A 57,671-nucleotide genomic window follows, 5' to 3' on the forward strand; every position below is an offset into this window, starting at 1 on the left:
GAGGCAGCGCTCGCGCGGTACGAGGCGGACCACGGGGCCTGAGCCCCCTCCTCCACACCAGGGGCCCGCCGTCCCCTCCTCCACAAGCAGTCGTCCCGGACGGCTCCCCCGGGCCCCCGACGTCGGCCCCTCCCCCTACCGTGACCCGCATGCACCACCCACCCACGGCCTACGCAGTCCCGTTCACCGTCGACCGCTCCGGAGCACCACGTCGCTACGACCTGGTGAACACCGGCCCCGAGCCCCTGCACGCGATCTCCTTGACGCACCTCGGCAGCGGCTACTGCCCGCCGCTCGCGGTGAACCGTCTCGACCCGGGGCGGTCCCTGTCGATCGCGGTGTTCGGCGCCGATCCCGAGCAGACCGGCATCGTGGTCGTCCGGTGGCGGCGCCCGGACCGGTCGGAGTACCTGTGGCGCATGTCCCTGGTCGGCGACCGCCTCGTGGGGCTCGCCTCGTGACGTCGCTCGCCGGGTCAGGCCTCGCCGCGCTCCACGGCGACCTCGTGCCAGCGCATCACGAGTCGGTCCACGGCGGCGTGCAGCCGACTCGTCGCGACACCCGGCGTGGTGTCACCGAAGTACCGCTCGACCCAGTGCCGGAGCTTCGCGAGCTGCTCGGCGTCGTTCGCAGCGGCGTCCACCCGCGCGACGATGTCCGCGGCGTCCTCGGCGAGCAGCCAGTCCGCGTCGCCGAGGTACCCGCGCTCGTCCACGTCCGCGTCGGGCGCTGCCGGACGCGCCACGATCAGGGGCTTGCCGACGGCCAGCCGGTCGTAGATCATCGCGCTGATGTCGGTGACCGCGACGTCGGCGTCCGCGAGCTGCCACCCGAGCTGCGGCCCGTCGTCGTACACGTGGTGGGCCGACGGGTCGGCGGCGTTCGCGGCGGCGATGGCGGCGACGATGCGCTCGTGCGCCGACCGGTAGTCCTGGTCGAGCACGCCGCTCCGGGGGTGCGGGCGGTACACCAACCGGTGCCGACCCGTCGCGAGCAGGTGCTCGGCGAGGACGACCCCGTGCGACGCGATCGACCCGTACGCGGCGGCGGCGCGGTCACCCTCCCACGTCGGTGCGTAGAGCACCACGGTGCGGTCGTCCTGCGGGTACGGCACCGCACCGGCGAAGTGGTCGGCCTGCGGACGGCCGATGGCGATCGTGCGGCCGTCGACGTCGTAGTCCCAGAGCGCTGCACGCAGGCGGTCCCGTGCCGCGTCACCCGCGATGAGGGCGTAGTCGTACGCCTTGAACTGGTTGGTCGTCATGTACATCTTGTCGCTCTCGCCGTGGTTGACGAAGACGTGCCACATGCGCCCGTACCGCATCATCTGGAAGTTGCGGGCGTTCTGGTTGACGTACAGGACGATCTTCGGTGCCTGCTCCTCGACGAAGCGCTCGAGGTCGACGACCTGACGGGCGTACACCGCGGGGACGGGCGACTCGTCGAGCAGCGTCGTCATCGTGCCGGGGCTGCGCGAGACGATGGCGACCGGGTGCTCGCGGGCGAGTTCCGCCAGGGGCGCGTACCACTGGCGGATCTGGTACATGTTCACCGGGCCGTCGGCGAAGTAGACCGCGAGCTCGACCGACCGGGGCGGCAGCTGCGGAGCACCGGGCAGGCGACGGTCGAGCTCCCGTCGGTTCTGCCGCGAACGCAGGAGGCGGCGGGCGAGACGGATGGCGGTCCGGACGTCCTTGGTGATCGGCATGGTGGTCCTCAGGCTACGGGCGGTTGCTGTGCGGGCTCCTCGGTGGCACGGTCGGCGGCGGGGACGACCTCGACCGCTGCGACACCAAGCGCTGCGACACCGACGGGGCTGCGGAGCCCCGTGTCGAACGTCGCGGCGGGATCAGACGACGGGTGGGCGACCGGCGAGCGTCATCCGGGCGATCGTCAGCCACCCCATGGGCCGGGTCGGACCGCAGTCCGCCGTCCAGCCCTCGCCGACGCCGGCGAACCAGGTCCGCAGACGCACCGGATGCCGCCACCAGCGGGCGACCTGGATCGCGGCCCACGATCCGACGTAGAGCGGTCGCAGTGGTGCCGGCAGGTTGCGCCGCGCCAGGAACACACGGTTGCGCGCGTTCAGGCGGATGTACTCGGCATGCCGGGCGGGATCGATCGCCGGGTGGTGCGCGACCAGGTCGCCGGCGTACCACGCACGTCGACCGGCGTCCCACACGCGCCACGCGAGCTCGATGCCCTCGTGCGCGTAGAAGTACGGCGCTCCCCAGCCGCCGACGGCACGGTAGACGTCCATCGGCAGGAGCACGGCGCCCTCCCACACCGAGAACACCGGCGACGAGTCCGTCGCGTCGCCCTTGCGGATCCGCGGTACCCAACGGCGGGGGTTCGCAGAGCCGCTCGGGTCGACGACCCGCGGCTGCACGAGGCCGAGCGACGGGTCGCCGTCGAGGAGCGCCACGGCGTCACGCAGGAAGGTCGGCGACGGGATCGACGCGTCGTCGTCGAGGAAGAACACGTGGTCGCCGTCGACGACCTCGGCCCCGGCGTTCCGTCCGGCGGGGATCCCGACGTTCTCCGGCAGGGCGAGTGCACGGACGCCCTCCGGCAGCCCGGTCGGTGCCCAGCCGTTGCCGACGCACACCACGTCGAGCTCGACGTCCTGCTGCGCGAGCACGCTGTCCAGGCCGCGGCGGAGGTCGTCCGGCCGGGTGCCCTGGGACAGGCTCACCACGGCGATGCGCGGTCGCACCCGGCGCGGCGAAGCGTTCCGTCGAGCGGTGCCCGGGGTCACGGCCGAGTGCTGGCCCTGCGGCACGTCGGAGGCCGGTCCGGTCATGCGCGCACCCGCTTCGACGACATGATGGCGACGAAGTGACCGGCCGTGGCCAGGACCGCGAGCGGCAGCAGCACCCCGACCAGGATCCGGTCCGCCAGCGGGTCACCGATCACGAGCCCGAGCAGGGCGAGGACGAACGCCAGGATCGTGAGCTCGACCGAGTGGTACAGGCGGTGGAAGGGCAGGAAGCGCGCGGCACGGCGGAGGGTCGCCAGGCGTCGACCGGAGGGCGCGGTGCCCGCGTCGCGACGGTCGACGAGCTTCTCGAGGCCCGCGTTCGCCCGGGCGACGTGGACCATGTCGTTGAGCGCCTTGTTGAGCACGATCACGAGGCCGAGCGCACAGCCGATCGTCGTCCACATCCAGTCCCCACCGTGGATCGGCCAGGTCGCCGCACGGACCCCGAGCGCGATCGGGATGAGCCCCTCGGTGGTGTAGTGCCCGACCTTGTCGAGGAACACCCCGGCCGGCGACCGGGTGCCGCGCCAGCGGGCCACCTCACCGTCACAGCAGTCCACGAGCATCTGCAGTTGGCCGAGCACGAGTGCGAGCAGCGCACCCCAGATGCCGGGGATCAGCAGCGCAGCGGCGACGCTCCACCCGACCAGGATCATCAGGCCGGTCACCTGGTTCGCCGACACGCGGGTCTTCAGCAGCAGCCAGGTCAGGTACGGCGAGACGTCGCGCAGGTAGAGCGATGCGGTCCAGTGCTCGGCGTTCGCGCGCGAGCGGACCTCGTCGGGTTGGGCGACCGCGCGGAGCTCCGCGATGGAGGTCGGTCGGGTCGCGCCGCGGCCGGTGGTGTCGTCGGTCAAGGGGTCAGGTCACCGTCCCGTGTGCGTGGTCAGCTCGGAGGTCCGGGTCAGGAACCCGATGATGAAGCCGATGCCCCAGCCGACGTGGATGCACGGCAGCACCACGATCAGCCACAGCATGGTGGAGAGCCCGGAGCGCCGCGCCACGGCGACGGCACCGAGCACGACGAAGAGCAGGTAGACCGCGGGGACGACGAAGCCGAGGCAGGCCCAGGCAACCGGGGAGCCGAGTGCGGCGCCGACGATCCCGACGATGCCCGCGAAGATCCCGAGCGCCATCGCCACGACCATCGCCGGCGGGACGAAGTACCGCACGCCGTTGTTCGCGGGGAACCGGCGCGCGAGCTCACCGCGCCACAGTCCCGTCGCGACGAACTGCCGGACGAGTCGGCGCAGGCTCGGACGCGGGCGGTAGGTGACGACGAGCTCCGGGGTGAACCACACCGTGCCGCCGGTCTGGCGCAGCCGGCGGTTCAGCTCCCAGTCCTGGCCGCGCTTGATGCCCTCGTCGAAGAGCCCGACCTCGAAGAGCCGGTCGCGTCGGAACACCCCGAGGTACGCCGTCTCGGCCGGTCCGGCCTTGCCGCCGACGTGGTGCGGTGTCCCACCGAGACCGACCCGGCTGCCGTAGGCGTGCGCGACGGCACGCTCGAACGGTGTCCGTCCCTCGGCGTGCATGATCCCGCCGACGTTGTCCGCGCCGGACTCGAGCAGCACCCGCACGGCGATCCGCGTGTAGTCGGACGGCAGGACGGAGTGGGCGTCGACCCGGATCACGATCGGGTGCACCGACGCGCGGATGGCGACGTTCAGCCCGGCGGGCGTGGACCCGACGGGGTTCTCGATCGCCCGCACCCGCGGATCGGCGGCGCTCATCTCGGCGACGAGTTCGTTCGTCCCGTCGATCGACGGACCGAGCGCGAGGATGACCTCGAACGGCCCCTCGTAGTCCTGGTCGAGCAGGCTCCCGACCGCGGCACGCACCTCGGTGACCTCGTTGAGCACCGGCATCACGTACGAGACCCCCGGCAGGGGCTGTCCGTCTGTCTGCATGCGGTCCTCGGGGTCGTGGCTGGTGCGCGGAGCGCACCGCGGACCGGCACCGCCCCGGAGAGCAGCCATGAGCCTATCAAGCGGCAGGAGCGCTCACCTGCGTCACGGCCGTGCGGCCGGACGCGCCCGTCGGCGGACGAGCACCACACGACGGACGGGAGGCACGGTGCCAGCCGGCACCGCGCCTCCCGTCCGTCGTCCGTCGCGTCAGCTCTTGTACGTCCCGAGCGTGACGTCGGCCTCGCGCGTCTGACCGTCGCGGATGTAGGTGATCGTCGTCTTCGCACCACCGGCGAAGAAGCGGACCTGCGCGGTCAGGTCGGTGGCGTCCGCCACCGACGCCGAGCCGATCTTCGTCACGACGTCGCCCTTCTGCAGACCGGCGTTCGCCGCTGCCCCACCGGAGGACACCGACTTGATGAGCGCGCCCGTCTGGGTGGCGTTCGCGTCCTCGGAGGCGTCACCGACGGTGGCACCGAGCAGACCGTGCGTGGCGGAACCGTTCTCACGGATCTCGTTCGCGACGCGCTCCACCAGGTTCGACGGGATGGCGAACCCGACACCGATGCTGCCGGACTGCGAGTCCGACGACTGCGAGCTGCCGGCGCTCGCGATGGCGACGTTGATGCCGATCAGCTTGCCCTTCGAGTCGAGCAGGGCACCACCCGAGTTGCCGGGGTTGATCGACGCGTCGGTCTGGATCACGGGCAGCGAGACCGTCGTCGAGGTGGACGACCCTCCGTTGCCCGGGAACTCGAAGGGGCTGTCGCCGTTGCCGCCCTCGTTCGAGTCGCCGCCCTGGTTGGGGGCGCTCGAGGCGACCTGGATGCTGCGGTTGAGGGTCGAGACGATGCCGTCGGTGACGGTGTTCGACAGGCCGAGCGGCGCACCGATCGCGACCGCGGTGTCGCCGACGTTGAGGTCGGACGAGTCCGCGAACGAGATCGGCTTGGTGCCGGTCGCGTCGATCTTGATGACCGCGAGGTCCACCGTCGGGTCCGTGCCGACGAGCTTCGCCGGGTAGATCCTGCCGTCGGACGTCGTCACCGTGATGGTGCCGTTCGCGCTGTCACCGTCGAGGGTCACCACGTGGGTGTTCGTGACGATGTAGCCGTCCTTCGTGAAGAAGACGCCGGAACCGGTGCCGCCCGCGGAGCCGGAGGACACGTTGATCGTCACGACCGACGGCGTCGCCTGCGCGGCGACGGCGGTCACGACGGTGGCGTTGTTGTAGTCGTTGACCGTGAGGTTGCCGCCGCTCTGCGACGAGCCCGAACCGATCACGGTCGTGCCGGTCTGGGACGCTCCCGCGGCCCAGCCTGCACCACCACCGACCAGGCCGGCGAGCACCAGGCCCGCGACGATCGGCAGGACGAGCTTGTTGCGGCCGTTCCTGCCGTCGGTGCTCGTGGCGGCGCCCGCGGCGCTCCCGGTCGCTGCGCCGGCGGCGGCACCGCCGAAGTAGTGACCGTTGCGCTGGTTCGAGCCGTCGACGTCGCCGAAGGCGCTGGCGGATGAGGGCGCCTGGGCGGACCCGGGGTACGGCGCGCTCTGCGGGGCGGCGTACTGCGACGTGCCCTGTGCGTACTCGCCGTACCGGGGACGGTCGTACTGGCTCTGGCCGTACTCGCTCTGGCCCTGGCCGTACTGGCCCTGGCCGTACGGGCTCTGACTCTGGCCGTACGGGGTCTGGCTCTGGCCGTACGGGGTCTGGCTCTGGCCGTACGGGGTCTGGCTCTGGCCGTACTGGTCTTGGCCGTACTGGTGCTGGCTCTGGTCGTACTGGTGCTGGCTCTGGCCGTACTGGTGCTGGCTCTGGCCGTACTGGCTCTGGCTCTGGCCGTACTGCTGGCCCTGGCCGTACTGACCCTGACCGGAACCGCTCGCCGCCGCCTGCCCGTGGTGCGCGTTGTCGGAGCCGTAGGGGCTGGCCTGATGGTCGGACCCACTGCTGTCACCGTCGATGGTCGGGTACGGGGCGGTGTAGCGGTCCGTCGCGGTGTCGGTCCCCGTGGGGATGACGTCGGTCTCGTCGGCGTGGGCGTGGTCGATCACGTCGGTGTGGTCGTGGTCCGCTCGGCGGACGGCGGGCTGCCCGAAGACGTCCTGCGTCGACGTGCCCTCACCGGAGGTGTCGCGCGAGGCGTCCTCGGCTGCGGCCCGGTGGTCGGTGTCCTGGGGGCGGTTCTCGTCGCCCTGGCCGTGAGGCGTGGTGTCGGTCATGCTGGACGTGCTCCTTTCAAGCTCCTGCAGTCTTCCGCGTCCACCTGTGCGGTGCTCCTGGCGGGGCTGCAAGCGACCTATGGCGATCTTATGCGTGGGCTGTGGAAGTGCTCCCGGTCCCGCGACGGATCGTGACGTGTCGAGGCCAGGCCACTGCGCCGTCCTACTAGGTTGGGGTCCTCCAGGGCGTCGATCTGCGCCCGGCGCACCGGAGGGACCCACCATGCACCGCACCGGACCCTGGCTCCGCGCAGCTGAGGGGGCGATGCTGCTCGGCCCCGACGGCGTCCCCGCCCCGACGGTCTTCGCCGAGATGAGCGCACTCGCTGCGGCGACCGGAGCGATCAACCTCGGACAGGGGTTCCCCGACCAGGACGGCCCGGTCGAGGTGCTCGACGCTGCGGTCGAGGCGATCCGCCGCGGGGTGAACCAGTACCCGCCCGGCCGCGGGGCGCCCGAGCTCCGCGAGGCGATCGCGGAGCACCAGGCCCACTGGTACGGCCTGTCCGTCGAGCCGGACCGCGAGGTCCTCGTCACCGCGGGCGCGACCGAAGCCCTCGCCGCGACGCTGCTCGCGTTCGTCGAACCCGGCGACGAGGTGGTCACCTTCGAACCCTTCTACGACGCCTACGGCGCGCTGATCCGTCTCGCCGGGGGCACGCACGTGACGGTCCCCCTCACCGCTCCGGACTTCCTGCCGGACGAGGACACCCTGCGTGCCGCCTTCTCCGACCGCACGCGGATCGTGCTCGTGAACACGCCGCACAACCCCACCGGCCGGGTGCTCCCCCGCGAGGTCCTGGCGACCGTGCTCGAGCTCGCCGAGCGCCACGACGCCCTCGTCGTCACGGACGAGGTCTACGAACACCTGACCTTCAGCACTCCGCACGTCCCCGTCGCGACCCTGCCCGGCGCTGCGGACCGGACGATCACGATCTCGAGTGCTGGCAAGACCTTCAGCACCACCGGCTGGAAGGTCGGTTGGCTCACGGCTGCCCCCGCGCTCGTCGAGGCCGTGGTCTCGGTCAAGCAGTACCTGACGTTCGTGAACGGTGCCCCGTTCCAGCCCGCGGTCGCGACCGGACTCCGACTGCCCGACGAGGTCTACCACGGCATCGCCCGCGAGCTCTCCGAGAAGCACGACCTGCTCGCGGCCGGACTCCGTTCCGCTGGCTTCGACGTGATGCGTCCCGACGGGGGCTACTTCGTCCTGGCGGACACCGCACCGCTCGGGTACGACGACGCTCGCGCGTTCTGCCTCCGCCTCCCCGAGCTCGCCGGCGTGGTGGGCGTCCCGGTGTCGGCGTTCGTCCGACCCGAGCGAGCGGCGGGCTACCGGTCGCTCGTGCGCTTCGCCTTCTGCAAGCGACGTGACGTGCTCGCCGAGGCAGCCACGCGGCTCGCAGCGCTCTCCCCCGCACGCTGACGCTGACTGCCCCGGACGGACACGGGTCCGACTCCCCGGGAGCCCTTCCGAGCGCCCGTGGTGCCACGCCCCCGCGAGGCCGAGCTGCAGCTCCTGCCGTCCCCGCGAGCGGGCCTTTCCCGTGCTGATCAGACGGTCGCCCTGCCCGCTTCCGCCCGCTCGTCGCTCCCCCGAGGTCCCGCCCTCCTGTCCCGACCCCCGAGCGGGCACGACCTGCTCCCCGCGCCTCGCACGAGCACCGATTCCGCCCGCCCGACGACACCCCGCCCAGCCGGACCGACCAGCACCACCACGAACGGGCGGAATCAGCTCGAGACGCGGACGATCCACCTGCGCCTTCCGCCCGCCCGACGACACCCCGAACAGCCGGACCGACCAGCACCACCACGAACGGGCGGAACCGGCTCGAGACGGACGATCCACCTGCGCCTTCCGCCCGCTCGACGACACCCCGAACAGCCGGACCGACCAGCACCACCACGAACGGGCGGAAACGGCTCAGGACAGACGATCAGCCTGCGCCTTCCGCCCGCTCGGGACCGAGACGGGGACGGGGACGGGGACGGGACCGGGACCAGTGACGGGAACGGCGACGCGCGCGGCAACCGCAGCGCGGGCGGGAACCGCGGCGAGCGCGCGACGGTCAGCGCGGGTGGACGTCGAAGCGGCGGAGCGCGAGCGAGGGGTTGACGGCTCGCACCGCCTCGGTGGTCGCAGTGTCGATCGTCGCGACGACGGTCCCCGCACTCGCCCCGGCAGCGGCGACCGCGACGCCGGACGGGTCGATCACGACGGACCCGCCGATGCCGATCGGTCCGGTCTGCCCCACCCCGACGACCCAGACGGTGTTCTCGATCGCACGGGCGGTCAGCAGTGTGCGCCAGTGAAGTTCCTTCCCGGGACCGCGCACCCACTCCGCCGGCAGCACGACGACGTCCGCTGCGCCGATCTCCGGTGCGGCGAGTCGCCGGGTGACCTCGGGGAACCGCAGGTCGTAGCAGGTCTCGAGTCCGATGCGCAGCCCGCCGAGCTCGAAGACCGGCAGCTGGTCGGCGCCGCCGGACTCGATGCGGTCGGACTCCCTCGAGCCGAACGCGTCGTACAGGTGCACCTTCCGGTATGTCGCGGCGATCGACCCGTCGGCCAGCACCGCGACCAGGGTGTTCCGGAACCGCCCGTTCGTCTCCGCCGTCTCGGCGACCCCGACCACGAGTGCGATCGCGTGCTGCCGCGCGATGTCCCGCAGGCCGCTGACGAAGGGACCGTCGAGCGGCTCCGCTGCGGCGACGAAGCGGTCGTCGAGGTCCGCGCTGAAGTACGAGGTGTACTCGGGCGTCACAAGGAGGTCGGCACCGCGCTCGGCGGCGTCCTCGGCGGCCGCCTGCACGGTCCGGAGGTTGGCCGCGGCGTCGTCCACGGGTGCGAACTGGGCGGCGGCGACGGTGAGGGTGGCCATGCTCCGAGCGTAGCCACGCACCGACACGGCACGACCTGCTGCACAGGAACGACGAAGGCCCCGATCCGACTGGACCGGGGCCTTCGTTGTGACGCTTGGTTGCGGGGGCAGGATTTGAACCTACGACCTCTGGGTTATGAGCCCAGCGAGCTACCGAACTGCTCCACCCCGCGGCACATCCAATAGCCTACACACCCCCGTGGCGGGGCACAAATCGAGTGCCCCGCCACGGCGTGTCAGTTGCCGTTCTCGGCTTCGGTCGCGGCCTCGATGGCGTCCTGCAGGCGCTTGTCCGCCTCGGCCGCGGCGACCAGGTCGTTCTCGGCGTAGGCCTGCTGGCGGTCCTGCAGCGCCCTGCGCGCCTCGGCGAGCGCCTGCTCGAGCGCCTGGTTCCCCGACCCGCTCGACGAGCCGGCCGACCCACCGGACGCAGAGCCCGAGTCGCTCGATGAGCCCGAACCCGACGAGCCCGAGTCGGACGAGCCGGTTCCCGAGTCGGACGAGCCGGTTCCCGAGTCGGACGAGCCCGAACCGGTCGAACCCGACCCCTCCGCGGCACCCTGGTCACCGGCAGCGGCCCCGGAGTTGCCGTCGAACAGCTCGTTCAACGCCTGGTCGAGCGTGTCCTCGAACGCGATCTTGTCGCCGAACGCCACGAGCACCTTCTGCAGCAGCGGGTACGAACCACTCGAGGTCGACTGGACGTAGACGGGCTGCACGTAGAGGAACCCGCCACCGACCGGCAGCGTGAGCAGGTTGCCCTGCTTCACGGTCGAGTTGCCGCGCTTCAGGATGTTGAGCTCCTGCGACACGGTGGTGTCACCGTTGAAGAGGCTCTGCACCTGCGCCGGACCGGGGATGTTGTCGGTCTTCGGCATCGTCAGCAGCGTGAGCTTGCCGTAGTTCGCCGCCTTCTCGCCCTTGCCGGCACCGCCCGCATCGGAGTCGACCGCCAGGTAGCCCGTCAGCACGTTGCGGTTGTTCGCTCCCGCCGACTGCTGCGGGATGTACGTCGTGTACAGCGAGTACGCGGTGTCCTGCCCCGGCACCTTCATCGTCAGGTAGTACGGGTCCTGCAGGTTGCCCTGCGACGGCGTGGTCCTCGTGCCGAGCGCGTTCGTCGTCGTCTGCGACACCGTGTCGGTGTTCGCCTCGGAGTCGTTGGTGCCCGTGGTCGTCTCCTGCGGCGTGTTCCACGCGTCGTCACCCGAGTAGAACGAGTTCGCGTTGGTCACGTGGTACGTGCCGAGGATCGCACGCTGCACCTTGAACAGGTCGGTCGGGTAGCGCACGTGGTCGAGGAGCTCGGCGCTCATCTGCGACACCGGCTCGGTCGTCGACGGGAAGATCTTCTGCCACGTCTTGAGCACCGGGTCCTGGGTGTCCCACGCGTAGAGCGTCACCTTGCCCGTGTACGCGTCGACGGTCGCCTTGACCGAGTTGCGCATGTAGTTCACCTGGTCGGTGCTGAACGCCGACGAGTCCGTGCCCGCGACCGTGTCCGAGAGGCTCTGGCTCTGCGAGTACGGGTACGCGTCGCTCGTCGTGTAGCCGTCCACGATCCACTGGATGCGGTGGTCGACGATCGCCGGGTAGGCGTCACTGTCGAGCTTCAGGTACGGGGCGACCTTCTGCACGCGCTGGATCGGGTCGCGGTCGTAGAGGATCTGCGAGTCGCGGTTCACCGCGTCCGACAGGAGGATCTGCTCGGACTGGAACTTCGCGGCGTAGACGAGGCGGTTGAAGAACCCGCCGAGGCTCGGTCCGCCGTTGCCCTGGTACGTCGTCGTGGCGTTGCCGCCGTCGCTGTCGTCCGAACCGGCGGGGTAGTCGAGCTCGATGTTCTTCGAGCCCTCGGGGCCACCGACGATCGAGTAGGGCGGCGAGGTCTCGCCGAAGTAGACGCGCTCCTGGTAGTTGCCGAGCTTGCCGTTGGACGGGATGCCCGATTCGAGGAACACCGGCTTGCCGTCACTCGCCCGCTGGTTGCCGTACGCCGCCGTGACGCCGAAGCCGTGCGTGTAGACGAACGTCCGGTTGTACTGGGTGTTCGCCTGCGAGCTGAGGCCCGCGAGGTCGATGTCGCGGACCGCGATCACGGTGTCCTCGGTCTGGCCGTCGATGTCGTAGCGGTCGACGTCCAGCTGGTCCGGGAACTGGTAGTACTGCCGGTACTGCTGCAGCTGGCTGAAGGTGTCCGAGACGATCTTGGGGTCGATCAGACGGATGTTCGCCGTGGTCTGGGCGTCCTGTGCCAGGGCGCCCGAGCTCGCCTCGGTCGTCGCGTCGTAGTTCTGCTCCTCGACCCCGCTCACGCCGTACGCGTCGCGGGTGGCCTTGATGTTCCGCTCGATGTACGCGGACTCGTACGTGCGCTCGGACGGCTTCACCTGGATGCGCTGGATGATCCACGGGTAGACGCCGCCGATGACGATCGCCGCGACGAGCAGCAGCCCGGTGCCGACGATCGAGATGCGCCAGCGGCCGATGACCGCGGTGACGATGAACAGGACCGCGACGATCGCCGCGATGCCGGCCATGATCTCGCGCCCGGGGATGACGGCGTTGACGTCGGTGTACTGCGCACCCGTGATGAGCGGGTTGTCCTTCGTCAGCGCGGCGTACTGGTCGAGCCACAGGCTCACGGCCTGCAGCGCCACGTAGACGGCCGCGGTGACGGCGAGCTGGATGCGCGCGGCCTTGGAGATGCGGACCTCGCGTCCGCCGAAGCGCAGGGCCCCGTACAGGTAGGTCGCGGCGAGCGCGGCGATGCCGGCGATGAGCACGACCGCCGACGAGTACGCCACGATCGAGCGCCAGAACGGCAGCTCGAAGACGTAGAATCCGATGTCGAGACCGAACTGCGGGTCCTTCTTGCCGAACGACGTCCGGTTGAAGTACTCGAGCACCATGCTCCAACGGCCCGCGGTCGCGAGCCCGGCGAACAGGCCGAGGACGACCGGGATGCCGATCATCACCGCGCGGCGCAGCGGCTCGATGACCTGCTGGTAGCGGTCGAGCTGCGAGTTGAGCTTCGCGTAGACGGGGCGGAACCGGAAGGCGAGCGCGATGCTCACGTACACCGGCACGGCCATGCCGAGGAACCCGGCCACGAACATGAGCGTGGCCGCGATCCAGCGCGTGGTGAGGACCTGCTGGAAGCCGAGCTGCGCGAACCACGCGTAGTCGGTGTACAGGCTGGCGAAGATGAAGAAGCCGATCACCAGTGCGGCCAGCACGATGATCGTGACCACGATCGGGACCCGCGGCGAACGCCGCCCAGCAGGGCCCGAGGTGGACGAGGTTGTCGTCACTTGATGTGCTCCAGACGTGTCGGACCGGCGGGCCCGGCACGGCGGGCCGTCAGTGCACCGATCCTATTGGTCCGGACCGACAGCGAAACTGTGCGGGGACTCAGGAAGGCGGGCCGCGCCTCCCGACCGGTCAGCCTGGAGGCACGACCCGCGCCGTGCGCGCACGTCGCGACACCGGGTCGGCCGGCTCAGGAGCCGCAGCGCGCCAGTCCGGCGGTGCTCTTCCCCGACGCGATCGTCTGCAGGTCGGTGACGGCCTGGTCGAGCGTGGCGACCTTGTAGACGTCGAGCCCGTCGGGGACGTGCCCGACGACCTCGTCGCAGTTGTCGGCAGGTGCGAGGAAGACGGTCGCGCCGGCGTCCTTCGCGCCGTAGAGCTTCTGTCGGATGCCGCCGATCGGGCCGACCTCGCCGTCGGCGGTGATCGTGCCGGTCCCCGCCACGTGCTCCCCACCGTTGAGCTCGCCCGGCGTCAGCTCGTCGATGATCCCGAGCGCGAACATCATGCCGGCCGAGGGGCCGCCGACGTCCTGCAGCGCGATCTTCACGTCGAAGGGGAAGTCGTACCGCTCGGTGACGCCGACCCCGAGGAGCGGGGTGCCCTGCTCCGCGCGCGGGGTGACGTCGACCTGGCGGCTCGTGCCGTCCCGCTCGATCGTCACGGTCGCGGGCGACGAGGTGCCGTGCTTCGCGACGGCGGCGCGCAGGGTGCCGGCGTCGACGTTCGTCGTGAGCTGCTCACCGTCGAACGCCGTGATGACGTCACCCTTCCGGATGGTGCCGTCCGCTGCGGACCCGGGCTGCACGGAGCCGACCTCGAGCCGGGTCGGCAGGTCGTAGCCCTGGTGGATCAGCGCCGCGGCGACCGCCGACTGCTGCGACGACTGCATGTCCGCGGCGTCCTGCTGGTTCACCTGCTCGGTGGTGGTGCCCTCTGGGTAGATCGCACTCGCCGGGATCACCGCTTCCGAGCGCGAGAACAGCGCACGGATCACGCTCCCCCACGACGGTCGGTTCGTCGCGTCCCCCTGGATGCCGACGGTGAGCATGTCGAGGGCACCGGAGGTCGGGTACGTCTCCGCCCCGTCGATCTGGATGAGTTCGACGTCCTTCGCGTCCTTCCCCTGGCCCTGCCGCTGCGTGCCGATCGTGTTGTAGACCGGGCCCGGCACCTCGATCAGGTACGGGCTGGGCAGGAAGCTCGCCAGGAGCGCGAGCACCACGGCCCCGATGACGAACGCCCAGCCCACCGTGCGCGAACGGGAGCGGCGGCGGGGCGCGGGGGCGAAGAGGGTCACGGACGTCCTTCCACGGGGCGGTTCGCCCGCGTGTTCGCGGGCTGTTCGCCCTCGGCGCAGCGGTCCTGGTGCCCCCTCGGGAGCATCCCAGGCGCGGCCCCGTGAGCAGCGGTTAGCGTAGTCGTCATGCCTGATCAACCGCAGCCGGGGCCGGACGACGACTTCCAGGAGATGCTGCGCAAGCTGCTCTCCGGAGAGGGACAGATCGACCCGTCGCAGCTCGCGGGCGCCGCGGGGCTGCCGAACGACCCGGCGTTCGTGGCGAACCTGATGAGCCAGCTCCAGCGCGCGGCGCAGTCGGGCGGGGACGGCATCGACTTCTCGGTCGCGTCCGAGCGGGCGACCGCGATCGCCCGCGACGGCGGCCACCCGGTGGACCCCGCGACCGCCCAGGCGTCGGACCAGGCCTTCCAGGTCGCCGCGCTGTGGCTGGACGAGGCCACCAGCGTCCCCGAGCTGACGGCGACACCGAGCCTCTACACGCGCGAGCAGTGGGCGAAGGCGACGACCCCGGTGTGGGCGCAGATCGCCGAGCCGGTGGCACTGAGCATCTCGAACGCCCTGACCGAGGCGATCGAGCAGCGTGCGCCGGAGCAGCTCAAGGCGATGCTCGGCGACGTCTCGAAGGCGATGCGCGGCGTCGGCGGCGCCCTCTTCGCCATCCAGCTCGGCCAGGTGGTCGGGCAGCTGTCGAAGGAGGTCGTCTCCGGCGGTGACGTGGGCGTGCCGCTCCTCGACGAGCAGGTCGCGGCGCTGCTGCCGCAGAACGTGGCGGACTTCGCCGAGGGCCTCGACGTCCCCGAGGACGAGGTCCGCATCTACCTGGCCGTCCGCGAGCTCGCACACGCCCGGCTGTTCCGGTCGGCGCGGTGGCTGCGACTGCACATCATCTCGTCGATCACCGACTACGCGCGCGGGATCCACATCCCGTTCGACCGCGTCGAGGAGCTCGCGTCGGAGATCGATCCCACGAACCAGGAGCAGCTCCGGGACGCGCTCGCGTCCGGCGCGCTCATCCCGCCGCGCACGCCCGAGCAGGAGGCCGCGCTCGGCCGGCTCGAGACGATGCTCGCGCTCGTCGAGGGCTGGGTCGACACGGTCACCGCAGCGGCGACCGTGCGGCTGCCGAAGTCCGACGCGATCGCCGAGATGGTCCGCCGTCGCCGTGCGGCGGGTGGTCCGGCGGAGTCCGCCTTCGCGACCCTCGTCGGCCTCGAACTCCGTCCCCGCCGACTGCGCGAGGCCGCGGCGCTCTGGCAGCGGGTCACCGAGGAGCTCGGCGCCGAGGAACGCGACGCACTCTGGTCGCACTTCGACGCCGTACCGACCTCCGAGGACGTCGACGACCCGGAGGCCTTCGTGCTGCGGCTGCGCAACCCCGGTCGCTCGGCCGACGACGACGCGTTCGACAAGGCACTCGAGGACCTGCTCAACGACGCCTCCGGTGACCGTCCGCGCGAGGACGAGCACGGCGGGATCGAGGACGAGGGCGACCGCCCTGCGGACGACGGCCCTGCGGACGACGGGACGGCGGGCGGCGACTCCCCCGGTGCCGGGCCCCGCTAGTTCTCCACAGATCGCGGGGACCGGTCCCACGGGGCCGGTCACCTGCGACACGGTGGGTGCATGGGCATCCGCATCGACCCCACGCTCGAGTTCGTCTGGCGTGACCCGGGGACCGTCCAGCTCGGCGTCGACCCGCCGCGTGCGGTCGTCCCGGTGCCGACCGTGGCCGAGGAACGCTTCCTCTGCGCGCTGCGGGGGGAGACCAGCCGCGACGCCCTGACCGCCCTCGCCGCCACGACCGGGTGCCGGCCCGAGGTCGCGGCCCGCGTGCTCGGGGACGCCTCCCCCGCGGTCGTCGACGTCCTGCCCGAGCCGCTCGCCCGGGTCGAGGTGCACGGCGACGGGGCCCTCGCCGACGTGGTCGCCGACATGCTCTCGGGCGAGGGCGTCACCGTCGCCCGGACCGCCGCACCCCGCGGTGGACCGATCGTGCTGCCCGACCCGCCGCCGTCGATCGCGGTGGTCGTCGCCGACCACGTCGTCGACCCGGCGCTCCGGTCGGCGTGGGCGCGGCGAGGGGCCCCGCACCTCTCGCTCGTCGTCGGCGACGGACGGGTCCGGCTCGGGCCGGTGGTCGTCCCGGGCGACGGACCCTGCCTGCAGTGCGTCGAGTACGCCCGCGTGGACGAGGACCCGGCGTGGCCGACGCTCGCCGCGCAGGTCTGGGGCCGCCCCGCCGCGCCGCTGTCGCCGTGGCGTCTCGCCGCGATCGCGTCGGCCGCGGTGCGGGTGCTCGTGCAGCGCCTGCCCCTGCGGACGCAGCAGCCCGGGACCGATCAGGTCGTGTTCGACCGGGACGACCTCGCGGTCAGCCTGCGGCCGGTGGCACCGCACCCGAGGTGTGCGTGTCGAGCGCTGCCAGGAACCGACTCGGCGCCCGGGCACCCCCGCGCGTGGAACCCTGCCGTGACCACGTGACGGTGACCGAACGGCGCGCGCGGGTCAGTCCGACGTAGAAGAGTCGGCGTTCCTCGTCGACCTCGGCATCGGTCGTGGCGTGCGAGATGGGCAGGAGCCCCTCGGCAGCGCCGACGACGACGACGTGCGGCCACTCGAGGCCCTTCGACGAGTGCAGCGTGGCCAGGGTGACGGCGTCGAGCTCCGGCTCGTGGTGCGTCGCCGCACGGTCGACCAGGTCCTGCGTGAACTGCTGCATGGTCGTCCCGGCGGGCGACGCCTCGGCCAGGCCCATGATCGCCTGCAGCGCCTCCCACTGGTCGCGGACCGCTCCGGTGCCGTCCGGCGGCGTCGGCGTCCAGCCGCTCAGCTGGAGCACGAGCCCGACGCGACGGGTGAGTTCGTCGTCGGTCTGCCGCACGGCCTCGCCGCGCATGTGGTGCACCGCGAGCTTCACCTCGGGCCGGTCGAAGAACCGCGTGCCGCCCTGCACCCGGTACGGGATGCCGGCGCGGCCGAGCGCGGACTCCAGCGCGGCGGACTGCGCTCCGACGCGGTACAGCACCGCGCAGTCCCCGAACGCCGCTCCCGCCGCCACGAGTCCCCCGATGTGCCGGGCCACGGTCTGGGCCTCGTCGCCGTCGTGCACGCACGGCAGCACCTCGGGCTCCGGGCCTCGGTCCGAGGACTGCGCCACGAGGTCGAGCGCGCCGGGCTGCCCACGCATCAGGGTGTTCGCAGCGTGCACGACCTCGGGCGTCGACCGGTAGTTGCGCTCGAGTCGCAGCACGGAGCCGCGCGGGAACTCCGAGCCGAAGCCCAGCAGGTACCGGCTCGATGCACCCGCGAAGGAGTAGATCGTCTGGCTGGCATCGCCGACCACGCACACGTCGTCGCGGCCGCCGAGCCACGCGCGGAGCAGGTCGTGCTGCACCGGGGAGACGTCCTGGTACTCGTCCACGACGAAGAACCGGTACTGCTGTCGGACGTACGAGGCGACCCGCGGTTCGGACTCGACCATGCCGAGCGTCGCCAGCAGGACGTCCTCGAAGTCGAGCTGTCGGCGGTCGTCCTTGAGCTGCTCGTACGCCTTCATCAGGTCGACCACACGCCGGGGTGGGGTGTCGCGCGGCATCACCCGGTCGGCGGCGGCGGCCTCGTACTCGTCGTAGGTGAGCATCTGCACCTTGCGCCACTCGACTTCGGCGGCGAGGTCACGGAGCACCGGGGTGTCGACGTGGATCCCGACCGTGTCGGCAGCGTGCGCGATGACCCGGCCCTTGGACTCGACGATGCGCGGTGCGTGTCCGCCGACGGTGTCCGGCCAGAAGTAACTGAGCTGCGCCATGGCCGCGGCGTGGAAGGTGCGCGCCTGGACCGTCCCGGCGCCGAGGGCGCGCAGTCGTGACCGGAGCTCCCCGGCAGCACGGGTCGTGAAGGTCAGCGCGAGCACGTGGTTGGGCGAGTACGTGCCCGTCGCCACCCCGTACGCGATCCGGTGGGTGATCGCCCGGGTCTTGCCGGTCCCCGCACCGGCGAGCACCGCGACGGGGCCGAGCAGCGTCCTGGCGACGGTCTGCTGCTCGGCGTCGAGCGCGGCCAGCAGCTCGTCCGGCGACGGCGGCCGCACGGGCGGGGCACCGGTCGCCGCACCGGGGCCCGTCCCCGCGCCGGTGCCCGTCCCGGCGACCGGACTGCGCGCGGCACGCGGGTCGCTCACGGCACGTCCAGCGGCCCGCCGTACCACTCCTCGATGATCGCGCGGGCGATCGACGTGCGGCCGGGCAGCAGCAGGGTGTCGCCGGCGCGTTCCCGGACCTCGTCCCGTGTGAACCACCGGACGTCGAGGATCTCCACGCCGTCGGGCCGGGCGGTCGACGGGTCCCCGTCCACCGCTCGGGCACGGAAGCCGAGCATGAGCGAGGCGGGGAACGGCCACGGCTGCGACCCGAGGTACTCGGGCTCCTCGACGCGGACGCCGGACTCCTCCCAGACCTCACGGCGGACGGCGTCCTCCAGCGACTCCCCCGGCTCGACGAAGCCGGCGAGCAGGGAGTAGCGGTCGGCGTCCCAGGCCGCGTTGGACCCGAGCAGGATGCGGTCGTCGGCGTCCGTGACCCCGACGATGATCGCCGCGTCGGTGCGCGGGAACAGCTCGTGGCCCTCGGGGTCGCGGCGGACCCACCCGCCGCTGACGACCTCGGCCGGGGATCCGGTGCGCGGGGAGAACCCGTGCACCGCGTGCCAGTTCGCCATCGCGACGGCCTCCACCGCGAGGCCCTGGTCGCGGGCGGACAGCTCGGTGCCGAACATGCGCAGGCTGACCCATGCGTCGTCGTCCGGCTCGATCGCCGCTGCGGCCGAGGCGTCGAGCATCGCCGCGACGAAGCGGGTGCCAGCCGGGGCGTCCGGCGCGTCCGCGACCGCGCGGCCCAGGTACAGCGTCACCGCGTCCTCGGGCACCGCCGCTGCATCGACGAAGCGCAGCGCGCCGCCGTCCTCGCGCAGGAGCTCGGCACCGCGCACGGGCAACCACCGCACCGACGGGTCGGCACGCAGCACACGGTCGAGGTCGGGCGTCGTCCGGAACTCCGCGTCGCGGTCGAGTTCGTTGCGGGACAGCGGGAGTCTGGCGGCGAACTCGACGGTCACGGCGGGGTGCTCCTCGGTCAGGACGGGCTTCTCAGCGGGACCCTGTGGACGGTGCCCGGGCTTGCACAGGCCAGCGTGGCGTGCGCTCCGGCACCGGACGCGGACCTACCCTGAAGGGCATGGCGGGATCCCAGTTCACTCTAGCCGCGTTGGCGACCACGGCCGTTCCCGGTCTGGTCCTGACCGGCACGCGCACGCTCGGCTCGGCCGCCTCCGGGGACTACGAGTCGGCGGTCCTGCGCGACGCGGACGGCACGCTCAGCGCGATCCGCCGGCCGCGCAACCAGCGGGCCGAGGCCCGGCAGTCCGCCGACCTCGTCGCGATCCGCGCCCTCAGCGCCGGCATCCGCTCGCGACTCCCGTTCGCCGTGGCCGAGTACCGCGGTCAGGCACCGATCGGCTCGACCAGGGCCATCGTCACGACCTACGTCCCCGGCACGCAGCCGACGCTGCGCGACCTGGGCGAGCGACCGGAGCTCGCGACCTCCGTCGGTCGGGCGGTCGCCGCCGTGCACCAGCTGCCGACGAGCTTCGTCACCGACGCCGGCCTGCCGTCGCTCACCCCGTTCGAGGTCCTGCGCTCAGCCGTCTCGGTGATGGACCGCGCGGTCGCGACCAAGCTCGTGCCCGCCGCCCTGGTCGAGCGGTGGGAGGGCGCCGCGCGCGACCAGCAGCTGTGGCAGTTCACGCCCACGGTCGTGCACGGCGCACTCGGCACCGGGGTCGTCCTGGTGGACGGCGACGCCGTCACCGGCATCCTCGACTGGGGCGAGCTCCGGCTCGGGGACCCCGCGAAGGACCTCGCGTGGGTGCTGGCCGGTCATCGTGACGGCTTCGACACCGTCCTCAGCGCGTACGAGGCGAACGGCGGCGGCCGTGACCGGCAGCTCGCCCAACGGGCCCGCGTGTACCACGAGCTCGAGACCGCGCAGTGGCTGCTGCACGGTGTGCAGGCGAAGAGCACCGAGGTCGTCGACGACGCGGTCGCGATGATGCACCGTCTGGTCGACGCGGTGCAGACGCCGAGTGCCGAACCGCTGCAGTCGGTCTCCCCCGACACGATGGAGATCGGCGAGGTCGAGCAGTTCCTGTCGTCGACCGAGCGTCGACACGGCTGAACCCGTCCTCGGACGCGGTCCGGGGCGTGCGCCCAGGGACGGAAGGGCCGTGGTTCCGTCAGGCGTCCTGCGACCGTCGCGACCATCCAGCGGTCTGGAGGCCCTGCGAGGCCCCGCCACGCGCCTCCCGTCCGTCAGGCCGTCCGTCACGCAGTCCGCACCGGCGGTGCAGGCTCAGCCGAGCGCGTCCTGCCACGCGCGCTCGAGACCGGCACGGTCGAGCAGTGCGGTCGGCCGGACCTCGAGGTCGTCCGCGACGAAGTAGAAGACCACGTCGACCTCGTCGACCGGTCGCCCGGTGAACTCGGCGTACGCCACCCGGTACAGCGCGAGCTGCAGCTGCCGTGCCGCCAGGTCGTCCGCGCCGGTGGGAGCCTTGCCGGTCTTCCAGTCGACCACCTCGGCGCGACCGCCGATCTCGTACACCGCATCGAGCTTGCACACCACGCTGTGGCCGAGGAACGGGATGTGGATCTCGCGTTCGACCTCGACCGGGGTGAGGTCGGCCCAGCGTGACCGCGCGAACGTCGCCTGGAACGCCGCCAGTCGCCGTGCGTCGTCGTCGGTGACCGCCGCGTCCGCCGAGGCGTCCACGGCCTCGTCGGCGTCGAGGTCGCGTTCGTCGTCCCACAGGTCGAGGGTCTCGAGCGAGCCGCCGCTGCGCGCACGCTGCTCGACCCACTGGTGGAAGAGCGTGCCGAGTCTGGTCGCGCGGTACGGCCGCTCCGGCATGGGTCGGCGCAGGCGCTCGGCGACCGCGTCCGGCTTCCCGACGTAGTCCTTGAAGCCCGAGGCCGGCACGCGGTGCGGGATCGCGACGCGGTGCCGTGCGGACCGCGCGGCCTGGCGCTCGGCGAGCAACAGGTCGATGTCCGCCGCGAAGCGCCCGGCCGCGCCGGGGTTCGCGTTCCGCACCCGGTCCGCGGCGGCGAGGACCCGTGCGCCCCGCTGCCCGAACGGCACGTGCGGCCAGGTCTGGGTCGCGCCGTCCCCGCCGAGCGGGTTCTCCTCGTGCGCGGTGCCGTCCGGCACGGCGTCCGCGGGGACGATCCCCGCCTCGACCAGGTCGTGCAGGTACCGGCTCGGAGCGGTCGGCTTGACGCCACCGGCCCAGGACGACCCGGACACGAGCAGGTCGTGCCGGGTCCTGGTCAGCGCCACGTAGGTCAGTCGGCGTTCCTCGTCCTCGTTGCGGGCCTTCACCTGCTCCTTGTACGCCTCGATCGCGTCGACGACGCCCTTCTGGTCCTCGTGGCCGCGCCAGTCGAGCCGCGGGAGCTCCTCGGCGTCCCCGCGGAACCCGTACGGCAACCGACCGAAGCCGAGCCACCCCGAGGACCCCTCCTGCGGGCGGGCCGGCAGCGCGCCCTCCACGAGTCGCGGCACGGCGACCGCGTCCCACTCGAGCCCCTTCGAGCCGTGGATCGTCAGGATCTGCACGGTGCCGGCCTCGGGCTCCTCGGACCGCGGACCCATGTCGTCGCGGCGCGCGGCGGCGTCGATCCAACCGAGGAACGCTCCGAGGTCGGCGCGGTCGTCGGTGGTCACGAAGCCGGCGAGCTCGTCGACGAACGCGTCGAGGAACGCGGCGCTCCCCTGCTCGTGGGCGGCGACCTCGACGTCGAGCCGCATCTCCTGCACCACCAGCGTGACGAAGTCCACGAGGTCCCCGGCCGCGCGGGACCGGAGCCCGGCGAGCTGCTGCCCGAGGTCGCGCATCCGCTGTCGGCCGGCGGGACTGATGCCCTCGAGGGCACCGTGGTCGTCCGGAGCGCTCGCGACGAAGTCGAGGGCATCGACGATCGACCCGTGCTCCCCGGCGGCGACGGAGGCCCGGAAGGCCGCGGTCAGCTCGTCGTCGAGGCGCTGCTGGGAGTGGTCGCGGCGGAACAGCCAGCGGGCGAGCTCGTGCAGTGCGGCGATGTCCGCCGCCCCGACCCGCCATCGTGCTCCGGCGAGCAGGCGGATGAGGTCGTTGCCCGCCGCGGGGTCGTGCAGGACCCGGAGGCACGCCACCAGGTCGACGATCTCGGGACGCTGCAGCAGACCACCGGTGCCGAGCACGTGGAACGGCACCCGGTGGGCGCCGAGCGCCGCGGTGAACGCCGACAGGTCCTTCCGCGACCGCAGCAGCAGTGCCATCGAACCCTCCGGCGCGGCACTCCGGCGCTCGGCGAACCATCGGGCGACGGCGTCTGCCTCGTCCGGCAGGGTCTCCGGGAAGACGGCGGTCACCGTGCCCCGGTCCGCTCCCGGTCGCGGCGCGAGGCGCTCCACCGCCACCTCGGAGGCTGCCGAGAGCGGGTCGACGACGGCGTTCGCGCCGGCGAGCACGTCCACGGGGTTGCGCCAGCTCGTGGACAGGGCGAAGGTGACCGGCGCCGCGGCCGACGCGGCGCTGTCCGTCGGTGCGCCGCTGTCCACGCGTGTGCCGCTGGCCGTCCCGCCGCCGAAGTCGCGCGGGAAGCGTGCCAGGTTCGCCGCACTCGCGCCCCGGAAGCCGTAGATCGACTGGTGCGGGTCCCCCACCGCCATCACCGGATGCCCCCGGAAGAGCCGGGCGAGGAACCGCGTCTGCACGACCGACGTGTCCTGGTACTCGTCGAGGAGCACCACACGGAAGCGGCTCCGCAGGTCGTCGACCACCCGCGGAGCGGACTCGGCCGCGGCGAGCGCGAGGGCGATCTGGTCGGAGAACTCCACGAAGCCGCGGTCGACCTTCTGCCGCCGGAACTCCTCGACCAGGTCCACGAGCGGTTCCAGGGCCCCGATCGCGGCCACGGCGTCCGTCACCGCCTTGTAGGGGTTCCCCCTCGCGTTCCCGGGCAGCTCGAGCAGGGCGCCGAAGTCGATCGCGAACCGGCGCAGGTCGGCAGGGTCGACGAGGTGCTCGGACACCGCACCGGCGAGCGACACGACGGCGGCGGTCACGGTGTCGACGTCGCGGTCGAGTCCCGCGAGCCGGTCGTCCCGCGCGCCGACGACCACGCGCCGGGCGAGCTGCCAGGCGGACGGTTCGGTCAGCACCTGCGACTCGCCGTCACGCCCGACCAGCAGGGCGTTCTCGCGGAACACGGCGTTGGCGAAGGCGTTGTAGGTCGAGACCGTCGGCGCCTCGAAGGCATCGCCCGCGGTCAGGAGCCCGACGTCCTCGAGCGCCCGGATCCGGTCGTTGATGCGCACGGACAGCTCGCCCGCGGCCTTGCGGGTGAACGTCAGGCCGAGGACCTCGGCCGGGCGGACGAAGCCGTTCGCGAGCAGCCACACCACCCGCGACGCCATGGTCTCGGTCTTGCCGCTGCCGGCACCGGCGACGACGAGCGCCGGGGCGAGCGGCGACTCGATCACCGCGCGCTGCTGGTCGGTCGGACGGGGGCGGCCGAGGGCGTCGGCGATCGCGTCGGCGTCGTGGGCGGCAGTGGACACGTCGGGGACGACGCGCGCCGCGGACGCGACCTGCACGTCGGACGTCGACCCGGACTGCGTGTCGGTCTCGGTCGTCACCAGGTCACCTCTCCCACGACGTGGATGCGGCACTCGACACCCGTGCGGGCCCGGTCGCAGTGGTCGTCGACGTTCGCCAGGAACGTCCGTCCGGCCATCCCCCGCGCGACCCCGTGCAGCCGCTCGCGGTAGGCCTCGCGCGCCTCGTCGTCGAAGGCGTGCTGCGTCCGCTCGGAGAAGGCCCGTCCGGCACGGGGGTTCTGCACGAAGACCAGTCGGGCGTCGGCCATCGGTGCCCCGGCCGGGACACCGTCGACCGCGCCGTCCTCGACCGCGAGCTGGTACGCGCCGAGCTGCGGGTGCTCGGGCATGTCGTTCTTCTCGCTCGGCATCGACCGTCCGGTCTTCAGGTCGACGACGCTCACCCGCCCGTCCGGGTCCACCTCGATCCGGTCGATGCTGCCGCGCATCCGGGCGGGACCGGTGACGAGCGCGAACGAGGTCTCCGCACCGAGCAGCCGTCGCCCGGCGCTGGCGAACGTGCGCAGGTAGTCGCTCAGTCCCTCGATCATCCGCCGGGTCCTGGCCCGTTCGCGGTCGGCGACCCACGGCGACTCGAAGGTCAGCTCGTCCCACCGGCCCTCGACGTGCTCCCACAGCGACTCGACGTCGACCGCGGTGGCCTGCTCCATCGCCTCGTGCACGATCGTCCCGATGCCCATCGCCGGACTCGGAGCGCCGCCGCCGAAGGTCTGCACGAACCAGTGCACCGGGCACTCCTCGAAGGTGCCGATGCGCGAGGGCGACACGGCCACCGTCGGGGCGACCGGCTCGCCGCCCTCGTGCTCGGGTGCCGGCGGGGCGTCGAGGTCGACGAGCGGGTCCTCGGTCGTCGGCTCGGCCGTCCCGTACCACTCGTCCGGCGACGCTCCGGCGACGCCGGCCTCCGCCAGCCGCGCGAGGGCGGATGCTGCCTCGTGGTCGCCCGAGGTCACCACCCGGCGGCGGAGCGACCCCGCCATCCCCCGGAGCGACAGCGGGTGCACGGTCGGTTGCCGGTCCGGCGGCACCGGGACGAGCCGGACGAACGGCGACGGGGCCTCGTCGTCGTTGGCGACCGTCCCGATGACGACCTGCGTCGTGGCGCGGGAGACGGCGCGGGCGAACAGCCGGAGTTCGTCCGCGATCACCGCTGCCCGGTCGTCGACGGTCCGGTCGTCGTCACCGGCGGCGGCACGCACCAGCCCGTCCGGGTCGAGCAGGCTCCCCCGGACCCGCGTGTTCGGCCAGACGCCGTCCTGCAGCCCGAGCACGACGACCACGTCGCACTCGAGCCCGATGGTGGCCGACGGGGTGAGCACCCGCACGCGGCCGGCCGTGCGGTCGGGGCCGATCGAGTCCTCGGGCAGGTCGGCTCCGAGCAGGTCGTCGACGAACACCCGCGCGGGTGCGTCGGGGGTCCGCTCGACGAAGCGCTTCGCGGCGGTGAAGAGTCCGACGACGGCGTCGAGGTGCCGGTCGGCCTCGGCGGCGCCCACCCCGCCGGCCGCAGACTGCCCGCCCCACGCGGTCGCCAGACCGCTGCGCTCCCAGAGCCCCCAGAGGATCTCCTCGATGCTGGCGTCGGCCGTGGCGTCCGCCCGCGCCTGCACGAGACTGCGCGCGAGCCGGGTGGCACGACGGGCGAACCCGGCGTCGACGGTGGCGAGCCGCTCGGGCGCACCGAGTGCATCGACGAGCAGTTCGTCGGCGGTGCGGGTCCCGCCGCCGGCGAGCTCCTCGCGGCGCAGGGCGAGCCGGAGCCGCCGCATCGCCAGGGTGTCCAGCCCGCCGAGGGGTCCGGTCGCGAACGCCGTGGCGAGGTCGGCGTCGAGCGGGAGCACCCCGAGGGCGACCGCGGCCGCGTCGAGCAGCGATCGGGCGGCGCTGTCGTCACGCGGACGGACCGGCGCGGCGCCCGCCGTCGCGGGGACCTCGGCGACGGACAGTGCCCGGACGAGCTCGGGGATCGCCGCACCGCTCCGGGTGACGACCGCCATCCGGTGCCACGGGACGCCGTCGAGCAGCCGGTGCTCCCGGAGGCGTCGGGCGATCGCGACGACGAGCGCCGAACGGCTGCCTGCTTCGAGGTGCAGCACGGCATCGCTGCGCGCGTCCGTCGTCGACGCCACCGCGGTCCGCTGCCGTCCGGCTGCGGCGGTACCGATCCGCGCCGTCACCGCACCGACGAGCGCACGGACCGGAGCCGCGTGCCGGTGCACCGTGCCGAGCACGACCTCGTCGACGCGCTCCACGCCGAGCCGGACGGCCAGTCGCCCGAGCACGTCCGGCTCGGCACCGCGGAACGCCGAGGCCGCGATGTCCGGGTCGCCGAACGCGACGACCTGCACGCCGGAGCGGGCGAGTGCCCCGAGGAGGGCGATCTCACCCTCGACGAGCTCCTGGGTGTCGTCGACGACGAGCAGGCGCAGCGCCGCGATGCTCGCCGGGACCTCGTGGCGGAGCACCGCGGCGGTCGCGAACGCCACCAGCTCGGCCGCGTCCAGACTGCTGCCCCGGAAGGCCGTCACCGACGCGCGGTAGTCGTCCACGAAGTCGCCGACCGCGCGCCACTCGGGGCGTCCCCGCTCGTCGGCGAGCTCGCGCATGTCGTCCGGTTCGACCCCGGCGGCCACCGCACGCATCATGACGTCGCGGAGCGCCGTGCGGAACCCGGCGCGCTCGCGCACCACGGCGGTGATCGGCGGCGGCCACGCGGGGCCGTCGCCGTCGGCCTCGTGCCCCTCGAGCAGGTCGGCGATGATGCGGTCCTGCTCCCCACCGGTCAGCAGCGTCGGCGCCTCCTGCCCCTGCAGCGCCGCGGCGTGCGCGACGACCTGGAAGGCGAGGGAGTTGACGGTCCGGGCGAGCGCCCCCGGGACGACCCGGTCGACCGCCGCGGCCAGGCGGTCGCGGAGCGCGGTCGCCGCTGTGCGCGCCGAGGTCAGCGCGAGCACCGTGGCGTGGCCGTCCGTCGACACCGCGTCCGGGCGGGCGAGCCGGTCGGCGACGAGCCGGGTGAGCGTGGTGGTCTTGCCGGTGCCCGGAGCGCCGATGACCGCCGCGTGCCTGCCGTCGGGCAGGGCGAGGACGGCGTCCTGCGCCGGGTCCGTCACGAGCGCGCGGGCGGCCCCGACGTCCTCGGGGAGGGTCGTCAGCGTGGTCCTGGGCACGCGGACACGGTACCGACCACGGCCGACAGCAGCGGTCGACGCACCGCTGTCGGTGCCGCACCGGGCCGTGGGTCGGCACCGGGCCGACACCGCTGCCGCCGCCGCGGTGCGCCTCGGGCGAACGCCCGGTGCCGGCAGGTGCCGCTCGGATACGCTGTGCTCGTGGACATCAAGATCGGCATCATCAACAGCCCGCGCGAGATCGCCTTCGAGACCGCCCAGAGCGCCGAGGAGATCGAGCAGGCCGTCGCCGCGGCCCTCGAGTCGCAGTCGACCCACCTCTCCCTCAAGGACGAGAAGGGCCGTCGCTTCATCGTGCCGGTCGCCTCGCTCGCCTACGTCGAGGTCGGCGCAGAGGAGTCGCGGCGCATCGGCTTCGTCGCCTGACGTGGAGCTGCTCTTCGCCGTGCTCGGCGGCCTCATCGCCGGGGCCGTCGCGCACGTCGTCGTGCCGTGGCGCTCGACCCGCGGCGCGCTGCTGGGTCCGGCCGTCGGTGGCATCGTGGCCGCCGTCGTGTGGGAGGCCCTGACCTGGGCCGGCTGGCGGTACGACGGCGGGTGGATCTGGGTGACCGCCCTGGTCGGCGCGGGCGTCGTCGCGGTCGTGGCCGAGTGGGTCCTCGGACGCCGTCGCACCGCTGCGGACGAGGCCTTCTTCGAGCGGGCGCGCACCGAGCGCGCCCGAACGCAGACGACACGAGCGCGCACCTGAGCGCGCCTGAGCGGAGCGGACCTGAGCGCACCGGAGCGGAGCGCGCCTGAGCGCAGCGGACGCGGGCGCGACGGACAGCAGACAGCGCCGCTCCGAGCACGACCGAGTCGCTCGTGTCGGCCCGTCCGGCGTCCCGGCGCCGCCGGACGTCAGGCGGTCAGGCCGAGGGCGTCCATCCGCCGGGTGTGCGCCGCGATGAGCTCCGTCCACACCGGCTCGAGCTTCTCCTGGTCCTCCCGCGCGTGGACCGCCAGCGCCGACCGTGCCACGAGCAAGGTGTCGCCCACGAGTCGACGGCCCCACATCGCCAGGCGCGACCCGATGCGCGGGTCCTGTTCGATGTGCGACGACAGCTCCTGCACGACCGCCGGCTCCTCGCGCGCGTCGAACACGGTCCGGAGACGCTGTCGGACGTCGAGCGGCAGCGACCGGAGCATGTTGCCGAACAGGTCGTTCAGGATGCCCGCCGTCACGTACCCGGTGAGCATCGACTCGTACCAGTCGGCACCGCTGGTACGCAGCAGGAAGCGGTCGATCGCCTCGCGGTGCGGCTCCATCAGCGTCGCCGGCTCGCCGCCGGTCCGCTCGATCTCGGCCACGATCGTGCGGTGCCGTTCGAGCGCCGTCGTCGCGAGCACCCCCGTGACGAGGCGTCCGGACATCGTCGGCGCCGCAGCACCGGCACGACCCATCGTCTCGTAGAGCGACAGCTGCAGGTACGCGGCCTGCCCCAGGTAGACGTCGAGCTCCGGGCTCACGTCGTCCAGCTGCAGGCGCTCCACGGGCGAGGCGTTCCGCGGGTTGCGCGAGGCCAGCCACGCGGCGGCGAGCTGCGCAGCGCGCTTCCGGTTCCACCACGACACCACGCCCCAAGCATACGGGCAGCGGGCGCCGCTCCCGCCCGGCGGGCGCTGCCGTCGTCGGCCGTCGGTAGACTGTCGTCGACCTCCACCAGGACTAAGGTGCTTCTTTGACTTTCGCAGACCTCACCATCGAGCAGGACATCGTCGACGCGCTCGCGACGAAGGGCATCACCGAGCCCTTCCCGATCCAGCAGCAGACGATCCCGCTCGCCCTCACCGGCCAGGACATCATCGGCCAGGCCAAGACGGGCACCGGCAAGACCTTCGGCTTCGGCCTCCCCCTGATCCAGCGCCTCGGTGCCGCTCCGGAGCCGGGGGTCAAGGCGCTCGTCGTCGTCCCGACCCGCGAGCTCGCGGTGCAGGTGACCGAGGACCTCGAGCTCGCCACGTCGAACCGCCCGACCACGATCGTGTCGATCTACGGCGGCAAGGCGTACGAGGGCCAGATCGAGCAGCTCAAGGCCGGCGCCCAGATCGTCGTCGGTACGCCCGGTCGCCTCATCGACCTGCAGCGCCAGCGCCTGCTCGACCTGTCCAAGGTGCAGGAGGTCGTGCTCGACGAGGCCGACCGCATGCTCGACCTCGGCTTCCTGTCGGACATCGAGCGCATCTTCCAGGCCGTCCCCGCGGTGCGCCACACGATGCTGTTCTCGGCGACGATGCCGGCTCCGATCGTCGCGCTCGCCCGTCGCTTCATGACCCGGCCGGTGCACATCCGCGCGACGGACCCGGACGAGGGCCTGACGCAGGCGAACATCAAGCACGTCATCTACCGCGCGCACTCGCTCGACAAGGACGAGGTCATCGCCCGCATCCTGCAGGCGGAGGGCCGCGGCAAGACCGTGATCTTCACCCGCACCAAGCGCGCCGCGGCGAAGCTCGTCGAGGAGCTGAAGGACCGCGGCTTCAACGCCGCGGCCGTCCACGGCGACCTCAACCAGGAGCAGCGCGAGCGTGCCATGGCCGCGTTCAAGGCCGGCAAGCGCGACGTGCTCATCGCGACCGACGTCGCCGCCCGTGGCATCGACGTCGACGACGTGACGCACGTCATCAACCACACGATCCCGGACGACCCGGACACCTACCTGCACCGCGCCGGCCGCACCGGCCGTGCCGGCAAGACGGGCATCGCGGTCACCTTCGTGGACTGGGACGACCTGCACAAGTGGACGCTCATCGACAAGGCCCTCGAGTTCGGCATCCCCGAGCCCGTCGAGACCTACTCGTCGTCGCCGCACCTGTTCACGGACCTCGACATCCCCGCCGGCACGAAGGGCCGCCTGCCCGGCGCGTCCTCGCACGCGGCCGAGGCCGGCTCCGCGCCGAAGCGTGGCGAGCGCAGCGGTGACCGCCAGGGCGGCGAGCGCAGCGGCTCCCGTTCGCGGTCCCGCACCCGCACCCGGACGGGAGGCCCGCAGCAGTCCGACGCGTCGGCCCCCGCCGAGCAGACCACCGGCACCGACGCCGCACAGCCGTCCACCGAGGGCGCGACCGACACTGCCTCCACCGACGGCGCCGCGAAGCGTCGTCGTCGCCGCCGTCGTCGCAGCGGCGGCAGCGGTTCCGCTGAGGCGACCGCCTCGGCACCGCAGGGCACCGGCGAGGGCGAGTAGCGCCTCCCGTCCGCTCGACGGCCCCGTCACCGACGTGACGGGGCCTTCGTCGTCCGCACCCACGAGCGGGACGCGTCATCCGCGTCTCGGACCCGGCGACGGATCGCGTGTCCGTCTGCGCGAGGTGTGTCGCGCAGGCCGGACCCGGGGCGCGCCGCGGCGACCGGCGCGGCGTCAGGCCAGGCGGGAACCCGGACCGTGGACCGGCGCGCTGCCGGTGGCCTGGTCGACGATCGCGTCGAACGACGCGCGCGCGGTTCGGTGCTCGCCGAAGCGGTTCGGCTTGCCGGTGCCGTGGTAGTCGCTCGACCCGGTGACGAAGAGGTCGTAGCGCTCCGCCCAGTCGAGCAGCGTGCGCTTGCCGTGCGCCAGGTTCTCGCGGTGGTCGACCTCGAGCCCGCCGAGCCCGGCGTCGACGAGCTCGCGGAGCATCGGCTCGTCGATGACGATCCCCCGTGAGGACGCCGCCGGGTGGGCGATGACCGGCACCCCGCCCGCACCGCGGATCAGCTCGACCCCGCGGAGGGGCGTCGGCGCCTCGTGCGGCTCGTAGTACCCGGAGGCCGGGTGCAGGATCCCGCGGAAGGCCGCGCTGCGGTCCGGTTCCAGGCCCCGGGCGACCAGGGCGTCGGCGATGTGCGGGCGGCCGATCGTGGCGCCGTCGCGCGCCTGGGCGAGGACGTCCTCCCAGGTGATCGGGTGGTCGCGGCCGATGCGCTCGACCATGCGCCGTGCGCGTGCGAACCGGCCGTCGCGGATCCGTGCGGTCTCCGCGACCAGGGCGTCGTCGGCCGGGTCGACCAGGTAGCCGAGCACGTGCACGCTGCGGTGGCCGACCCGGGTGCTCAGCTCGAGGCCGGGGAGCAGCGACATCGGACGATCGCGGACGGCGGCGATCGCCTCGTCCCACCCCGCCGTCGTGTCGTGGTCCGTCAGGGCGACGCCGTCGAGGCCGGCCGCGGCGGCCGCGGCGACGAGGTCCGCCGGCCGCTCGGTGCCGTCGGACACGCTCGAGTGGGCGTGCAGGTCGATGAACGGATCGGGCACGTCCTCCATGCTACCGACAGGTGAACGGCCGCTCAGGCCGGAGGGTCAGCTCGGTGCGATGATGGGTGACATGGCCGACACCACTCCCCGCGCGACGAGCAACCGATCCACCACCCCCGGGTCCTCGACCTTCAAGGACCACATCGCGTCGCAGTGGGCGGACCGTGCACGGCCGACCCCCGAGCCCCGCGAGCAGTCGGCCTTCGCCGCCGAGCGCCGCGCGCGCATCTCGGAGCTGCACCCCGGGCGCACGATCGTGGTGCCCGCCGGCCAGGCGAAGGTCCGATCGAACGACTGCGACTACCCGTTCCGTCCGCACTCGACCTTCGCGCACCTGACCGGCTGGGGCACCGACACGGTCGTCGGCTCCGTGCTCGTGATGACCCCGAACGGGTCCGGGCACGACGCCACGCTGTACTTCCGCGCCACCGCCGGCCGCGACTCCGAGGAGTTCTACGCGAATCCCGAGATCGGCGAGTTCTGGGTCGGCCCCCGACCTTCGCTCGACGAGGTCGCCGCCGACCTCGGGCTGGCGACGGCCGACCTCGTAGCATTCGCGGAGGTCGCGGACGGCCTCGACGCGTCGGTCCTGCTCGTCCGTGACGCCGACACCGAGCTCACGCGCGCGATCGACTCCCGCCTCGGCACCACCGTCGGCGGGGCAGAGGCTGCGGACCAGACCCCCGCGACCGACGACCTGCTCTCCCGCGACCTGTCCGAGCTCCGGCTCGTGAAGGACGCCTACGAGGTCAACGAGCTCCGCAAGGCGGTCGAGGCCACGGGGTCCGGCTTCGACGACGTCATCGCCGACTTCGACGCCGTCCTCGCGCACCCCCGCGGCGAGCGCATCGTCGAGGGCACCTTCAACCGTCGCGCGCGGGCCGACGGCAACACGGTGGGCTACGACACCATCGCCGCGTCCGGCCACCACGCCTGCATCCTGCACTGGACCCGCAACGACGGTGCCGTGCAGCCGGGCGACCTGATCCTCATCGACGCCGGCGTCGAGGTCGACTCGTTCTACACCGCCGACATCACCCGGACCCTGCCGGTCAGCGGGACCTTCACCGACGTGCAGCGCATGGTCTACGAGGCCGTGCTCGAGGCCGCGGACGCCGCGTTCGCGATCGTGAAGCCGGGCATCACGTTCCGCGAGGTGCACACCACCGCGATGGAGGTCATCGCGCGGAAGACCGCCGAGTGGGGCTTCCTGCCCGGCACCGCCGAGGAGTCGCTGCAGCCGGACAACCAGTTCCACCGCCGCTACATGGTGCACGGGACGAGCCACCACCTCGGGCTCGACGTCCACGACTGCGCCAAGGCCCGCCGCGAGATGTACATCGACGGCGTCGTGCAGCCGGGGATGGTGTTCACGATCGAGCCCGGCCTGTACTTCCAGCAGGACGACCTGACCGTGCCCGAGGAGTTCCGCGGCATCGGCGTCCGCATCGAGGACGACATCCTGGTCACCGAGGACGGCGCCGAGAACCTGTCCGTCGGCATCCCGCGGACCCCCTCGGAAGTGGAGGGGTGGATCGCCCGCACCGGCCGCTAGCCTGAGGACGTGACGACGACGCCAGAGGCCTCCACCAGCACGACCACCGCTCAGCCGGACACCCGGACCGCGACGGCCGTGCCCCGCGGACTCGTGATCGACGTCGAGCACTTCGACTCCCCCGACGCGCAGCGGCTCCGTGCCGCGCAGCGCCTGGAGATCGACCGGGCCTACGGCGGGGACACGGAACCGGGCGAGAAGCCGACGGCGGACTCGATCGCGGTGTTCTTCCTGGCCCGCGACGAGGACGGCACCCCGCTCGGGTGCGGCGGCCTGCGCCTGGTGCAGGACGGCATCGCCGAGGTCAAGCGGATGTACGTGCGACCGGAGTCCCGGGGGGCCGGGGTGTCCAGCGCGATCCTCCGCCGGCTCGAGGAGGCTGCGATCGACCTCGGCTCCCCGGCGCTCGTGCTCGAGACCGGCGACGAGCAGAAGCGCGCCATCGGGTTCTACGAGCGCGAGGGCTTCCGGCGGATCGCGCAGTTCGGACCGTACGTCGGCGCGGCCCGGTCGATCTGCTACTCGAAGGTGCTCTGACGCACCGAGGTGCTCTGACGCACCGCTGGGGGCCCTGACGCCGAACGCCCGCGCCGACGATCGTCGGCGCGGGCGTTCCGCATCTGTCGGGGGTGTCAGCCGCGGTCGTCGTCGCGACGGGCCTCGGGCGCGGAACCAGGGCGGTCGTCTGCACCGTCGGCACGCTCTTCGGCGCCGTGGACGCGCTCCCCGTACTGCGGGGGCTGGTCGGGCCGGGACTGCGGGAGGCGCGGGTCCGACGTCGGCGCGGGCTGCTGCGCCGTCTGCGGGGTCTCGCCGTAGCGCGGCCCGTCGTTCGTGCCGTACCGCGGCCCGTCGTCGGTGCCGTACCGCGGCCCGCCGTCCGTGCCGGACCGCGGACCGGCACCGGGGTGGGACGCGCCGCCCTGCGGACCGCCGGCCGACGGGCCGGACTGCTGCGGGCCTCCCGGGCGGGACTGCTGCTGCGGCTGGTGGGGCGTCGCGTGCCCGCCGTAGGGCGAGCCCTGCTGCGGACCCGGGCGCCAGGGCTCCTGCCCCTGGAACGGACGGGCCTGGGAGCCGGGCGCGCCCGGCTGCGGTGCGTCGTTCCAGTGCGTGGACGGCGTCGCGCCGTGCTGTCCGAGGATCCGCTGCGCCTGACCGGTGAGCTGCGGGTCGACGACGATCTGGTAGTTCGTGGCGAGCACCTGGTGCACGCTCGTGAAGTCGCGCTGCCGCTTGGTGATGGCGAACGACACGATGCCGTACAGCATGCCGAACGCGGCGCCGATGATCGCCGCGGCGATGATCAGGCCACCGGCGGTCGGCGAGAACAGGGTCAGCACGATGCCGAAGAAGATGCCGAGCCAGAGACCGGACAGCGCGCCGGCGATCGCCGCGCGGCCGTAGGTCATCTTGCCGGTGACCCGCTCGACCGTCTTCAGGTCGTTGCCGACGATCGCGATCTTCGCGACGGGGAAGTCCGCCTCGGCGAGCTTCGCGACGACGCGCTGGGCGTCCGGGTAGCTGTCGTAGGTGCCGAGGACGTCCCCGCGCGGCAGCGTCGGGAAGGCCTGGGCGGTGCGTCCGGCGAACGGGCTCTGGTTGCTCACCCAGCCATCATCCACCGGGCACCTTGCGATCGCACGTGCGCCTCCCGGGAACCTCCGGGGCACCGGCGCGCAGGCCCCGGGACGACCGGCGCGGCGATCCCCCGGCACCACCGGTGCACTGTCTCAGGGTGGGCCGTGCCCGCGCGCCCCCGGCCCCTGCGGCAGCGACTACGCTGGACGGGTGAGCGCCACGAAGGTCTTCGTCGCCCGCCTCGCCGGGTGCTCCGTCTTCGACCCCGCGGGCGACCGCGTGGGCCGCGTCCGGGACGTCCTGGTCGTCTACCGTCGCGTCGACCCTCCCCACGTGGTCGGGCTCATCGTCGAGGTGCCCGGCAAGCGCCGCATCTTCCTGAGCATCGGCCGCGTCACGTCGATCGGTGCGGGCCAGGTCATCACCACCGGCATCGTCAACATGCGGCGCTTCGAGCAGCGCGGCGGCGAGGTCCGGGTCATCGCGGAGATGCTCGGCCGCAAGGTCCTGCTCACGCGTGACCGCATCCGCGCGACGATCGAGGACGTCGCGATCGAGGACCGCGGCCAGGGCGAGTGGGAGGTGTCGCAGCTCTTCCTCCGGAAGCCGAAGACGACCCCGTCGCCGTTCGGCAAGGGCCCGACGACGTTCGCCACCTGGAACGAGGTCACCGAGGACGAGCTCCCCGGTGAAGCGCAGTCCGCCGAGCACGTCATCGCCGCGTACTCCGACCTGCTGCCGGCCGACCTGGCCTCGACGCTGCTCGACCTGCCCGAGGAGCGCCGGTTCGAGGTCGCCGAGGAGCTCCCCGACGACCGGCTCGCCGACGTGCTCGAGGAGATGCCCGACCAGGAGCGCATCGACATCCTCACCCGGCTCGAGGACGCCCGCGCCGCCGACGTCCTCGACCAGATGCAGCCCGATGACGCCGCCGACGTGCTCGCGCAGTTCCCCGACGACCGGAGCGAGGCCCTGCTGCAGCTCATGGAGCCGGAGGAGGCGCAGGACGTCCGCATGCTCCTGGAGTACGAGCCGGACACCGCCGGTGGTCTCATGACGACGGAGCCCGTCATCGTCTCGGCCGACGCGACCGTGGCCGAGGGCCTGGCCCTCATCCGCCGGCACGAGCTCGCCCCGGCGCTCGGCGCGAGCGTCTGCGTCGTGCTACCCCCGTACGAACCGCCGACCGGGCGCTTCCTCGGGCTCGTGCACTTCCAGCGCATGCTCCGCTACCCGCCGAACGAGCGCCTCGGCACGCTCATCGACCAGCAGACCGAGCCGGTCCGCGTGGACGCCAGCGCCGCTGAGGTCACCCGGGTCATGGCGACCTACAACCTCGTGTCCGTCCCCGTGGTCGACGACGCCCACCGCCTGGTCGGGGTGGTGACGATCGACGATGTCCTCGACCACGTCCTGCCGGACGACTGGCGAAGTCAGGGCGAGGGGGATGCCCCCTCGCGACTCCGCCAACGCCAGCGCAAGACGCCCGTGACGACGGGAAGGAGGACCACCCGTGGCCCGAACGGATGACGCCCGCCAGGAGCGGCTCGACTCCCCCAAGGGCATGCGTACGCGCGTGCTCCCAACGCGCCGACGTGGTCGCGGGGACACCTTCGGTCGCGCGACCGAGGGCATCGCGCGTGCGATGGGCACGCCCTGGTTCCTGGTCGGCCTGACGCTCTTCTGCGCCGTGTGGATGGGCTACAACACGCTCGCGCCGAAGCCGTGGCAGTTCGACTCGGCCGCGATCGGCTTCACCGCGCTCACCCTGGTGCTGTCGCTGCAGGCCTCGTACGCGGCGCCGCTCATCCTGCTCGCCCAGAACCGGCAGGACGACCGCGACCGCGTGCAGTTCGAGCAGGACCGGCAGCGGGCCGAGCGCAACCTCGCGGACACCGAGTACCTCGCCCGCGAGGTCGTGGCCCTGCGCCTGGCGATGCGGGAGATGGCGTCCAAGGACTTCATCCGCGCCGAGATCCGCTCGCTGCTCGAGGAGCTCGACCGCCGCGATGCGGAGGAGGCCTTCGACGACGAGACCGGGAGCGCCCGCACCCGTGGCTGACCCGCAGCACCCGGACGAACGGCTGGGTGCGGCGGTCCTCGCTGCGCTCGGTCGCGTGGTCGACCCCGAGATCCGCCGCCCCGTCACGGAGCTCGACATGATCCGCGGGGTGGACGTGCAGCCGCAGGGACGGGTGCGCGTCGACCTGCAGCTCACGATCGTCGGGTGCCCCGCCGCCGACACGATCGAGCGCGACGTGCGCGCGGCCGCCGGATCGGTGGACGGTGTGCAGCACGTCGACGTCGACGTCTCCGTGATGAGCCCGGCGACCCGCGCCGCGCTGACCGAGCGACTCCGCGCCGGCCGACCCCGCGGGGTGCAGTTCACCCCGGACTCGCTCACCCGGGTCATCGCCGTCACCAGCGGCAAGGGCGGCGTCGGCAAGTCGACGGTCACGGTGAACCTGGCGGTCGCCCTGGCCGCGGCCGGACAGCGGGTCGGGATCGTCGACGTCGACGTGCACGGCTTCAGCGTGCCCGGCCTGATGGGCCTGACCGACGAGCACGGTGTGGCACCCCGTCCGACCCGCGTCGACAGCATGATCCTGCCGCCGGTCGCCCACGGGGTGAAGGTCGTCTCGATCGGCATGTTCGTCGACGACGTCTCCACCGCGGTGTCCTGGCGCGGGCCGATGCTGCACCGCACGGTCGCGCAGTTCCTGACCGACGTGTGGTTCGGCGACCTCGACGTGCTCCTGCTCGACCTGCCGCCCGGCACCGGCGACGTCGCCATCTCGGTCGGGCAGCTGCTCCCCCACGCCGAGGTGCTCGTCGTCACGACGCCCCAGGCCGCGGCGGCCGACGTGGCCGAGCGGAGCGGTGTCGTCGCACGGCAGACCGGGCAGCGGGTCATCGGCGTCGTCGAGAACATGGCGGGGCTCGTGCAGCCGGACGGCAGCGTGCTGCACCTGTTCGGCGAGGGCGGCGGCGACGAGACCGCCGCTCGGCTCTCCCGCGGGCAGGACGCCGCGGTGCCGGTGCTCGGTCGCGTGCCGATCTCGGTGCTGCTGCGCGAAGGGGGTGACACCGGGCTCCCGGTCGTGCTCGGCACGCCGGGCGACCCCGCCGCCCTCGCCCTGCGGTCCATCGCCGACACCGTCACCACGATGGGTCGGGGTCTGGCGGGACGGAAGCTCGGGCTCAGCCTGTCCTGAGCGCTCCTCGCGCGCGTGCGGGCTCCCCCGCTAGCGTGGCGGCATGGACAGCACCGACCACGTCAGCGTCGACTGGGACGCCGCCCGCGACACGAACCGCGCGAACTGGGACGACCGGGTGCCCATCCACGAGGGTGCGTACGACGTCGCCGCGCTCGACGACCCGGCGCACCGGTCGGACGTCGTCCGTGACGACCTGCCGGCGCTCACGCCGTGGCTGCCCGGCGGGACCCTGGCGGGGCTCGACGTCTGCCACCTGCAGTGCCACATCGGCACGGACACCGTCTCGCTCGCCCGCGAGGGAGCCCGACTGACCGGGGTCGACTTCTCGGCACCGGCGCTCGCGTCGGCAGCGGCCCTGGCCGATCGGCTCGGCCTCGAGGTGACGTGGGTGGAGACCGACGTCCTCGACGCCCGAGCAGCCGTCGCGGGCGACTTCGACGTCGTCTACACGAGCATCGGCACGATCTGCTGGCTCGACGACCTCGACCGCTGGGCCGCGCAGGTCGCGGGGCTCCTCCGGCCGGGCGGGGTGTTCTTCATCCGGGACGGCCACCCGGCGCTGTACGCCCTGGACGAGGACGCGCCGGAGCTCGTGACGCGCCACCGGTACTTCCCCGACGGGACGGCGCAGCAGTGGGAGGACGCGGGCACGTACGTCGGCGAGGGCACCGTCGCGAACACCCGCACGTACGAGTGGCCGCACCCACTGTCCGAGGTCGTCAACGCCCTGCTCGGAGCCGGCCTGCGCCTGCGCCGGCTCGACGAGGGGCGCACGCTGCCGTGGCGCTTCAGCCCTCGCATGGAGGAGGACGGGCACGGCTCGTGGGTCTGGCCCGCCGCCGACCGCGACCGGATGCCGACGACGTTCACGATCGTCGCGACGCGGGACTGACGGTTCCGCGCGATTGTGCAGCTTCCGCGCGAGGGTGACTGTTCCGCGCAAGGGTGACCGTTCCGCGCAAAGGTGACCGTTCCGCGCAAGGGGGACGGTTCCTTTCGGCATCCGACGCGCGAATCGTCATCCCAGGTCGGGTGCGATGGGCTCGGACGCTCACGACGGGCGCACCCGGACGACGGACGGGAGGCACGGTGCCAGCTGGCACCGTGCCTCCCGTCCGTCGTGTCGTGACGGAAGCCGTCAGGTCGCCTCGGTGTCGTAGGGGGCGGGCTCGCCCTCGGCGAGCGGCACCACCGGTGCCGTCGCCCGCACCTTCGACGCGGTCACCTGCGCGGTCTCGACGGCCGCCATGCTGCCGGCGGTCGTCCCGCCGGAGTCGAGCAGTGCGTCGCGGATGATGCGCCGGGGGTCGTACTGGCGCGGGTCGAGCTTCTGCCAGTCGACGTCGTCGAACTCGGGGCCCATCTCCTCGCGCATGCGGTCCTTCGCCGTGTCGGCGAAACGGCGGACCGCCTTGACGAACTCGGCGAGCTTCTGCGCGTACATCGGCAGGCGCTGCGGCCCGAGCAGCAGCACCGCGATGATCCCGATGATCAGGATCTTGTTGAAGTCGATGGACACGGCAACGAGCGTAACCCGTCCCACTGCGCCGCACCCGTAGAGTTGTCTCCCGAACGGAGTGTGCGTGTCAGAGAAAGAGTCGAACTGGAAGTTCGCCGAGGACATCGTCTCGGAGCCCGAGGTGATCGCCCGAGCGCGAGAGCACTCCCTCGAACTCGGGGTCGAAGCGATCTCCCCCGCGATCGGCGCGCAGATCGCCGTGGTGGCCGCGGCTTCCCGCGCCACGAGCATGATCGAGATCGGCACCGGACTCGGTGTCTCCGGGCTCTGGCTGCTGCGCGGTGCGCCCGACGCCACCCTGACGACGATCGACGTCGAGGTCGACCACCAGCAGTACGCCCGTGACGCCTTCGTCGCGGCCGGCACCGCTCCGTCGCGGGTCCGACTCATCCCTGGTCGGGCCAACCAGGTGCTGCCCCGGATGAACGAGGCGTCGTACGACGTCGTCCTCGTCGACGCCGACCCCGAGCACGTCATCGAGTACGTGGAGCACGGACTCCGGCTCGCGCGCGTCAGTGGCACGGTGCTCGTCCCGCACGCGCTCTGGCGGGGGCGGGTCGCGGACCCGGTGCGTCGGGACCGCGCGACGACCGACTTCCGACTGCTGCTCACCGAGGTGTCCACCTCGGGCGCGGTCCGGAGCGCGCTCTCCCCCGCCGGCGACGGGCTGCTGCAGATGACGAAGGTCTCCGCCTGACCTGACCCGCGCGGCCGCTCAGGCCGGTCGCGGGACGCGCAGGAGGCCCGGAGCGTACGCGCTCCGGGCCTCCTGTCGTGGTGCGTCGACGGACTAGGCGGAGACGACCTCTGCCAGTGCGTCGTGGAGTTCCTTGGCCTCGGCGTCGTTGACCGAGACCACCAGGCGGCCTCCACCTTCGAGCGGAACCCGCACGATGATGAGTCGACCCTCCTTGACAGCCTCCATCGGCCCGTCACCGGTCCTCGGCTTCATCGCTGCCATCAGATGTCCCCTTTCGTGCAGAAGATGCTCCCCCATTATCCCGTACCGAGGGGGCAACTGCGAAACCGCCCAGGTTGGGGGTGTCGGAATACGACGTTCTCGCGGCTCGGAGTGGTCACCTATGCGAATGCCGAACATCCGCTCCATGCTTCGTCCACAGGCCGATCCGGTCGTCGAGGCCGTGCCGACGGGCATGCGCATCGCCGGGGCGTTCTCGTGGCGGTTCCTCGTGACGGTCGCCGCCCTGGCCGTCGTCGTCGCCCTCGTGGTCCTGCTGCAGGACATCGTGGTGCCGTTCCTGGTCGGCCTGCTCGTCTGCGCGCTGCTCGCACCGTTCTCGGCGTTCCTGCAGCGGCACGGGTGGCCGAAGTGGCTCTCGGTGCTGACGGCGTGCCTCGCGGTCGTGGTCGTCCTCGGTGTCCTGGCGCTCGTCGTCACCGCGCAGATCCGCTACGACCTGCCGACCCTCGAACGTCGGCTCTCGAGCAACGTGCAGACCTTCCAGACCCTCCTCGCGACCGAGCCGTTCGGCATCACCTCGGCGCAGGTCACGAAGTACCTGGCGGAGGCGACGAAGTTCCTGCAGACCCACGTCGCGTCCATCCTGTCCGGGGCAGCCGAGGCGGGCAGCGGCCTGGTGCACGCCCTCGAGGGGCTGTTCATCGTGGTGTTCACGACGATCTTCGTGCTGGTCGACGGTCGCCGGATCTGGTCGTGGGTGGTCCGCATCTTCCCGCGTCGCTCCCGCGGAAGGATCGACGCGGCCGGTCAGGCGGGGTGGAAGACGCTCACGAGCTTCATCCGCGTGCAGCTGGTCGTCGCGGTGACCGACGCGCTCGGCATCGTCATCGGTGCACTCGCCCTCGGGCTGCCACTCGCCGTGCCGATCGGCGTGATCGTGTTCTTCGGCGCGTTCGTCCCGGTGGTCGGGGCGATCGTCGCCGGCATCGTCGCCGTGCTCATCGCGCTGGTCTTCAACGGGCTCGTGCCGGCGCTGATCATGCTCGGCGTCGTCGTGGTCGTGCAGCAGCTCGAGAGCCACGTCCTGCACCCGTTCCTCACCGGCTCGGCCGTCCGCGTGCACCCGCTCGGCGTCGTGCTCGGCGTCACCGCGGGCACGACCATCGCCGGCGTCGTCGGTGCGTTCTTCGCGGTGCCGTTCATCGCGACCGTGAACGCGATGGTGCACGCCGCAGCCGACTGGCGTCCCGGCGAGGACCCGTCGGACACGCCTGCCGCGGAGGACTCAGACGACCGCGAGGTCGACCGCGGCGAGAGCGACCCCGGCGGGGTCGCTCACGGGGGCGTCCAGTCGTAGCCGTCGACCCACCAGCACGTGTACAGCCAGACGAACTGCAGGCCGAGGCACACCGCGACGACGAGCACCCGGTACACCCGTGACCGCGGCAGGGCGACGATGCCGAGCAGCGGTGCGATCGGCAGCAGGATGCGCCAGGTGCTCGACTGCGGGAAGAACACCGCGAGCAGGTAGACCACGTAGGCCACACCCCACAGGCGGAGTTCGAGACCGATGCGACGCGCTGCCGGGTGGAAGACGAAGACCGTGAAGGCGAGGACCGCGACGGCGAGCAGGATCCCGCCGGCCGGCTCCCCGAACCACCACCCGGCGCCCTGGATCCACGGCGCGAAGGGCACGAGCTCCTTCCACCCGATGTACGACGACCGCCACGCGAGCTCGGTGTCGGTGTAGGCCTTCGGCACCCCGGTCACCGCCCACGCGATCGCCGGCCACGCGAGCCCGACGAGCCCCGAGACCGCACCCACGACGAGCGGCGGCAGCGCGCTGCGCAGGGTCGGCCGCTCGGACTCGCGCACCCACGTCGGTCGGATCGTCCAGGCGGCCAGGAACAGCACCACGAGGAGCGCGAACGCCAGTCCGGTCGGACGGGTCATGCCGAGCAGCAGCACGACGGGCAGCATCGTCCACCAGCGCCGGTCGACCAGCAGCAGGAGCGCGACCAGGAGCAGGAACAGCCCCATCGCCTCGGCGTAGGCGACCTGGAACACGGCGGACACCGGGGCGACGCAGAACAGCACCGTGGCGAAGGTCGCCCGGCCGTCGTCGAGGAAGCGACCCATCAGTCGCCGGAACACCAGCGCGGCACCCCAGCCCGCGACCAGGGACACCGTGACGGCGACCGCCTCGAACGACGCGCCCGTGAGCACCATGAGCCCGCGCACGAGGAACGGGTACGCGGGCATGAACGCCCAGGCGTTCTCGGTGACGTGCCCGGCAGCGTCCACCGGCAGGACCGAGGGGTAGCCGCTCGACGCGATCACCCGGTACCAGGCACCGTCCCAGATGGCCGCGAACGACAGGTACGACGGGTGCGCGGCGGTGAACGAGTTCGCGGTCTGCACCCGGGCGAACGCCAGGAGCATCGCCCCGGTCACGAGCCGTGCGGCGACGTAGACCACCGTGACCCGGAGCCACCAGGGCACGAGTCGGTAGCGCGCCCGCCAACGCCCGGCGGGCAGGTGCCCCGCGACGGTGCGCGCGGGGCCCGTCGTCACGCCGTCAGCCACCGACGCAGGCCGTCCTCGACCGCGGTGATCTGGTCGACGGGGACCTGCTCGTCGTCGTGGTGTGCGAAGACGGGCTCACCGGGTCCGTAGTTGACCGCCGGGACGCCGAGCGCCGAGAAGCGTGCGACGTCGGTCCAGCCGTACTTCGGGCGCGGGGCGGGGCCGCCGACCGCTGCCACGAACTGCTGCGCGAGCGGGGCGTCGAGCCCAGGACGCGCTCCCGCGGCGAGGTCGACGATCTGCACGTCGTAGCCGTCGAACAGCTCGCGGATGTGCGCGACCGCCTCGTCCGCGCTGCGCGACGGCGCGAAGCGGTAGTTCACGTGGACCATCGCTTCGTCCGGGATGACGTTGCCGGCGATGCCGCCGGAGATGCCCACGGCGTTCAGGCCCTCGCGGTACTCGAGCCCGTCGACCGTGACGGTGCGCGGCTCGTACGCGGCGAGGGTCGCGAGGATCGGTGCCGTCCTGTGGATCGCGTTGTCGCCGATCCAGCTGCGTGCACTGTGGGAGCGCTTGCCGAAGGTCCGGATCTCCGCACGGAGGTTGCCGTTGCAGCCGCCCTCGATCTGCGCGCCCGACGGCTCCCCGAGGATCGCGAAGTCGCCGGCGAGCAGCTCGGGACGGGTCCGTGCCAGTCGACCGAGGCCGTTCAGGGAGTCGCTGACCTCCTCGTGGTCGTAGAACACCCAGGTGACGTCGACGTTCGGCTCGGCGAGGTCGTGTGCCAGCTTCAGCTGCACCGCGCAGCCGGCCTTCATGTCGACCGTCCCGCGGCCCCAGAGGATCTCGGTGCCGTCGTCGGCGGTGCGGAACTCGGTCGGGAGGTTGCCGTTGAGCGGCACGGTGTCGATGTGCCCGGCGATCACGACCCGGCGGTCGCGGCCGAGCTGGGTCCGCGCGACGATCGCGTCGCCGTCGCGCACCACCTCGAGGTGGGGCAGGGCGGACAGCGCCGCCTCGATCGCGTCGGCGAGGGGCCCTTCGTTCCCGGACACCGACTCGATGTCGCAGATGGCACGCGTGATGTCGATGGACGAGGCGGTGAGGTCGAGCTGCTCCGGCATGCGGTCAGCGTACCGGCCGTGTCCCACGGCGATCCGTGCGGCGACCACCTGTGGACGGGAGCCGTCCGTCCACAGGCGGTCGTGCCTCCGACCGGTCGGGTCGTTGGCGGGAGCGTTCTCCACAGACCGTCTCCCTGGACGGGTCGCGGCCCCGCCCGCTCGCTACCCTGGTGGCGTGACCGACGCGACCGCTGCCACCGACCGACCCACGCACGCCTGGGGCCACGGCCTCGCGACCGTCGCCGCGGACGGCACCACGCTCGACACGTGGTACCCGGAGACGCACCTCGGGGAGCGCCCGGCCGACGCGGTGTTCCCGCCCGAGCTCGAGGCGCACGTCGGCGACGACCCCCGACGCGATGTCCGGGTCGAGGCCGTGACGACCGAGATCGTCATCGACGACGCACCCGCCAGCACGCCCGACGCCTACCTGCGCCTGCACCTGCTCAGCCACCTGCACGTGCGGCCGAACGAGATCTCGCTCGACGGCGTCTTCGGCCACCTGCCGATCGTCGCCTGGACGAACGCCGGCCCCGTCCACCCCGGTGCCCTGACGCGGCTGCGTCCCGTGCTGCAGCGCGCGGGCATCGCGGTGCACGCGGTCGACAAGTTCCCCCGCCTGCTCGACTACGTCGTCCCGGACCGCGTGCGCATCGGCGACGCGAACCGGGTCCGGCTCGGCGCACACCTCGCTCCCGGCACGACGGTCATGCACGAGGGCTTCGTGAACTTCAACGCCGGCACCCTCGGCGACGCCATGATCGAGGGCCGGGTCTCGCAGGGCGTCGTCGTGGGCAACGGCACCGACATCGGTGGCGGCGCCTCCATCATGGGCACGCTGTCCGGCGGCGGGACGCACCGTGTGTCGCTCGGGGAGCGGGCGCTGCTGGGTGCGAACGCCGGCCTCGGCATCTCCCTCGGTGACGACTCCGTGGTCGAGGCCGGGCTCTACGTCACGGCGGGCACCAAGGTCGTGCTCGTGGGCGCTGCGCCGAGCCCCGACGGCACGCCGCGCACCGTGAAGGCCGCGGAACTGTCGGGGGTGCCGAACGTCCTGTTCCGGCGCAACTCGCTGTCCGGCGCGGTCGAGGCCCTGCAGCGCCAGGGTCAGGGCATCCAGCTCAACACGGCGCTGCACGCGTAGCGCCTCCGCGCCTCCGCGCCTCCGCGAGACGGGCGCGCCACGACGGAACACCGCCGGATCCGGCGGTGTCTCGACGCGTCCGCGCGGTCTCGGCACGGCCACGGCGGCTCGTGTCGGCGACGGCGGCTCGTGTCGGCGACGGCGAGCCCTGCGTCGGCCTCGATGCTGCGCGAGTGGGCGGGGCGGACCGGGCGGAACCGGCCATCCCACGCGTGATGGGACGGAACGGGCGGAGCGCCGGACGGGAGGCGCGGCACCAGCCCGCTCCGCGCCTCCCGTCCGGCGCCGCTCGCGGTCGCTCTCGGCTCACCGAGCGGGCAGGACACTCCGCGCGCGCATCGCCCAGCGGGCACGAACCGTCGGCACGCGGTGCCGAGCGTGACAGAACAGGCCCGCTCGCGGGGCGCGAGCGGGCCTGTTCTGTCACCACGGGTCAGCGGGCGGGCAGGTTCCGCTCCGGGTGTCCGACGTAGAGCTGCTGCGGGCGGCCGATCTTGTTCAGCGGGTCGTTGTTCAGCTCGCGCCACTGGGCGATCCAGCCCGGCAGGCGACCGATGGCGAACAGCACCGTGAACATCCGGGGCGGGAAGCCCATCGCCCGGTAGATGATGCCCGTGTAGAAGTCGACGTTCGGGTAGAGCTTCCGGCTGACGAAGTACTCGTCCTCGAGCGCGATCTGCTCGAGCTCCATGGCGATGTCGAGCAGGTCGTCCTGCACGCCGAGCGACTGCAGGACCTCGTGCGCGGACTCCTTCACGAGCTTCGCGCGCGGGTCGTAGTTCTTGTACACGCGGTGTCCGAAGCCCATGAGCTTCACGCCGCGTTCCTTGTTCTTCACCCGCTCGACGAAGCGCGACACCGGCTCGCCGGAGTCCTTGATCTGCTGGAGCATCTCGAGCACGGCCTCGTTGGCACCACCGTGCAGCGGACCGTAGAGCGCGTTGATGCCCGCCGAGATCGACGCGAACATGTTCGCCTTGGTCGAGCCGACCAGGCGGACCGTCGACGTCGACGCGTTCTGCTCGTGGTCCTCGTGCAGGATGAGGAGTCGTTCGAGCGCCTTGGACAGCACCGGGTTCGGCTTGTACGGCTCGGCCATGGTGCCGAAGTTCAGCCGGAGGAAGTTGTCGACGAACGACAGCGTGTTGTCCGGGTAGAGGAAGGCCTGACCGATCGCCTTCTTGTGCGCGTAGGCGGCGATCACCGGGAGCTTGGCGAGGAGCCGGACGGTCTGCAGCTCGACCTTCTCGGGGTCGTCGACGTCCATGTCGTCCTCGTAGTACGTGGAGAGCGCACTGACGGCACTGGACAGGACGGACATCGGGTGCGCCGAGTGCGGGAGGGCGTCGAACAGGCGACGGAGGTCCTCGTGCAGCAGCGTGTGCCGACGGATGCGGGCGTCGAAGCCCTCGAGCTCCTCGGCAGTGGGGAGCTCGCCGTAGATCAGCAGCCACGCGACCTCGAGGTAGGTGCAGCCCGAGGCGACCTGGTCGATCGGGTACCCGCGGTAGCGCAGGATGCCCTGGTCGCCGTCGATGTACGTGATCGCGCTCTTCGTCGCGCCGGTGTTGACGAAGCCGTAGTCGAGCGTGTTGAGCCCGGTCTGCTTCTTCAGCGAGGAGATGTCGATGGCGGACGCGCCGTCGACGCTCGGCAGGATCGGGAACTCCGCCGTGCCCCCCGGGAACGTCAGCGTTGCCGTCTCGGTCGACTCAGCGGCGGCGGGGCTGACGGGGACGGGCGTGGTGGGCGGTGTGGCCGTCTTCTGAGCATCGTTGGCAGTGTCAGTCACGGTGACAGCCTAACTGCGCCGACTGTCGGTCGTGCACCACCGGAAGGCGGAGATCTGGTGGACTCCACGGATTGCGCGGCGGGCGGAACAGCCGCGGGGTCGGTCCTGGACCGCGCCGCGCGACTGCTCCGCCACCCGAGGTCATCAGCTGAAGTCGTACTGGTACGTCTTGACCTCAGAGGGGACGCCGTTCACCGACTGGGAGAGCGCGATGTCGTTCGCTGCACGCTCGAAGGTCACGTCGAAGCTGACGCGCCCGCGACCGTCTGCCTGCTTCGTCTGGGCGACCCCGTTCACCGAGTAGGTGACCTCGGCGCCGGGCGTCGCCTTGACGAGGATGCTCGTCGCGCCGGAGCCGCCGGAGAGCAGGTCGTGGTAGACGTCCTCGAGCTGCTCGTAGCTCGTGGTGTCGCGCGGTGCGTACGGCGCTGCCGACGCGACCTCGGAGACCGAGGACGTGTCGGCCGGAGCCGCGTTCGCAGCGATCGGGGAGAGTGCCAGGCCGAGGCCGAGGCCGAGGGCGACGGCGGTGGTGATGAGAGCGGGGCGCTTCACGGTGTTCCTTCCTGTCGGGCCGCGGGGCGCGGTGCGACAGGAAGGAGTTCTAGCGGACCAGTCTGGCGGTATTTCGTATGCCAGGAGAATCCGGGCGATCGGCTCAGGAGGCTGCGAGCCGCCGAGTGCTCGCCAGCCGCTGCGCCGCCGCCGCGATCCGGTCGTCGCTCGCCGTGAGCGCCACACGCACGTGATCCGCGCCGGCCGTCCCGTAGAACGTGCCCGGCGCGACGAGGATCCCGCGGTCTGCGAGCCACCCGACGGTGTCGAGCGCGGGCTCCCCACGGGTCGCCCAGAGGTACAGGCCCGCCTGGCTGTGGTCGATCCGGAAGCCCGCTCCCTCGAGTGCCCGTCGGAGCATGTTCCGTCGAGCGCGGTACCGGGCCTTCTGCTGCTGCACGTGGGTGTCGTCGGCCAGGGCGACGACCATCGCCTCCTGCACGGGCAGCGGCGGCATCATGCCGGTGTGCTTCCGCACCGCCAGCACATCGGCCAGGATCCGGGCGTCGCCCGCCACGAACGCGGCTCGGTAGCCGGCGAGGTTCGACTGCTTCGACAGCGAGTAGACGCTGAGGACGCCGTCGACCCGGTCACCCACGACCCGCGGGTCGAGGATCGAGGGCGTCGGAGCGCTGTCGTACGGCGCATCCCACCCGAGTTCGGCGTAGCACTCGTCGCCGACGACGACGGCGCCGAGCTCCCGCGCCCGTGCCACCGCGGCGTGGAGCTGCTCCACGGAGAGCACGCGGCCGTCCGGGTTGCCCGGCGAGTTCAGCCACACGAGCTTCGTGCTCTCCGGCCAGGCGGCTGGGTCGTCCGACGCCAGGGCCTCGGCACGCACGAGGGCGGCGCCGAGCTCGTAGGTCGGGTACGCGGCCTCCGGGAACACGACGGTGTCCCCCGGACCGACGCCGAGCCAGAGCGCGAGCCCGGCGATGAACTCCTTCGACCCGATCGTCGGGAGGACCTGCTCCGGGGTCAGCGCGATGCCCTGCCGACGGCCGTACCAGTCGGCGATCGCTTCGCGGAGCGCGGGCGTCCCGGCGACCTGCGGGTAGGCGTGCGCGTCGGTCGCCCGGGCGAGGGCCTGGCGGACGACCTCGGGGGTCGGGTCGACGGGCGAGCCGACGCTGAGGTCGACGATGCCGCCCTCGTACGCCGCTGCGCGCTGCTTGAACGGGACGAGCTGGTCCCAGGGGAAGTCGGGGAGGTCGAGCGCCACGGATCGGTCCGGGTCAGCCGCGCGGGGGCTCGGCCATGACCACCGGGTGGTCCTTGTGGATCACGCCGACCTTGGCGGCGCCGCCGGGCGAGCCGACCTCTTCGAAGAACTCGACGTTGGCCTTGTAGTAGTCGGCCCACTCGTCCGGCAGGTCGTCCTCGTAGTAGATCGCCTCGACCGGGCAGACCGGCTCGCACGCACCGCAGTCGACGCACTCGTCGGGGTGGATGTAGAGCGACCGGTCACCCTCGTAGATGCAGTCGACCGGGCATTCGTCGATGCAGGCGCGGTCCTTGACGTCGACACAGGGCTGGGCGATCACGTAGGTCACGGTGCGGGTGCTCCCTTCGGACTGAGCGTGGTCGAGTCTACTCGCGGCGTCCGGGAGCCCCGGACGCCGCTGTGTCGGAGGGGTCCGAGGACGACGCGGGAGCTGCCGCCGGGGTCGACGCTGACGATCCGGCACCGGCCGACGCCGCTGCTGCACGGGCACGGAGTCCGGACAGGTCCGGCCACGCGAGGGTGAACGCCGCGATCACCGCCGGCGCGAAGGTCCAGACGTACCCGGCGACGTTCGCGAGCACGAGCGGTGACGACCCTCCGCCGACGCTCACCAGCACCTGGGTGGCGACGATGATCGCGATGCCGGCCGCGGCGACCATCGCCCGCGAGCGGTACAGGAGCCGCAGGCCGACCACCAGTCCGAGCACGATGAGCGTCGTGAGCACCATGCCGACCGGGACGCCCCCGAGCCGCTGCTGGTGGGTGACGGTCCCGAGGGCGCCCACGACGAGTCCTGCGACCGCGGCGACGACGACCGCCGTCACCTTGCCCGGACGGGTGAGCTCGGCGAAGGTCTGCGGTGCCGGCGGTACCGGGTCGGCGTCGTGCCGGAAGGCCTCGACCGCGGGCGCCTCCTGTCGGACACCGTGCGGCATCACCCACGTCAGGCGCTGCGGGTCGGACGGGTCCGCGGGGTCGACCGTGACCTGCGACCGGTACTGCTCGACGGCCGCGCGCACCTTCGCCCGGACGGGGAGGACGTCGACGGTCAGGTCGACCTCGGCGGAGTCCGCGGGCACGATCATCGAGAACGGGACCTCCTCGGCACGGGCGGCGTGCCGGGCGGCGTGGTGCACGCGGACGTGGTCCGGGTGGCCGTACCCGCCGTCGTCGGCGTAGCTCACCACCGCGTCCGCACCCGTCGAGCGGATCGCTGCACGGATGTCGTCGACGACCTCGCCGAGGTCGGCCGCCGTGAGCGAGTCGGCCGGCGCATCGTCGGCGGCGATGGCACGTCCGTCCGGTCCCCACTGCATGCCGGAGTCGCTGTACCGCCGCTCGGGCAGGTCCGTGGGGCGTGCTCCCCCGCTGCCGAGCCACAGGTGCGCCGGACCCCCGAGGGCGGCCAGCGCGGCGGCGATCTCGGTCTCGCGGTGCGCGGCGACACGGGGTCCGTCACCGAAGAGCGGCGCGAGGGTCTCGGTGAGCATCTCGCCGCGCTCGCCCCGGGTCGCGGTGAGCACGGTCACCTCGGCGCCGAGTTCGAGCAGGGTGGCGATGGTGCCGCCGGACGACAGGGTCTCGTCGTCGGGGTGGGCGTGCACGAACAGGACGCGCTCGGGACGCGGTGCGGGAGCCTTGGACATCGCGTCCCAGGGTACTTCGCTACCGCGGCGTGACGATGTACGTCGCGGTGACGCCGTCCTTCGACCCGGACACGGTCAGCACCACGCGGTGCGTCTCGCTGCGGAACAACCCGAAGGCGCTCGTCGCGTCCTCGCGCTTCGCGGACTCGGTGTACCCGGCCGCCGCGAGCTGTTCGGCGGCCGCTCGGAAGTCGTCGACCGAGGCGACCCGCATCTGCACCACCCAGCCGGAGCCGTTCGGGCCGGCCCCGCCGCCCAGGACGGTGCCGTCGACGAGCGGGACGTCGGCGGTCGGGAAGCCGTCCGGCACCTTGCCGTCGCTCGTCACCCCGGTGCCCGAGAGCGCCGCGTCGAGGGCGCCGTCGATGCCGCCGGCGACCGAGGCCATGCCGTCCTGGATCGCCTTGCCGTCGATCCCCTGGACGGTCTCGCTGACGTTCGAGGCGACCGACGAACCGAGGTCGGTGGCCTGCTGCACCGCGTCGGCGGAGCAGCCGGTCAGGCCCGCCAGGGCGATGCCCGCGGTGACGGCGGCGATGAGGGTCCGGGTCGTGCGCATGCGGACACCCTAGGTGGACTGCCGGGAGGCGCGGCGTGCGTTCCCTGGGAAGTCTCCCGCCCGCCGCAGCCCCGCCTCAGGACAGCCAGGCGCGGGCAGCCGCCGTCAGGGCGTCGACGCCGACCGGGATCGCCGTCTCGGCCTGCGGCGCGTAGAACGGCGAGTGGTTGCTCGGGATCTCCTCGCCGCGACGGAACAGCTCCGGGTCGGTGATGCCGGTGAACCAGTACACGAGCGGGACGCCCGCCGCGGTCGCGAGCTGCCCGACGTCCTCCGACGCCATCGCCAGCCCGATCTCCAGGTCACGGGCGTCCGGCACGGCACCGCGGAGCGCCTCCAGCACACGCGCCGCGGCCTCGGCGTCGTTCACCGTGACCTCGGCGCCCGGAGCACGCTCGATCGTCGGGGCGTCGAGACCGCCCGCTGCGCTCTCGGCCCGCACGATGCGCTCGATCGAGGCGATGATGCGCTCGCGGGTCTCCTCGTTCCGGGCACGGGTGGAGATCTCGATGACGGCCTGGTCCGGGATGATGTTCGGCCGGGTGCCGGCGTGGAAGCTCCCGACGGTGACGACGCCGGCGTCGGAGGGCGAGACCTCGCGCGAGACGACGGTCTGCAGGCGCACGACGGCGCTCGCGGCGGTGACGATCGGGTCGAGCGAGGCCTGCGGCGCCGAACCGTGCGCACCGCGGCCGTTGAAGGTGACGGTCAGGCGGTCGCTCGACGCCATGACCGGGCCGCTGCCGACCGCGACGATGCCGACCGGAGCCGGGGCCGAGTGCTGCCCGAGCACGACGTCCGGCTGTGGGAAGCGCTCGACCAGGCCGTCCTCGAGCATCGCGCGGGCGCCGGAGATCACTTCTTCTGCAGGCTGGAACACCGCGACGACCGTGCCGTGCCACGCGCCACGGTCGTCGACGAGCCGCTCGAGCGTGCCGAGCAGCCACGTCACGTGGATGTCGTGCCCGCAGGCGTGCATCGTCGGGACCTCGGAGCCCTCGTCGTCACGACCGGTGTGGGTGCTCGCGTAGGGCAGCCCGGTGCGCTCCTGCACGGGCAGGCCGTCCATGTCGGCGCGGAGCCAGACGACCGGCCCGTCGCCGTTCGACAGGACGCCCACGACGCCCGTGCCACCGACCCCCGTGGTGACCTCGATCCCACCGATCTCGGCGAGCCGGTCGGCGACGACACCGGCGGTGCGGTGCTCCTGGAAGCCGAGCTCCGGGTGGGCGTGCAGGTCCTGGTACAGGGAGAGGAGGTCGAGGGTCACGCGCTCCACCGTATCCCTCGGGACCGACGGCACGAACGCCGGCGGCCCGGACGCCATCGGCACGGACGCCGACGGCCCGGCCACCTGGTGAGGTGACCGGGCCGTCGGACGGAGGCAGTGCCTCCAGGCTGTCGTTGCCTACGCGTCCTGGCGCTTCAGGCGGGCGTACGCACGCTGGCGCGCCTGCGCGTCGAGCTCGACCTTGCGGATGCGGACGTTGTCGGGGGTGACCTCGACGCACTCGTCCTCGCGCGCGAACTCCAGGCACTCCTCAAGGGAGAGCTGGCGCGACGGCGTCATCGACTCGAAGGAGTCGGCGTTCGCCGAACGCATGTTCGTGAGCTTCTTCTCCTTGGTGATGTTCACGTCCATGTCGTCGGCGCGCGAGTTCTCGCCGATGACCATGCCCTCGTAGACCTCCTCCGTCGGGTTGACGAAGAACGTCATGCGCTCCTGCAGGTTCGTGATGGCGAACGGCGTGACGACACCGGCGCGGTCGGAGACGATCGAGCCGTTGATGCGGGTCTGGATCGGGCCGGCCCACTCGTCGTAGCCGTGCGCGATCGCGTTCGCGATGCCGGTGCCGCGGGTCTCGGTGAGGAACGACGTGCGGAAGCCGATGAGCCCGCGCGACGGCACGATGAACTCCATGCGGATCCAGCCGGTGCCGTGGTTCGTCATGTTCTCCATGCGACCCTTGCGCGCGGCCATGAGCTGCGTGATCGCGCCGAGGTGCTCCTCCGGCGTGTCGATCGTCATGTGCTCGTAGGGCTCGAGGAGCTTGCCGTTCTCGTCACGCTTCGTGACGACCTGCGGCTTGCCGACGGTGAGCTCGAAGCCCTCACGGCGCATCTGCTCGACCAGGATGGCGAGCGCCAGCTCACCGCGGCCCTGGACCTCCCAGGTGTCCGGGCGGCCGATGTCCTGCACCTTGAGCGAGACGTTGCCGATGAGCTCGCGGTCCAGGCGGTCCTTGACCATGCGGGCCGTGAGCTTGTGGCCCTTGACCTTGCCGACGAGCGGCGAGGTGTTCGTGCCGATGGTCATCGAGATCGCCGGGTCGTCGACCGTGATGGTCGGCAGCGGACGGACGTCCTCGGGGTCGGACAGCGTCTCACCGATGGTGATCGTGTCGAAACCGGCGACGGCGACGATGTCACCGGGGCCCGCGGACTCGGCCGGGTAGCGGTCGAGCGCCTTCGTGATGAGCAGCTCGGTGATGCGGGCGTTCGCGACGGTGCCGTCGTGCTTGACCCACGCGACCGTCTGGCCCTTCTTCATCGTGCCGTGGAAGATGCGCAGCAGCGCGAGGCGGCCGAGGAACGGCGAGGCGTCGAGGTTCGTGACGTGCGCCTGCAGCGGGTGCTCGTCGTCGTACTTCGGGGCCGGGACGTGCTGCAGGATCGCCTCGAACAGCGGCTCGAGGTCGTCGTTGTCGGGCAGCGAGCCGTCCTCGGGCTTGTTGCGCGACGCCGCGCCGGCACGACCGGACGCGTAGACGACGGGCACGTCGAGGATCGCGTCGAGGTCGAGGTCGTCGACCTCGTCCGACAGGTCGGAGGCCAGGCCGAGGAGCAGGTCCTGCGACTCGGAGACGACCTCGTCGATGCGGGAGTCCGGGCGGTCCGTCTTGTTGACGAGCAGGATCACCGGGAGCTTCGCGGCGAGCGCCTTGCGGAGCACGAAGCGGGTCTGGGGCAGCGGGCCCTCGGACGCGTCGACGAGCAGCACGACACCGTCGACCATGGAGAGGCCGCGCTCGACCTCACCACCGAAGTCGGCGTGGCCGGGGGTGTCGATCACGTTGATCGTGATGCGACCACCGGGGTTGAACTCCTCGGCGTGCTTCCCGTTGTAGAGCACCGAGGTGTTCTTCGCGAGGATGGTGATGCCCTTCTCGCGCTCGAGGTCGTTCGAGTCCATCATCCGGTCTTCGCCCTCGAAGTGGGCGTCGAACGAGTTGGTCTGCGTGAGCATCGCGTCGACGAGGGTGGTCTTGCCGTGGTCGACGTGTGCCACGATGGCGACGTTGCGCAGGTCGGACCGGGTGGCGAGCGCCATACAGGACATCCTTCAAGTGTTCGGTAGAAGATCGGGCGGCCGGTCGTCGTGGACACATGGCACCCGCGGGCAGAACGCCCGACACGCCAGTCTACCGGTAGTTCGCAACCCTGAGGAGTACAGCCCGTGAGCAGACGACGAACGTGGATCGAGATCACGATCGTCCTCATGCTCTCGTTGGGCGGCAGCGCGCTGTACTCGGTGCTGCAGATCATCGACGACCTGTCGCAGACGACCCCGCTCGGGCAGCAGTCCACTGCGCTCAACACGTCGACCACGACCGTGCAGTACGTCGACCTCGCGCGACAGCTCGTCGGCATCGCGGTCGACCTCGCCCCGGTGGCGCTGGTCTGCTACCTGCTCTGGAGTGCCCGCCGCCCGCACCTGCACCGCCTCGGGATCGATCGGTTCCGGGTACGGCCAGACCTCGGCGGTGCTGCCCTCATCGCGCTCGGCATCGGCATCCCCGGCCTTGCGCTGTACTTCACGGGGCGGGCGCTCGGCTTCACGGTGGCCGTCGACCCCGCGGCGCTGAACACCTACTGGTGGACGATCCCGGTCCTGCTCCTGTCGGCGGTCCGGTCCGGACTGCAGGAGGAGGTCATCGTCATCGGGTACCTGTACGAGCGACTCGGCGGCATCGGCTGGGGGCGCTGGCAGGTGATCCTGTCGACCGCAGTGCTCCGCGGGAGCTACCACCTGTACCAGGGCTTCGGGGCCTTCGTGGGGAACGCGGTGATGGGCGTGGTGTTCGGGTGGATCTACACCAAGTGGGGACGGCTCCTGCCCCTCGTCATCACGCACTGCCTGCTCGACGCCGTCGTCTTCGTGGGCTACCCGTTCGTGGCGCAGGCGTTCCCGCAGCTGTTCCGGTGAGTCGGTGCGTCGTCACTGCGAGGCGGCGGCGTGCCCGTCAGACGGACGGATCGGTGCGAGACATCGCAGGATCCGGCGGCGTCTCGACGTGACGAGACCGTCCCACGGCAGGCCCGCTCCGACGTGACCGGGTGACGGACGGGAGGCGCGGTGCCAGCCGGCCCCGCGCCTCCCGTCCGCCGTCTGGTCACGCGACCAGCTGGGGTACCTTCTCCGGGTAGTGGCAGGCCGCGCGATGGTCGCGCTCCGCGCCGCGGCGGGCCGTCTTCTCGGGAACCTCGTCCCGGCAGCGCTGCTGCTCGGACTCGGGCAGCATCGCGTACAGCGGGCAGCGCGAGCGGAACCGGCAGCCGATCGGTCGTTCGGTCGGGCTGGGCGGGTCGCCCGGCAGCAGGATGGTCCTCCGCGACCGCTCGACGACCGGGTCGGGCACCGGGACGGCCGACATCAGCGCCGCCGTGTACGGGTGCATCGGGCGTTCGAAGACCTCGTCGACCGCCCCCTCCTCCACGGTGCGGCCGAGGTACATCACGCTCACCCGGTCGGCGACGTGCCGGATGACCGACAGGTCGTGCGACACGAACAGGTACGACAGCCCGAGACGGGCCTTGAGGTCGGCGAGCAGGTTGAGCACCCCGGCCTGGATGGACACGTCGAGCGCGGAGACCGGTTCGTCGAGCACGATGAGCTCCGGTTCGGTGGCGAGTGCCCGCGCGATCGAGATGCGCTGCCGCTGACCGCCCGAGAACTCGTGCGGGTAGCGGTCGGCCTCGGCGGCGCGGAGTCCGACGAGCCCGAGGAGCTCCGGCACCCGCTCGGCGATGCGGTCGGACGACGCCCCGATCGCCCGGAGCGGCTCGGCGACGACGTCGTACACCGACATGCGCGGATCGAGGCTCGCGGCCGGGTCCTGGAACACCATCGAGATGCGCTGCCGGAGCTGCTTCGACGCCGCGACCGGCTGTCCGAACAGCTCGACCGTGCCGTGTTCGGGCCGCTCGAGGTCCATCAGCTGATGCAGGGTCGTCGACTTGCCCGATCCGGACTCGCCGACGAGTCCCAGGGTCTCGCCCTTCCGGATGTCGAGGTCGACCCCGTCCACCGCGTAGACCTCGCCGACCTTGCGCTTGAACACCGAGCCCTTGACGAGCGGGAAGGTCTTCGTCAGTCCCGCGACCTGCACGACGGCGGGCCGCTGCTCGCGGGCGGCGGGCGTGGCGGCGGGCACCGCGGTGTCCGGGATCTCGGGCAGGTGGAAGATCGCGCCGGCGTCGGCGTGCGCCTCGGCGACCTCCTCGTAGCGGTGGCAGGCGACGGCGTGCGGCACCGAGGTGTCGATCGGGCCCTCACCGGGGACACCCGCCGCGACGTCGATCGCGGCGAGCGGCGGCTCCGATCCGCGGCAGACCGCCGCGGCGAGTGGGCAGCGGTCGGCGAACGGGCACGCGTCGGCCAGCCCGATGAGCGACGGCGGGGACCCGGGGATCGGCACGAGGGGTTCGCCGCTCGACTCGTCGAGCCGGGGCAGCGCGCCGATGAGCCCGATCGTGTACGGCATGCGCGGTCGGGCGAACAGCTCGTCCGCGCTCGCGGTCTCGACGATCCTGCCCGCGTACATCACGGCGATGCGGTCGGCGATGCCGGCGATGACCCCGAGGTCGTGACTGACGAAGACCAGCGCAGCGCCGGTCTCCCGCTGCGCGGTGCGGAGCACGTCGATGATCTGCGCCTGGATCGTCACGTCGAGCGCCGTGGTGGGCTCGTCGGCCAGGATCACGTCCGGGTCGTTCGCCATGGCCATCGCGATCATCGCGCGCTGCCGCATGCCGCCGGAGAACTCGTGCGGGAAGGCATCGACGCGCTGCTCGGCCTGCGGGATCCCGACCAGCTTCAGCAGCTCGATCGCCCGGGCGCGGGCGTCCTGCTTCGAGACCCCGCGGTGCACGCGGACGGTCTCGGCGATCTGCTCGCCGATCGTGTACACCGGCGTGAACGCGGACAGTGGGTCCTGGAAGACCATCGCGACCTTCGCGCCGCGCAGCTTGCTCATCTGCTTGTCGCTGCGACCGAGGAGCTCCTGCCCCTCGAGCGTGATGGAGCCCGTGATCGTCGTGGTCTCCGGGAGCAGTCCGAGGATCGCCGTGCTCGTCACCGACTTGCCCGAACCGGACTCGCCGACGATGCCGAGGACCTCACCTCGACGCAGCTCGAGGTCGACCCCGCGCACGGCGTGCACGACCCCCCGCGGGGTCGGGAACCGGACGTCGAGGTTGCGGACCCGGAGCATCGGTTCGGTCGTCGTGGACGTCGTGGTGGTGGTGCTCATGCGCCGGCCCCTGCCTGCGTGGTGATGGTCGCGGCGTCGACCGCTGCCTGGTTCTGGTCGCGCTTCCGACCGGTCCGCTTCTGCTTCTTGCCCGTCGCGGATGTCGGATCGAGCGCGTCGCGCAGCCCGTCGCCGAGCAGGTTGGCCGCGATCGCGAAGACCACGAGGGCACCGGCGGCGAAGAAGAACAGCCACGGGCTGGTGAGCGCCGCGTCCTGGTTCTGGGCGATGAGCGTGCCGAGCGAGACGTCCGGCGG

General features: G+C 72.3%; 48 protein-coding genes and 1 tRNA gene (2 of these 49 only partly in view). 19 read left to right on the plus strand and 30 right to left on the minus strand.

Translation table 11 applies throughout. From position 1 onward, the window contains the following. Window positions 1-42, plus strand: partial view of an ABC transporter ATP-binding protein gene (locus QUG98_RS01310; RefSeq protein ID WP_202596876.1) — the 3' end only. 729 nt of this gene lie to the left of the window's left edge; only the last 42 of its 771 coding nucleotides appear in the window; its start codon lies off the left edge, out of view; its stop codon occupies window positions 40-42. A gap of 107 nt (window positions 43-149) precedes the next feature. Beyond that, window positions 150-461, plus strand: coding sequence for a hypothetical protein (locus QUG98_RS01315; RefSeq protein WP_289468842.1), 312 nt, complete (start codon window positions 150-152; stop codon window positions 459-461). Window positions 462-475: 14 nt separating this feature from the next. Here QUG98_RS01315 and QUG98_RS01320 read toward each other — a convergent pair whose 3' ends face one another. The 5 genes from QUG98_RS01320 to QUG98_RS01340 all read right to left on the minus strand — a co-directional run bounded on the left by QUG98_RS01320 (window position 476) and on the right by QUG98_RS01340 (window position 6,894). Beyond that, window positions 476-1,708, minus strand: coding sequence for a CDP-glycerol glycerophosphotransferase family protein (locus tag QUG98_RS01320; protein WP_289468843.1), 1,233 nt, complete (start codon window positions 1,706-1,708; stop codon window positions 476-478). Between the two features lie 141 nt (window positions 1,709-1,849). After that, window positions 1,850-2,803: a glycosyltransferase family 2 protein gene (locus tag QUG98_RS01325; protein WP_289468844.1), complete on the minus strand. Its 954-nt coding sequence runs from the start codon at window positions 2,801-2,803 to the stop codon at window positions 1,850-1,852. Next, complete coding sequence (locus tag QUG98_RS01330) at window positions 2,800-3,618, minus strand: CDP-alcohol phosphatidyltransferase family protein (protein ID WP_289468845.1); 819 nt, start codon at window positions 3,616-3,618, stop codon at window positions 2,800-2,802. Before QUG98_RS01330 ends, QUG98_RS01325 begins: the two co-directional genes overlap by 4 nt. Before the next feature lie 9 nt (window positions 3,619-3,627). Continuing rightward, a complete protein-coding gene (locus QUG98_RS01335; protein ID WP_289468846.1) occupies window positions 3,628-4,671 on the minus strand; it encodes a glycosyltransferase family 2 protein in 1,044 nt (347 codons plus the stop codon). 207 nt (window positions 4,672-4,878) lie between these two features. Continuing rightward, on the minus strand, window positions 4,879-6,894 hold the full coding sequence (locus QUG98_RS01340) for a S1C family serine protease (RefSeq protein ID WP_289468847.1): 2,016 nt from the start codon (window positions 6,892-6,894) through the stop codon (window positions 4,879-4,881). A gap of 223 nt (window positions 6,895-7,117) precedes the next feature. On the opposite strand from QUG98_RS01340, the gene QUG98_RS01345 reads away from it, so the two are divergent. After that, complete coding sequence (locus tag QUG98_RS01345; RefSeq protein ID WP_289468848.1) at window positions 7,118-8,320, plus strand: aminotransferase class I/II-fold pyridoxal phosphate-dependent enzyme; 1,203 nt, start codon at window positions 7,118-7,120, stop codon at window positions 8,318-8,320. Window positions 8,321-8,963: 643 nt separating this feature from the next. Here the strand turns inward: QUG98_RS01345 and QUG98_RS01350 are convergent. From QUG98_RS01350 to QUG98_RS01365, 4 genes are all read right to left on the minus strand, one after another. Next, a complete protein-coding gene (locus tag QUG98_RS01350; protein ID WP_289468849.1) occupies window positions 8,964-9,776 on the minus strand; it encodes a carbon-nitrogen hydrolase family protein in 813 nt (270 codons plus the stop codon). 96 nt (window positions 9,777-9,872) lie between these two features. Then, window positions 9,873-9,949, minus strand: a tRNA-Met gene (locus tag QUG98_RS01355). Window positions 9,950-10,012: 63 nt separating this feature from the next. Continuing rightward, the gene (locus QUG98_RS01360; RefSeq protein ID WP_289468850.1) at window positions 10,013-13,030 is read right to left on the minus strand and encodes a UPF0182 family membrane protein; all 3,018 of its coding nucleotides are present in this window, start codon (window positions 13,028-13,030) and stop codon (window positions 10,013-10,015) included. Between the two features lie 248 nt (window positions 13,031-13,278). Then, entirely contained in the window at window positions 13,279-14,388 is a 1,110-nt protein-coding gene (locus QUG98_RS01365) for a YlbL family protein (protein ID WP_289468851.1), read from the minus strand. 126 nt (window positions 14,389-14,514) lie between these two features. Between QUG98_RS01365 and QUG98_RS01370 the strand changes: the two genes are divergently transcribed. Together QUG98_RS01370 and QUG98_RS01375 are read left to right on the plus strand one after the other, a co-directional pair. Next, complete coding sequence (locus QUG98_RS01370) at window positions 14,515-15,954, plus strand: zinc-dependent metalloprotease (RefSeq protein WP_289468852.1); 1,440 nt, start codon at window positions 14,515-14,517, stop codon at window positions 15,952-15,954. A 60-nt stretch (window positions 15,955-16,014) separates the two neighbouring features. After that, window positions 16,015-16,872, plus strand: coding sequence for a TOMM precursor leader peptide-binding protein (locus QUG98_RS01375; protein ID WP_289468853.1), 858 nt, complete (start codon window positions 16,015-16,017; stop codon window positions 16,870-16,872). Here the strand turns inward: QUG98_RS01375 and QUG98_RS01380 are convergent. Both QUG98_RS01380 and nudC read right to left on the minus strand, forming a co-directional pair. Then, window positions 16,763-18,481 carry an ATP-dependent helicase gene (locus QUG98_RS01380; RefSeq protein ID WP_434533410.1) on the minus strand — a complete coding sequence of 573 codons (1,719 nt, stop codon included), beginning with the start codon at window positions 18,479-18,481 and terminating at the stop codon, window positions 16,763-16,765. The genes QUG98_RS01375 and QUG98_RS01380 overlap by 110 nt on opposite strands. Window positions 18,482-18,567: 86 nt before the next feature. Continuing rightward, window positions 18,568-19,503, minus strand: coding sequence for an NAD(+) diphosphatase (nudC, locus tag QUG98_RS01385; RefSeq protein WP_289468855.1), 936 nt, complete (start codon window positions 19,501-19,503; stop codon window positions 18,568-18,570). Between the two features lie 119 nt (window positions 19,504-19,622). Here nudC and QUG98_RS01390 point away from each other — a divergent pair, with 119 nt between their 5' ends. Further along, complete coding sequence (locus QUG98_RS01390) at window positions 19,623-20,621, plus strand: phosphotransferase (protein ID WP_289468856.1); 999 nt, start codon at window positions 19,623-19,625, stop codon at window positions 20,619-20,621. A gap of 174 nt (window positions 20,622-20,795) precedes the next feature. Here QUG98_RS01390 and QUG98_RS01395 read toward each other — a convergent pair whose 3' ends face one another. Beyond that, window positions 20,796-24,125: an ATP-dependent DNA helicase gene (locus tag QUG98_RS01395; protein WP_289468857.1), complete on the minus strand. Its 3,330-nt coding sequence runs from the start codon at window positions 24,123-24,125 to the stop codon at window positions 20,796-20,798. Continuing rightward, complete coding sequence (locus QUG98_RS01400) at window positions 24,122-27,277, minus strand: ATP-dependent helicase (protein ID WP_289468858.1); 3,156 nt, start codon at window positions 27,275-27,277, stop codon at window positions 24,122-24,124. The genes QUG98_RS01395 and QUG98_RS01400 overlap by 4 nt, the downstream gene beginning before the upstream one ends. A gap of 162 nt (window positions 27,278-27,439) precedes the next feature. Here QUG98_RS01400 and QUG98_RS01405 point away from each other — a divergent pair, with 162 nt between their 5' ends. Together QUG98_RS01405 and QUG98_RS01410 are read left to right on the plus strand one after the other, a co-directional pair. After that, on the plus strand, window positions 27,440-27,664 hold the full coding sequence (locus QUG98_RS01405; protein ID WP_066657860.1) for a DUF3107 domain-containing protein: 225 nt from the start codon (window positions 27,440-27,442) through the stop codon (window positions 27,662-27,664). Window position 27,665: 1 nt separating this feature from the next. Then, window positions 27,666-27,989: a hypothetical protein gene (locus QUG98_RS01410; RefSeq protein ID WP_289468859.1), complete on the plus strand. Its 324-nt coding sequence runs from the start codon at window positions 27,666-27,668 to the stop codon at window positions 27,987-27,989. A 149-nt stretch (window positions 27,990-28,138) separates the two neighbouring features. Here the strand turns inward: QUG98_RS01410 and QUG98_RS01415 are convergent, their stop codons facing one another. Further along, window positions 28,139-28,855, minus strand: coding sequence for a ferritin-like fold-containing protein (locus tag QUG98_RS01415; RefSeq protein WP_137766728.1), 717 nt, complete (start codon window positions 28,853-28,855; stop codon window positions 28,139-28,141). Between the two features lie 104 nt (window positions 28,856-28,959). Here QUG98_RS01415 and QUG98_RS01420 point away from each other — a divergent pair, with 104 nt between their 5' ends. Further along, entirely contained in the window at window positions 28,960-30,465 is a 1,506-nt protein-coding gene (locus tag QUG98_RS01420) for a DEAD/DEAH box helicase (RefSeq protein WP_289468860.1), read from the plus strand. A gap of 174 nt (window positions 30,466-30,639) precedes the next feature. On the opposite strand, the gene QUG98_RS01425 is transcribed toward QUG98_RS01420, so the two are convergent. Next, window positions 30,640-31,521 (minus strand): PHP domain-containing protein, encoded by an 882-nt coding sequence (locus tag QUG98_RS01425; RefSeq protein ID WP_289468861.1) that lies wholly within the window; start codon window positions 31,519-31,521, stop codon window positions 30,640-30,642. A gap of 61 nt (window positions 31,522-31,582) precedes the next feature. On the opposite strand from QUG98_RS01425, the gene QUG98_RS01430 reads away from it, so the two are divergent. Together QUG98_RS01430 and QUG98_RS01435 are read left to right on the plus strand one after the other, a co-directional pair. Continuing rightward, window positions 31,583-33,067 (plus strand): aminopeptidase P family protein, encoded by a 1,485-nt coding sequence (locus QUG98_RS01430; RefSeq protein ID WP_289468862.1) that lies wholly within the window; start codon window positions 31,583-31,585, stop codon window positions 33,065-33,067. Between the two features lie 9 nt (window positions 33,068-33,076). Further along, window positions 33,077-33,604 carry a GNAT family N-acetyltransferase gene (locus QUG98_RS01435; RefSeq protein WP_353067818.1) on the plus strand — a complete coding sequence of 176 codons (528 nt, stop codon included), beginning with the start codon at window positions 33,077-33,079 and terminating at the stop codon, window positions 33,602-33,604. Between the two features lie 95 nt (window positions 33,605-33,699). On the opposite strand, the gene QUG98_RS01440 is transcribed toward QUG98_RS01435, so the two are convergent. Then, entirely contained in the window at window positions 33,700-34,677 is a 978-nt protein-coding gene (locus tag QUG98_RS01440; protein ID WP_289468863.1) for a YflT domain-containing protein, read from the minus strand. A gap of 181 nt (window positions 34,678-34,858) precedes the next feature. On the opposite strand from QUG98_RS01440, the gene QUG98_RS01445 reads away from it, so the two are divergent. Genes QUG98_RS01445 through QUG98_RS01460 form a run of 4 tightly spaced genes read left to right on the plus strand, consistent with a single transcriptional unit; the run spans window position 34,859 to window position 38,758 of the window. Further along, a complete protein-coding gene (locus QUG98_RS01445; RefSeq protein WP_058728234.1) occupies window positions 34,859-36,178 on the plus strand; it encodes a magnesium transporter MgtE N-terminal domain-containing protein in 1,320 nt (439 codons plus the stop codon). Then, the gene (locus QUG98_RS01450; protein WP_289468864.1) at window positions 36,162-36,710 is read left to right on the plus strand and encodes a DUF1003 domain-containing protein; all 549 of its coding nucleotides are present in this window, start codon (window positions 36,162-36,164) and stop codon (window positions 36,708-36,710) included. The genes QUG98_RS01445 and QUG98_RS01450 overlap by 17 nt, the downstream gene beginning before the upstream one ends. Beyond that, on the plus strand, window positions 36,658-37,863 hold the full coding sequence (locus QUG98_RS01455; protein WP_434533405.1) for a P-loop NTPase: 1,206 nt from the start codon (window positions 36,658-36,660) through the stop codon (window positions 37,861-37,863). The genes QUG98_RS01450 and QUG98_RS01455 overlap by 53 nt, the downstream gene beginning before the upstream one ends. Before the next feature lie 43 nt (window positions 37,864-37,906). Next, window positions 37,907-38,758 carry a class I SAM-dependent methyltransferase gene (locus QUG98_RS01460; RefSeq protein ID WP_289468866.1) on the plus strand — a complete coding sequence of 284 codons (852 nt, stop codon included), beginning with the start codon at window positions 37,907-37,909 and terminating at the stop codon, window positions 38,756-38,758. 246 nt (window positions 38,759-39,004) lie between these two features. On the opposite strand, the gene QUG98_RS01465 is transcribed toward QUG98_RS01460, so the two are convergent. Then, window positions 39,005-39,385, minus strand: a complete 381-nt coding sequence (locus tag QUG98_RS01465; RefSeq protein ID WP_137766720.1) for a twin-arginine translocase TatA/TatE family subunit — start codon at window positions 39,383-39,385, stop codon at window positions 39,005-39,007. A 64-nt stretch (window positions 39,386-39,449) separates the two neighbouring features. Between QUG98_RS01465 and QUG98_RS01470 the strand changes: the two genes are divergently transcribed. Beyond that, a complete protein-coding gene (locus tag QUG98_RS01470; protein ID WP_289468867.1) occupies window positions 39,450-40,082 on the plus strand; it encodes an O-methyltransferase in 633 nt (210 codons plus the stop codon). Between the two features lie 93 nt (window positions 40,083-40,175). Here the strand turns inward: QUG98_RS01470 and QUG98_RS01475 are convergent, their stop codons facing one another. Continuing rightward, window positions 40,176-40,346, minus strand: coding sequence for a DUF3117 domain-containing protein (locus QUG98_RS01475; RefSeq protein ID WP_017887054.1), 171 nt, complete (start codon window positions 40,344-40,346; stop codon window positions 40,176-40,178). A 145-nt stretch (window positions 40,347-40,491) separates the two neighbouring features. On the opposite strand from QUG98_RS01475, the gene QUG98_RS01480 reads away from it, so the two are divergent. Next, window positions 40,492-41,664 (plus strand): AI-2E family transporter, encoded by a 1,173-nt coding sequence (locus QUG98_RS01480; RefSeq protein ID WP_289468868.1) that lies wholly within the window; start codon window positions 40,492-40,494, stop codon window positions 41,662-41,664. Here the strand turns inward: QUG98_RS01480 and QUG98_RS01485 are convergent. Continuing rightward, window positions 41,643-42,881 carry a hypothetical protein gene (locus tag QUG98_RS01485; protein ID WP_289468869.1) on the minus strand — a complete coding sequence of 413 codons (1,239 nt, stop codon included), beginning with the start codon at window positions 42,879-42,881 and terminating at the stop codon, window positions 41,643-41,645. The two genes, QUG98_RS01480 and QUG98_RS01485, sit on opposite strands and share 22 nt — an antisense overlap. Continuing rightward, window positions 42,878-43,960: a succinyl-diaminopimelate desuccinylase gene (gene dapE, locus QUG98_RS01490; protein WP_289468870.1), complete on the minus strand. Its 1,083-nt coding sequence runs from the start codon at window positions 43,958-43,960 to the stop codon at window positions 42,878-42,880. The genes QUG98_RS01485 and dapE overlap by 4 nt, the downstream gene beginning before the upstream one ends. A 175-nt stretch (window positions 43,961-44,135) precedes the next feature. Between dapE and dapD the strand changes: the two genes are divergently transcribed. Beyond that, on the plus strand, window positions 44,136-45,104 hold the full coding sequence (gene dapD / locus QUG98_RS01495; RefSeq protein WP_289468871.1) for a 2,3,4,5-tetrahydropyridine-2,6-dicarboxylate N-succinyltransferase: 969 nt from the start codon (window positions 44,136-44,138) through the stop codon (window positions 45,102-45,104). A 433-nt stretch (window positions 45,105-45,537) separates the two neighbouring features. Here dapD and QUG98_RS01500 read toward each other — a convergent pair whose 3' ends face one another. From QUG98_RS01500 to typA, 8 genes are all read right to left on the minus strand, one after another. Continuing rightward, window positions 45,538-46,896 (minus strand): citrate synthase, encoded by a 1,359-nt coding sequence (locus QUG98_RS01500; RefSeq protein ID WP_289468872.1) that lies wholly within the window; start codon window positions 46,894-46,896, stop codon window positions 45,538-45,540. Window positions 46,897-47,040: 144 nt separating this feature from the next. After that, window positions 47,041-47,451 (minus strand): hypothetical protein, encoded by a 411-nt coding sequence (locus QUG98_RS01505; protein ID WP_289468873.1) that lies wholly within the window; start codon window positions 47,449-47,451, stop codon window positions 47,041-47,043. 103 nt (window positions 47,452-47,554) lie between these two features. After that, window positions 47,555-48,673, minus strand: coding sequence for a succinyldiaminopimelate transaminase (dapC, locus tag QUG98_RS01510; protein ID WP_289468874.1), 1,119 nt, complete (start codon window positions 48,671-48,673; stop codon window positions 47,555-47,557). 13 nt (window positions 48,674-48,686) lie between these two features. Beyond that, window positions 48,687-49,004 carry a ferredoxin gene (fdxA, locus tag QUG98_RS01515; RefSeq protein WP_058728223.1) on the minus strand — a complete coding sequence of 106 codons (318 nt, stop codon included), beginning with the start codon at window positions 49,002-49,004 and terminating at the stop codon, window positions 48,687-48,689. Window positions 49,005-49,041: 37 nt separating this feature from the next. Then, window positions 49,042-50,322 carry a PIG-L family deacetylase gene (locus tag QUG98_RS01520; RefSeq protein WP_289468875.1) on the minus strand — a complete coding sequence of 427 codons (1,281 nt, stop codon included), beginning with the start codon at window positions 50,320-50,322 and terminating at the stop codon, window positions 49,042-49,044. Window positions 50,323-50,341: 19 nt separating this feature from the next. Then, window positions 50,342-50,881 (minus strand): hypothetical protein, encoded by a 540-nt coding sequence (locus QUG98_RS01525; RefSeq protein WP_289468876.1) that lies wholly within the window; start codon window positions 50,879-50,881, stop codon window positions 50,342-50,344. A 76-nt stretch (window positions 50,882-50,957) separates the two neighbouring features. Then, a complete protein-coding gene (locus QUG98_RS01530; RefSeq protein WP_289468877.1) occupies window positions 50,958-52,151 on the minus strand; it encodes an amidohydrolase in 1,194 nt (397 codons plus the stop codon). A 138-nt stretch (window positions 52,152-52,289) separates the two neighbouring features. After that, entirely contained in the window at window positions 52,290-54,212 is a 1,923-nt protein-coding gene (gene typA / locus QUG98_RS01535) for a translational GTPase TypA (RefSeq protein WP_058728220.1), read from the minus strand. A gap of 126 nt (window positions 54,213-54,338) precedes the next feature. Between typA and QUG98_RS01540 the strand changes: the two genes are divergently transcribed. Continuing rightward, entirely contained in the window at window positions 54,339-55,088 is a 750-nt protein-coding gene (locus QUG98_RS01540) for a CPBP family intramembrane glutamic endopeptidase (protein ID WP_289468878.1), read from the plus strand. Window positions 55,089-55,275: 187 nt separating this feature from the next. On the opposite strand, the gene QUG98_RS01545 is transcribed toward QUG98_RS01540, so the two are convergent. Next, window positions 55,276-57,414: a dipeptide ABC transporter ATP-binding protein gene (locus QUG98_RS01545; protein ID WP_289468879.1), complete on the minus strand. Its 2,139-nt coding sequence runs from the start codon at window positions 57,412-57,414 to the stop codon at window positions 55,276-55,278. Next, on the minus strand, window positions 57,411-57,671 hold the end of the coding sequence (locus QUG98_RS01550) for an ABC transporter permease (protein ID WP_289468880.1). It continues 768 nt past the right edge of the window; 261 of the gene's 1,029 nt are visible here — the last part of the coding sequence; its start codon lies off the right edge, out of view; its stop codon occupies window positions 57,411-57,413. The genes QUG98_RS01545 and QUG98_RS01550 overlap by 4 nt, the downstream gene beginning before the upstream one ends.

Source organism: Curtobacterium subtropicum, from assembly GCF_030362975.1.
GTDB lineage: Bacteria > Actinomycetota > Actinomycetes > Actinomycetales > Microbacteriaceae > Curtobacterium > Curtobacterium subtropicum.

Coding starts and splice junctions, on each gene's coding strand:
- QUG98_RS01375 (WP_289468853.1), top strand. CDS start 16,015: ATGGGCATCCGCATCGACCCCACGCTCGAGTTCGTCTGGCGTGACCCG.
- QUG98_RS01390 (WP_289468856.1), top strand. CDS start 19,623: ATGGCGGGATCCCAGTTCACTCTAGCCGCGTTGGCGACCACGGCCGTT.
- QUG98_RS01315 (WP_289468842.1), top strand. CDS start 150: ATGCACCACCCACCCACGGCCTACGCAGTCCCGTTCACCGTCGACCGC.
- QUG98_RS01325 (WP_289468844.1), bottom strand. CDS start 2,803: ATGACCGGACCGGCCTCCGACGTGCCGCAGGGCCAGCACTCGGCCGTG.
- QUG98_RS01525 (WP_289468876.1), bottom strand. CDS start 50,881: ATGCGCACGACCCGGACCCTCATCGCCGCCGTCACCGCGGGCATCGCC.
- QUG98_RS01425 (WP_289468861.1), bottom strand. CDS start 31,521: ATGGAGGACGTGCCCGATCCGTTCATCGACCTGCACGCCCACTCGAGC.
- QUG98_RS01545 (WP_289468879.1), bottom strand. CDS start 57,414: ATGAGCACCACCACCACGACGTCCACGACGACCGAACCGATGCTCCGG.
- QUG98_RS01455 (WP_434533405.1), top strand. CDS start 36,658: ATGCGGAGGAGGCCTTCGACGACGAGACCGGGAGCGCCCGCACCCGTG.
- typA (WP_058728220.1), bottom strand. CDS start 54,212: ATGGCGCTCGCCACCCGGTCCGACCTGCGCAACGTCGCCATCGTGGCA.
- QUG98_RS01430 (WP_289468862.1), top strand. CDS start 31,583: ATGGCCGACACCACTCCCCGCGCGACGAGCAACCGATCCACCACCCCC.
- QUG98_RS01460 (WP_289468866.1), top strand. CDS start 37,907: ATGGACAGCACCGACCACGTCAGCGTCGACTGGGACGCCGCCCGCGAC.
- QUG98_RS01320 (WP_289468843.1), bottom strand. CDS start 1,708: ATGCCGATCACCAAGGACGTCCGGACCGCCATCCGTCTCGCCCGCCGC.
- QUG98_RS01475 (WP_017887054.1), bottom strand. CDS start 40,346: ATGGCAGCGATGAAGCCGAGGACCGGTGACGGGCCGATGGAGGCTGTC.
- QUG98_RS01345 (WP_289468848.1), top strand. CDS start 7,118: ATGCACCGCACCGGACCCTGGCTCCGCGCAGCTGAGGGGGCGATGCTG.
- QUG98_RS01335 (WP_289468846.1), bottom strand. CDS start 4,671: ATGCAGACAGACGGACAGCCCCTGCCGGGGGTCTCGTACGTGATGCCG.
- QUG98_RS01480 (WP_289468868.1), top strand. CDS start 40,492: ATGCTTCGTCCACAGGCCGATCCGGTCGTCGAGGCCGTGCCGACGGGC.
- QUG98_RS01340 (WP_289468847.1), bottom strand. CDS start 6,894: ATGACCGACACCACGCCTCACGGCCAGGGCGACGAGAACCGCCCCCAG.
- QUG98_RS01370 (WP_289468852.1), top strand. CDS start 14,515: ATGCCTGATCAACCGCAGCCGGGGCCGGACGACGACTTCCAGGAGATG.
- dapE (WP_289468870.1), bottom strand. CDS start 43,960: ATGCCGGAGCAGCTCGACCTCACCGCCTCGTCCATCGACATCACGCGT.
- QUG98_RS01520 (WP_289468875.1), bottom strand. CDS start 50,322: ATGTCCAAGGCTCCCGCACCGCGTCCCGAGCGCGTCCTGTTCGTGCAC.
- QUG98_RS01350 (WP_289468849.1), bottom strand. CDS start 9,776: ATGGCCACCCTCACCGTCGCCGCCGCCCAGTTCGCACCCGTGGACGAC.